We start from the raw sequence: 44,440 nt of genomic DNA, 5'->3' as shown, positions 1-44,440 counted from the left end.
ATTAGATTTGATTGTCGGGAAAACCCCGAAAGGCGAAATCAATTGGATTTACCCATCGGGAAAACCCCGAAAGGTAGAATTGAAATAAAAATATCGATCAAGAGAGGTGATACGATACTATTTATGATTTCGCAGGAGATTTCTCACGGTCGTTGGCGCGGATTTCGACGCGCCTGATTTTGCCGCTGATGGTTTTGGGCAGTTCATCAACGAATTCGACGATGCGCGGATATTTATAGGGAGCCGTCACCTGTTTCACATGCTGCTGGATTTCCTTCACCAGCTCCTCTCCTGCCCTGTCTTTATATTCTTTCGAGAGCACGATGGTGGCCTTGACTACTTGGCCGCGTATCTCGTCCGGTACACCCGTAATGGCACATTCCACGACGGAAGGGTGTGTCATCAGGGCACTTTCGACTTCGAACGGCCCGATACGGTAGCCCGAACTCTTGATCACATCGTCCGAACGCCCTACGAACCAGTAGTAACCGTCTTCATCGCGCCAAGCCACATCGCCGGTATAGTAAATGCCGTCGTGCCACGTTTCGCGCGTACGCTCGGGGTCGCGATAATATTCCAGAAAAAGCCCGACGGGTTTTGTATCGCCTGTCCGGACAACGATTTGTCCCTGTTCGCCGTCTTCGGCCTTCGTTCCGTCGGGGCGTAGCAAATCGACGTCGTACTGCGGATTAGGCAGCCCCATGGAACCGGGCTTGGGTGCCGTCCACGGAAACGTGCAGATGGTCAATGTCGTTTCCGTCTGACCGAATCCTTCCATCAGTTTGATGCCCGTAAGCTTGTGAAATGTATCGAACACGGCCGGGTTCAGCGCTTCGCCGGCGATGGTACAGTATTGCAGCGACGAAAGGTCGTATTTCGTCAGGTCTTCGCGAATCAGAAAACGAAAAATCGTGGGCGGGGCACAGAGCGACGTGATTTTATGCGTCTGGATCATCTGCAACATATCGGCAGGCGTAAACTTTTCATGATCATAGACGAACACGGTGGCGCCGGCAATCCACTGGCCGTAAAGTTTTCCCCATACGGCTTTCCCCCAGCCCGTATCGGCAATCGTAAGATGCAAACTGTCTTCGTGCAGATTATGCCAGTAGCAGGCCGTAGCGATATGCCCGAGCGGATAGAGAAAATCGTGAGCAACCATTTTCGGCTCGCCCGACGTGCCTGAGGTAAAGTACATCAGCGACATATCGCCGTTCGTATTGACTTGCGCAGGACGTACGAACGGTTTCGCCTGTTCAATGCCTCGACCGAAGTCTTCGAACCCTTCCGGGATTTCCGGCCCCACGGAAACGAGCGTCCGCACAGTCGGCGCATCGGGCATAGCCTCGCGGACGTGTGTCAGAATTTCTTCTTCGCCGACACAGACAATCATTTTTATGTCGGCCGCGTTAGCCCGATAAACAAGGTCTTTCTTCGTCAACAGATGGGTGGCGGGAATCACCACGGCGCCCAGTTTGTGGAGCGCGATGATCGAGAACCAGAACTCATAACGACGTTTAAGGATCAGCATCACCTTATCGCCACGCCCGATACCGAGCGATTGGAAATAAGACGCCGTTTGGTCGCTGTACCGCTTCATGTCGGCAAACGTGAAGTCGATATGTTCGCCCCGGTCGTTCGTCCAGCACAAAGCCCTCTTCCGCGGAGCTTCGTCTGCCCATGCGTCGACTACATCGTAGCCGTAATTAAAATGTTCCGGTATCTTGATGTGGAAATTCTCTCTAAAATCTTCCTGCGACGAAAACGTCGTCTGCGTTACAAAGCGTTCTAACATTTATAATATAGTTGCCAAGCTGTTTGAGTTTTCAAAAAAAGTACATTACACGATCACCGCCAGAAACTGGACGGTTTCGCCGTCGAGCGCCTTCATGCCGTGCGGCAATTCGGAGTTGAAGTAGATACTGTCTCCCGTTTCAAGGATCAAGTCTTTTCCATTGATATGAAACAGCATACGCCCGCTGATCACGTAGTTGAACTCCTGTCCGGGATGCGTATTGAGGTAGAGCGGCTCACTGTCCGGCTTGGGATGTACGGTGACCATAAACGGGTAAGCCCTGCGCTTCGAGAAACCTGCGGCGAGCGACTGGTATTTATAGGCCTTCGTACGTTCGACCGATACGCCTTTGCCGTTGCGCGTGACGAAATACGTGCTCATCTTCGGCTCACCGCCAAACATGAGGGTCGTCAACTCCACGCCATAAGCACGTGCGATACTGTGTAACACACTAACGGAGATATCGACCGTCCCGCTTTCGAGGCGCAAATATTCTTCGGGCGACATGTTACATACTTTCGCCACCTCTTCCGCGCCGATCTCCAATGCCTCCCGAAGCCCTTTCAGACGTTCGGCAATTTGTTTGATTTCCTCGTTCATCACGCCATGTATTCTATCTGTTTGTTAAAAGGGTCACCCTTCAGTCCGCGACTGCCGGGAGACCCTGTATGTTTTATCGAGCTTGCAAAGATGAGGTTCTACGCCTCGTCAAAGAGCAACCGGCAAGCGATTATTTCTGCCGCGTGCGCTGCGTCGCTTTTGCGGCAGGCGCCTTAGCCGCAGTCGTAGTCGTTTTCTTCGGCGCGGCCTGCTTTTTTGCAGCCGTCGAAGCAGCAGCCGTCGATTTGGCTCGCGTAGTCTTCTTGGGGGCCGCTTGTTTCGTTTCTTCCTTCGGCGCTTCGACCTTTTCCTCTTCTTCGGCTGCCGCCTCCGGCTTGTCTTCCTGCGGTTCATACTCCGTAATACCGGCCCCCAACAAGATATTGTACCAAGTCAGCAGACGCTTGATATCCGTCGGATAGACACGCTCGCGGTCGAAATCGGGAAGTACTTCGGCCAGATAAGCACGAAGGTCGTCCGGCGAAGCCTTCGTCAACTCAAGCGACACTTTTTGGCCGCCTTCTTTTTGCTTCACGCTGTTCAACACTTCATAGAGCGGTACTTCTTTCTCGTTCGTATAAATCGCAATATCGCCCAGCGAAATGACTTTGTCTCTCGCATAAGCCGGAATTCGCTTTTTATCCGTCAGAGACTCAATAATCAACATATTCTTCCCTTGAGAAACCATCTGATACAAACCGGGTTTACCCGATACCGACAGGATTTTTTTCAGCATAACTCTTTCTTTTTACGTTTTTATTATGACGGACAAAGATAATGCAACTCTTCCGAATCCGACAAAAATAAACATATTTTTAGCGTGTGTACGACGTTGCCCCCCCTTCTTCTTTTTCACCCGAGCTCAGCCATAAGCGCCTCGATTTGCGGAATCAGAGGTGTCCGCTCATCGTTGAGTATGATTTTATCGGCGAGCGCCTTCTTACGTTCGTCCGGCCATTGGCGATTCATGCGCTGCCGCACATCGGCCTCCGACATGCCGTCGCGAGCCATAACACGACCGATGCGCACTTCTTCCGGTGCATAAACCATCAGGGTCTCATCGACTTTCCTGTTAAAACCCGACTCGAACAGAATGGCGGATTCGAGCGCACAGACGGCCGTCTGCAAGCCGGCCTTCCAGCAGTTGAAATCTTTCGACACTTCAGGATGAATAATGGCATTGACACGTTCGAGCAGGGCCGCGTCGCGAAAGATTCGTCCGGCCATCAACGCCCGGTTCAAGCCGTCGGGTGTATAGATGTCGGCGCCCAGCAACGCCGTGAGGCGCTCCCGGATAACGGGCGACGAGACCGTCAAACGTTTGCTCTCCCTGTCCGCATCGTAAACAGGTACGCCGTATGTTTCGAGCAAACGAGAGACGACAGACTTACCGCTCCCAATCCCTCCCGTAATTCCAATCACCGTCATTTCTGCTCCAGAATAAATTCGATCTTCTGCGGGGTCAATTCCAAATTCAACAGTCGGTCGGGTTGTTTGGTCAGACGAACAGGCAGTTCGCCCGCCTCGCGATGGGCTTCAAACTCATTGAAAGGGAGTCGTATTTCAAAGTCTTCCTCAGAGATTTCTTTAAACCGTGAAAGCGGAAGCTTGCAAGACAGTTCGACGGTTGAAGGGAACATACGCAGCAGGTAGTTTGCCGGCACACTGTCGCACTGTATGGATAAGGTCAGTCGTTTCTCGGTATACTCTTCGACGGGAATGCTTACCTTCACTTCTTCGGGTTCGTAGCGTACTCCTTCGATCGGTTGGAGGCCGACGGTAAATTCTTTCGTTTTATGGAGGTTTTCAGCCTTTAGAGCAACGGTCTTCACTACAAGAAGGCTGTCCAGTATGGCACGAGCTGCATACACTCGCACCTTCGGAGGGGTAACGATCACCGTATCCGAGAGCTGGAAGCCGGGCTCAAGCGTTATCGACAAGTCTGCGACCACCGGTTTGAGCTTATTCAGCAAATCGTTGTATTCGACCTGTATGGACGAGGGCTCAAAACTCAGCAACGAAGTTGACGAAATGAGTTGTTTCGCTATATTCGTCTCGATGACCCGGCGTGTGACCGTCACCCTGCGCCCTCCGGCCTTCTGAAGAGCCTTGACATCGACTTCGATCGGTGCGAACGTGCGCAAAAACGAGTAGTTGATCAGCACCGTCCCGCGATCTCTCACCCTCACCATAATCTCCTGCGGGTTATCGCCCGTCAAAATTTTATCGGCCGGTACATTTTTATATTTCACCGGGATCGCAATCTCTATTTCGTATTCGTCCTGCAAGGTCTGCAAGTACCAGAATCCCAGCGAAAGCAACAAAAAGATCATAAAAGTAAAGACCTCCTGCCATTGTCGTCGCCGGAAAAAGGTCTTTATCTTTCGGGTCTCAGACTTGAATGAGGGTGATTTTCCAAGCCGCGACATACGAGGTCTTTATTTAGTTTGCTGCTGTACGTCTTCCGACGAGGCGAAAACCGAATTCTTCTCGACCCGGATCCGCACGCCATCCGACACTTCGATCAACATGGACGTCTCGCCCACTTCCTTAATTCTGCCGTGAATGCCTCCGGAGGTGATTACCTTATCTCCCACCTTCATCGCTTCACGCGCTTTCTGAATATCTTTCTGGCGTTTCTGCTGCGGACGAATCATCATAAAATAGAAGATCGCCACCAGAGCCACCAATAACAAAATATTCATATAACCCGCATTTCCCCCTGCAGGCGATGCGCCGGCCGGCGCCTGTAACAATACGCTAAGCAAATTCATACACCTTTATATTTAAAATAATTGTTTCCGGACAAAGATAGGACAAGTCACGCACAAAAGCAAAGAGAACATCAAAAATCAGGCTTTAAACAACTGCTTCTCCTCTGTCAGTTCCTGCACGATCGAATCGAGGATCCCGTTGATAAACGTTCCGCTCTTCGGTGTGCTGTACGCTTTGGCCGCATCGATGTATTCGTTGAGGGTCACATTGACGGGAATATTCGGAAAATGGAGCAACTCGGCCATGGCCATCTGCATAATATACAAATCCATGTTTGCCACGCGCTCAGATTCCCAATTTCTCAGATGCCGGTCGATGCGCTCACGATACTCTTCGCCATGCAGCAACGTCTTACGGAAGAGTTGAATGGCGAAAGCCTCATCCTCCTCGTCTTTAAACATCGGCAACAGCTCCTGCTTGCTCCCTTCCGACTCTTCGAAGCGTTTGATCGTCTTTATCACGAAAGTCTGAATAATCTCGATGTCATCGTTCCAGTAGATACTGATATCTTCGAGTGCGTTTTCCAATTCTTCATTCCGGCAGATCAGTTTCCGGAATACGGCACGCCAGAATTCACGATCGGCTTCATACGAATCATCCTCACTGTCCTTGTATTCGGCATACAGCTCGGAATTCAGGATCAGTTCCAGCACATTTTTCACAAAGTCGGTCTCGTTTACCCAAGAAACGCCGTGCTCCTTGACGTATGCCAGCAACTTTTCGTTGACTTCGATCTGCCGAGCCAGACGATTATTGACCAGCCGCATATTCGGATTTAATTCTTCTTCGGTGGGAAGATATTTATTTTTCCGCGTATCGAGCCGTCGTTCGTGCAGACGGGTTACCTCCACAATCAGCAACAGGAAATAATAGTATAAATCGTACGATCTGCGCAGACTCAAAAGGAGTTCGTTCTCAGCTACTCTCAAATCATTGTTCCCATTCTGATAGTAAGCAAACACGATTTGCAACACTTTGATGCGGATTAAAACCCTGTTTATCATTGTATGAAAGATCTTCTAAACATTCTTTTTTTCAGACCGCAAAGATAGGCATTCTTTTATCAGAAACAAAAGAAATGCAAACGGCTTATTGTTTATTGTTTCGTTGTTTGTCTCGTTGGACGCGTTAGTTGTAATCGATACCCGGACAACCTGTCTCACGATCAAGGGTTATCCGGGCAATTTGTCGGATTAGCTCAATCCTTCGATTTCGCCGTTTACGATATGTATATGTTTCGCCTGCGGCTCGGCCGGCAATCCCGGCATACGCATCATCTCACCGGCTATGACGACAATAAATTCGGCCCCACGGTTGATGACCAGATCATTGACCTTAAACCGGAAACCTTTGGCTACACCATACGCTTTCGGGTCGGCCGAGAATGAATATTGAGTCTTTGCCATACACACCGGCATTTTTTCGAGCGGCGTATCTTTAATCTTCTTGAGTTTCTTTATGGCCTTTTCGCCGAATACGACATCGGCAGCTCCGTAAGTATTCACGGCTATTTTCTCAATCTTTTTCTCTATCGAGTCCTCATCGTCATACGTAAACTTCAGCGGCTGCGACGGCTCATTTTCTACCGCATCCACGAGCTTACGCGACAAGTCTTCGGCACCGCTACCCCCTTCGACAAACGCTTTATTGACCGCAAAACGTACGCCATGCTTTTCGCAATACGCTCTGACGGCTTCTATCTCGGCCTCAGTGTCCGTCGGAAAACGGTTGAAAGCAACCACGACCGTCTGCCCGAAAGCGGCCAGATTATCGAGATGCTTCTGTAAGTTCTCGAAGCCTTTGGTCAGTCCGTTCAAATCTTCTTCTTTGATTTTCTCGATCGGAGTTCCTCCGTGCATCTTAAGCCCCTGAGCCGTCACGACAAGTACGGTCGCTTTCGGTTGCAAACCGCTTTTACGGCATTTGATATTGAAGAACTTTTCGGCTCCGAGGTCGGCGCCAAAGCCGGCTTCCGTAATCACATACTCGCCGTACGTCATCGCCATCTTCGTAGCCAGTATCGAGTTACAGCCATGCGCAATATTGGCAAACGGCCCTCCGTGCACAAACGCAGGCGTATTCTCGGTCGTCTGCACAAGGTTCGGATTCAGCGCGTCTTTGAGCAAGACGGTAATCGCTCCCGCCACTCCCAGGTCTTTCACCGTAAAAGGCTCTCCTTCGACAGTGTATGCGAGCAAAATATCTTCGATACGTCTTTGCAGGTCTTCCAGGTTTTCGGCCAAACATAAGATCGCCATCAACTCCGAAGCAGCCGTGATATCGAAACCCGATTCCTGCGTCACGCCGTTCGTCAGCCCCACAAGGCCGGTCACGATATTACGCAGGTTGCGATCGTTCACGTCGAGCACCCTTTTCCAGACTACCTCTTTGATGACTTTGTTTTTCCCCTTATTCTGATAAATATAATTATCGAGCAACGCGGAAATCGTGTTATGCGCCGAAGTGATGGCGTGGAAATCGCCCGTAAAGTGCAAGTTGATGTTTTCCATCGGCAACACCTGCGAATATCCTCCGCCGGCAGCGCCGCCCTTCATTCCGAATACCGGTCCGAGCGACGGCTCACGTAACGCCACAATCGCTTTTTTACCGATACGGTTCAAGCCCAAAGCCAGTCCGATCGAAACAGTGGTCTTACCCACACCCGTTTTAGTAGGCGTGATGGCCGTAACCAGAATCAGGTTACTCTTGTCGATTTTCTCCTTATCGAGCAGATTGGCCGGTACCTTAGCCATATAGCTTCCATAATGATGAATCGAACCTCGATTGATGCCAAAACTTTCGGCCACATCTTTTATCTTTTTCAGCGGAGTCTCTCTCGCTATTTGAATATCTGTTTTCATTTGTTTTACGGTTATTTAATATATGAATATAGACGACAAAGATAATCAATAACACGTGTTTCTGACTATTTCTGTTTGATGTCTTGTTTAAATCGTCACTTCGCCGATGAGTGAGTATTGCATATGATCACGTACTTCTTTCGGAGTCAACCCTTGACCGAAGAGAAACATCAGCTTCGTAACGGCGCTCTCCGTCGTGCTGTCGTAACCGCTCAGCACCCCGCATTCGAGCAAGGTACGCCCCGCCTCATACCGATGCATCTCCACACGACCGCCCGCACACTGGGTCACGTTCACGATCGTGATACCCCGTTCGACGGCCTCGCGCAACTGTCTGAGAAACCACTCATCCGTCGGTGCGTTCCCGCTGCCGAACGTTTCGAGCACGACGCCTTTCAGGTTCGGGATATGAAGGATCGATTGTACCACATCTTCCGATATGCCCGGAAACACTTTCAGCACGACCACATGCTCATCCATCTCGTAATGCGGTTTCAACGGCTTGATGAGCTGCGGACGATAAATCAGGTTCGTCTCGTAGCGGATGGTCACACCGGCACGAGCAAGGGCGGGATAGTTCGAAGAATGAAAAGCATTGAAATCGTCCGCATTGATTTTCGTCGTGCGATTGCCCCGCATCAGCAGGTTCTCAAAAAAGATACAGACTTCCGGCACAACCGGCTTACCGTTCTCCTTCGTCGCGGCAATCTCGACGGCCGTTATCAGGTTTTCCTTTCCGTCCGTACGCAGCATATTGATAGGCAACTGCGAGCCGGTCAAAATAACGGGTTTATTCAGGTTTTCAAGCATAAAGCTCAGCGCCGATGCCGTAAAAGCCATCGTATCCGTGCCGTGCAGAATAACAAAACCGTCGTATTTGTCATAATTATCGACAATCGTCCGTACCATCTTCACCCACGATTCCGGCCCGATATCCGACGAATCGAGCGGCGGATCAAACAGCACGAACGAAACGGCATGTCCCAGTTTTTTCAACTCCGGAATATTCTCACGGATATGACGGAAGTTAAACGCCTCGAGCGAGCCGGTCTCAGGGTTTTCCATCATCCCGATCGTTCCTCCCGTATAAATCAGCAAAACGGATGCTTTATCAAGCGGTCTCATCTTTGAAAAAATTTAGATTGCAAAAGTAAAAAAAATCCCGATGAAATGCCTTGCTGTCTCGAAATATCATGTATATTTGCCATTGATAGCGTCTTTAATCGTGGAGAAAGATTCGGTGATTTAGGGCCTTAGAACCTCTTTCACGGGTAAAAAACGCTCCGATGTTGAACAACTTAACTTTATTATTACATGACTAAGCATTTAGAATGTGTTACTACACAAAAGAACCGGTGGTACTGGTATTTACTCGTGATATTTATTTGTTTTATGGCAGCAAATACGGTTGGAGCCATCCCGCTGTTCCTCGTTTTAATAGCCAGCTGGATACAAAACCCTCAACAACTCACCGATATGAACAGCTTCTCGCAAGGAGGTATGATGTCCGGTATCGATTCGAACCTGTTTCTGGCTTCTATGGTGTTCTCGTTTGTCGTATTTCTGGCTACTGCGATATGGATCATCAAAACGTTTCACGGACGCTCATGGACAGAAGTCATTAACGGCACGAAACGTGTCCGCTGGTCGCGTTTCTTTGTCGGCTTGGCCGTATGGGGAACATTGATGGTCGTATCGTTCGTTATCAGCTATATGACAGATCCCGATAATTTCGAGTTCCGCTTCGAACCCGTACGGTTTATCATTCTAACGATCATCAGCCTGACGATGATTCCCATCCAATCGTCGTGCGAAGAGTTTGTATTCCGCGGATATCTGGCGCAAGGTGTCGCTTCATGGACAGGCAGCCGCCTTTGGGCGCTTCTGATTCCCTCCGTGCTGTTCGCACTCATGCATTCGGCCAATCCTGAAGTAGCCAAATACGGTTTCGGAGTGATGATGGCGAATTATTTCCTTATCGGACTGACATTCGGACTGATTTCCCTGCTCGACGACGGTATCGAACTGGCCATGGGTGCTCATTCGATCAATAATATTTTGGGCTCTATACTGATGACGTACGAAGGATCAGCTCTCCGAACCGACGCGTTGTTTAAAGCCAAGATCATCAATCCCAGCGAAGATTTGTTCATCGGCGTTATTTCCAGCGTCGTGTTTATAGCCATCCTCGCGTTCATCTACAAATGGAAATTCGGCATCCTGACACGCCGCGTTCCTCCTCCCTCACCCGTTCTTTCCTGAATCCGAAGCGGACTACCGTCAAGCGGCCGCTGGCTTTTTGGCGGTAGTCCGTTTTTTGCGGTATCGCTTTCGGTAAACGACGTAGCCGGAAACCGCGATAAAAAGCATCAGCAATCCGGCAAGGAATATATACCAATCGGTCAAGCCACGCATAAAAGAATAGTATAAACGCCCCACATGCAGCTCGAGGCAGACGTTCCAGAACGACATGCGTCCCTCAGCCAAGGCGCCCGGCATCGGAACAAAGGCGACTTCTTCTTTCATACACGCGCCTTTCGCGTATTCGAACCAGACATCTCCCCGCGAGAAGTCGGAAGAGAAACCACTCACGGCGTTTTTAAACGACGGACGTCCGGACGAACGACGAGGCGCGACGGCTTCGCCCGTAAGATAATCGTACACGGCCTGTTTGCCGGTATTCCAACGATATAATCCGCTGAACGAACCGATCAACCACTCGTCCGATCCGTTCTTCTGCCAAACCGTTACCCCCATCACGCTCACCGGCGGCGTATTCGTAAGCTTCTGCGGAACGGAACGAAGCGACGAGAGCGCGTAAAAGCCGTCGCTCGACGAGAGCAGCCAGCCCTGCTGTTGATCATCGTAGCGGAGACGGCGCAATTTGTCGTGCCAAGGGTTGTCGCTTTCAAGCGTCGATCCGGGCACAGGCTTCACCTGCGCGCGTGCGATCGGTATCAGCAACGGCGGCCGCAGGAACATCCCCGTCACGGTGATGATAAGCAGCAGGATAAAAAAGAGATAGCCGAGCTTGGCATGCCACTTGAGCGAGAAAGTCCAGGTCTGCTTCAGCTTCGGAGTGTTGACGCCCTTTTTCTTGCGTCGTTTGATGGGAATCTTGAACAATGTAATGATCAGCCCCGTGATACAAAGCATGATGACAAGAACCCCGACCGTATCGACGACCGTCTTTCCCGTCGTCCCGAAAAGCTCGCCGCTATGCAGTAACCAGAACGTTCTGAAAAGCGACACGTTCGACGTATAGTTTTCCGGTTCCTGCAACTGTATCCCCTCAAACGTGGTATAAGGCGCCGACGCCGTATAAACATGCGAGCGCGACACGACGAACAACGTATCGTCTTTCACCTGCACATCGGTAAAAGCATCATGAGCCGTCGTCACCGGTTGCTCTTCCCAACGATTCGTATTTTCCTTCAAACGATAAAGGCAGAAAGGCGACACGGCGAAAAGTTCGCCGGCGGCAGTCTGTGCCACGGCACGCAGGTTGCGGTTATCGGCGCCTCGACGCATGCCCTCGGTCAACGGCTGCGGAGAACGACCGAGCGTATCGGTCATCCACACGCCGCTACCGCCGTACATCAACACCCTTCCACCACTCAGCGGCAACGTTCCGCTGATGGCGCCATTGTTCCAGTTGTCATAGCCGTACTGTTTCGGCAACCACGAACGAGCGACGTCCCACGTGGCAATGGCGCGTCGATGGTTGAGGAACACGCCCGAAATGGCGAACATCAGGACGAAGAACGTAAAAAACAGTCCGATCCATTTATGATACTTGGCAAAGAAACGCATAGAAGCAGCGGACAGGTTTATTCAAATTTCGGGGAACCGTCGGGCTGATACACATAACGGAAGGATACGTAACCCGATTTTCCTTCCTTGTTGTGAAATCCTTCGACCTGCATCTTCACATACTTCCCGCTGGCCGTCTTTATGACGAAAACATGCTCGCTGATCGTGTACGTAGGAGGCGGTCCGGAAAAAAGGATGGCGCCTTTCAGCACTTCATTCAGCGTAGAAGGGCCCATTTCGGGTCTTCCGCCTTGCATCATCGTGCCTAATCCGTACATAATGCTGTCTTTTTGGTCAACGATATAGCCATCGGTCGGAGCAACCGTCACGCTTTTGAAAGCCACTTTTCCCATATCGCGCGCACCGCCTTTTCCTTTGCCTGACGTGCCGCTGTTGGTGCGTATGTTGCTATAACGGTTGAAAGCCACGTCCCAGTCGAGCCGGTCGGCGCGATTTTCTTCGTTAATGCCCTGCACTTCTTTCCCCGATTCGAAGGAATAATAGACCCAGTCGTTGCCGTAGCCGGTTTTGCGGCTCAACGTATGTTGTTTAACGACCGAAGAGAGCGGGGCTTCTTTTTGATCTTTGTCGCAACTTGCGAACAAAAAGCCCAGCAGCGCAACGGCTGCCATCTGAATCGATAATACAATGTATCTGTTCATTTTTGTTATTGGATTATATAAATTAATGATGAGTGAAAAAATTTATCTGACAACTTGTTTTTTTACCGCATGACGCCCGCGCATTATAACGACCAGTAGACCGCGGCAAAGGCGTTTCGTCCGGGACCGGTGTAGGTGTTGAAGTGAATAATTCCGGCGCGATAGTCGAACAGATTATCGACGCCCAGCGTAAGACGCGCCCACTCCGAGAAACGCCACGTGGCCGATACATTCCAGAGGCTGTAGGCCGGCACTTGCGCCGTGTAATACGCTTCCACTTCGGTATGGTTCGGCCGAATCTTTTCCAGCACGCTGTATTTTTTTGCGCCGAGCAGACTGCCCGACACGTTAAAGACGAAATGTTGCCTGCCCGCACGAAAAGCATATTCAGCACGCGTCGTTCCGCTCAAGACGCTTTGCGTATGAAGGCGCACGCCGCCCGTTCGTCTGGGATGGAGATAATTGACCGTGGCGTAGAGAAAAAGACCTTTCAAGGGATTGAGCCGTACATTGGCATTAGCGCCCGCTAACGTGGCCGAGCTGATATTACGGTAATGCAGTTCGGTTTGGTTATTGGTCCAGACGCCTTCGATTTTGTCGGAAAACAGATTGACGTATCCCGTAGCCACGGCATAGAGGTATTCCGAGACATATTCGGCCGAAAGCGAGAAATAATGATTGCGTTCGGGACGCAAGGCCGCGTTCCCGTAAATCATAAACATGCCCAGATGATCCCAGTTCATATAAAGCTCCTTCAGATTGGGCGACCGGTATCCGGCGGCATAGTTGAAACGAAACGTAAACGGAAAACGTTTCACAATGGCCGCCACCTTGGGCGAAACATGAAATCCGTAAGCGTTATGATAGTCGGCACGTACGCCCGCAACGACCGAGAACTGTCGCGTTACGCTCCAGTCATCCTGCACATAGAGTGAACCTGACCGTTGATTGCGTTCCTGATAACGCTCGGCCTCAAACTTGTCGGCATAAAGGCTTTCATACAGATATTCGACGCCTGTGTTAAGGGCATGTTGGCTTCCGGCGCGAAACGTATATTGCGCGCGCGGCTGCAAAAGACGATGACGATAGATATGTTCCTTCTGTCCCGGAAGCAATTCTAATGCACGGTAACGATTATAATGGTCGGCATAGAGAGAAACTTGAACGTCGGAGAAATCGCCGAGACGATAGACGGCATTCAGCGAGCCGGAAGCGTCGGTATTATGTTCGTATTTGTTATCAAGCGATAAGTCGTACTTATCCATGGCATAAAAATTGCCTTTGGCCGAGAAGCTGAGCTTTTGGGTAGGCTCGTACGCAAGAGTCTGTGTAAAATGATGCCCGCCGTAGCCCGACACCAGCGTAGGCATCGTGCGCCGAGGTTGACGGAACGTATAGTCGTATTCCGGAAAGTATTTCACCACACTATCTGTATCGAACAACCGGTAAGCATCGGCGCTCTTGTACGAGAAAACCGACTTTCCCGTCCACTTACGCCACTTACCGCCCACGCTAACATCGGCGTTGAGATTCGGACGGTCGGCGTTGCGCTTATACACACGCAGACGGTCATCCTTTTCTACGTCGGTGAAGTTCCGTTCGTAGGGTTGTGCCCATTTAACCGAGGCGGACACGGAAAATGGCTGCTTCTGCTTGCGGGTGATAATATTGATTACTCCTCCCATTGCTTGCGATCCGTAAAGAGCCGAAGCGGCGCCCTGCACAATCTCGATACGTTCTACATTATTCAAATCGAGACGCTGATAATCGATGTTATCGCCTGTTTCACCGGCCATGCGTTCGCCATCTACGAGAAAAAGGATATGCTTTCCGCCAAGTCCCTGCAAATTAATGCTCGTGCCGAAGCCTACTTCGTTGAAGACAAGGCCCGGAATCTCTTGGGTAAGCAAACTCTTTATATCGGACAACCCGCGATCTTCGATCTGTTGTGCGGTTACAACCTGCGTGATAACAGGCGATTGCGAAAGACGCTTAGGCGTACGCGTGGCCGTAATGACAACCTCATCGAGTTTGAATTTATTGATGGCCAACGAATCATCATCGTTCACCAACAAGGTCTGCCCCTCTTCGGAATGCCATGCGACACTCTGCGACGCGTATCCTGCTACACAGGCTGTCAGATAAAAGTGAAATATATATTTTAAAGACGATATACGTAACCTAAACATAACCCTCCGGTTTCATTTTATTTTGACGATGCAAAAATAAAATGAGCGGAAAAAAACCACAATCCCCAAAACAGGGGATACTGCCCACGAAAAGAGTCACCAAAAATAGGGAGGAATCCCCTTAGGCCGTCGGTGTGTTGAGTCGTTTAATAGTCAAACGGCTAAAACACCTGAGCCCCTTGCGTAAACGTTGTGCCCTGTGCGGTTAAGAGATAAGTTTGAGGGATAATTTAAGGATTGGATGGTTGATTGGTTTAATTGCTTGCCCCCAACATTTCAAATCATTTCGAAGAAGACTCAGAATTGAGTTTCTTCTCGTAGACCCGCACATAATCGATATGAAACCGGTGGGGAAATAACGCCTCATCGATGCCATGCTTTCCTCCCCAATTTCCTCCGATGGCTAAATTCAGGATAAGATAGAACTTTTTGTCGAAAGGCCATTCGGCATACCCCGTTCCTTCGTTGATAAAAGTAAAAAACAGTTTATCATCCACATACAGCCGATATTCTTTCTCTTCCCACTCAAGAGCATACACATGAAAATCGGTCGAATGGGTCGGGAGAAAGAGCATCCCGCTTTTTTGTGTCCCTTTGATATGATTATAGCTTTGCGTATGGGCCGTACCCACGATATGATTCGGGTCATACCCTACGTTCTCCATGATATCGATTTCGCCACTGGCAGGCCACTCTCCATATTCCGAATCGGTCGGAAGCATCCAGATAGCCGGCCATGTACCTTTCCCTTCCGGCAACTTCGCCCGTACTTCGAAACGTCCGTAGAGCCAGTCTCCTTTCGCTTTCATAATTAACCGGGCAGACGTATAGTGCTTGTTCTCGATCGTTTCCTTCCAGGCCGTAATCGTAAGAATACCATTCTTCACAGACGCGTTGTCAAGATTATCTGCCGTATAGAACTGCGCTTCGTTGTTTCCCCAATTCCAAGCATTTCCTTGCGTATCGTAACTCCATTTCGTCGTATCAGGCAGTCCTTCGTAGTCGAACTCATCATTCCAGACCAGCAACCACTCCCCGGTCGTTGTCGTAATCGTCTGATAGTCGCACATCCTTTCCTTCTTCTCTTTGTTTCCGGCACAAGCTGACAAAAGGAGAGACGTTATCGCCAACAAGTATAGTTTATAATTCATCATCAAACGTCAAAAATTAAAAAACGTGTCGGAAGGCTTTCAAAAGCCTCGAAAAGCATCTTCCGACACGACTGCACACCTAATCTATCTTCATTTTAAATACCATGGCACCTGATTAATTCCGTCATACCCTCCATACTGTTCATCGATCGCTTTATGATAATGCTCGGGATTAACCGTTTGTTCGTTGGTCGGATACATCCATCGTTTAGGGTAAGTCGTTTTATCGTCGGGGTTCATACAAGTGGACGGATCAAGCGGATAGGCGGGATAACCGGTGCGTAAGAACTGCGCATAGTTTCCTCCGTTCCCCTGAAAGAAGTCGATCAGCCATCGTTGCGTCCAGATTTGTTGGAGACGCTCCTGCTTCGAACCGGATACGGCATAAGCCGCAGCTCCCGTAAAATAGTTATCGATGTACTCTTTGTCGATAGCCATCCCATGGACATGCTCTTTCGTATGCGGAAGATGCATATAATACTCCAACATGGCACGTACCCCTTTCTCGTAATAATCTTTCGCATCGCCTTTGACCCATCCTTCTTCAATCGCTTCGGCAATGATAAAACACTGTTCCGAATACGTAAAGATCAGCATGGGCTCTCCGTCCAGATAGAGCGGATAACGTTTGTTGATAAGCGAATACATGCCCGTGCTGTTATTGACCGCCAATTTTTCGGCCGACAACTCCGTAGGCGCGCCTTCGTACGCGTCGAACTCCGACTCCTTCTTTCCTTCTTTTATCAATTTCCCGGCCGGCTCGGCAAAATAGAAGAGACGCCTGTCTTTAAATTGTTTCAAAGCGTCGACACACAGTTTCGAAATAGCCGTATACGACCGATGCGTCTCGCCATTCCAGAACGGATAGCCGGCATTCGGGTTATCACTGTAAACAAGTTTGAAATTATCGTCATTACCCTGCATCAGATGACCGGCTTCGACGATTGAGGCGAAGCGTGTTTTCTGCTCGTCGGTAATCTTTCGGCTCAACGTCTGCAATACTTTCAACTGCATTGCGTTAGAAAGTTTACGCCATTTCTCGGCATCACCGTTAAACATCATATCGCCTTCAAACTTCTCTCCCTTAGCAAAGAATTCTTCGGCTTTCCGGAAATCTTCCAGTACCTGCTTGAAAACTTCTTCCTGTTTATCATACTTCGGCTTGGTAATTCCTTCATGCGCTTTCCCCGCTTCGGAATAAGGGACATCCCCCATGTTTAATGTGGCAGAAAACCCAAACGAAGCCTTGAGAAACAGCTCTAATCCATTGTATGACGGCTCCTGTTTCATACCTTTCGAATATTCCGACATTAAACGCAAATCGGTCAGTCCCGCGTACGCCCCGAAACTGCCGTAAGGCCAGTAAGAATAGAAATATTGCGCCGGATTCGGGTTAGTGCGCAACAGCGCGATATGCTTATTCATCAGATTCGTCCCCTGCTGAAAGTCGTCAGGGACAGGGTTCCAGAAACGGTACGTATTTTTCAGAATCTGCGTCGCAAGCATCTCCGGCGAAACCTTGTTCGGCTGGTCGGGATTTTGATTCATGTCTTCAAAATTATCGCACGAGGCAATCATGCACGAAGCGATAACGACAGTCCATATAGAAATCCAGTTTTTCATTGTCATATCCATGTTTAAAAGGTTAGTTTTATATTTGCTCCCAGATATCGGACAGACGGATCGACGAAATCTTCGTTCCCACCGTCCGGATCCGAATATTTAAAATCTTTAGCCCATAAGAATACGTTCTGTCCGATGAAACTGATCGACGCATTTTTCACAGGGCCCCACTTCTCAAGGAATAATCGTGGCACATGATACGTTAGAGAGACCTCTCGCAGCTTAATAAACGTCTTTGAATAGATATCGGCTGGGCTTGCAGAGCCTCCCCACGCGCTACTGGCGTGCAAATCCTGCATTGCCTGCTTATAAGTCGTATAAATATCGTTCGGGGCATACGTCCGCGTATCGCTTGTAATGTTTCCGTCCGTATCGAACGTGACTTTACCGGATATGACTTTCACCCCTCGTCCCAAATAATTCAATGATCCCGGATTTTCTACGTCTTTTGCTCTTTCGGGAGTGACGGATTCGGGATGTACGCCCATCTGCCACATATAACTTTCGGTTCGTGTGCCCATTAATCCTCCGACGACTCCATCGAACGAGAGAAACAGCGAAAAATCTTTATACCTCAATGTAGTATGAAATCCCCATAGCCAATCCGGATCGGAGTATCCCATGACGGATTGATATTTACTTTTCTGAAGACGTCCGTTGTAATAAATATACTCGTTCGTTCCCGGAACTTTCATAAAGTCATTGGCTACGTAAGCATCTACACGTTCCCCTTTCTTAATCCATGGTTTTTTAGTAGAGTAGATCGAATCGAGTTGAGTATAGACACGCTTATAAGTAGACCAGTTGAATGCCATATCCCACTGCCATTCCGGTGTTTTTACGGGAGTAGCCGTTACGGAAACTTCCCATCCCCGACGCGAGATTCGTTCTTCCAAATTAACGAAGATATTCGTCATCCCCGAAGCCGGAGATATACTTGCGTTTTTCAAAAAGTCATACATATTTTTGTCGTAATAGGAAACATCGACCGACAATCTGTTTTTAAGAAAGACGCCTTGCATCCCAACTTCATACGTTTTCGACGCGTTGGGACGGACCGAAGCCGGATAAATGGTATGAGGCGCCGAAGCGCCATTCATGGTATTCCAAGTACCCGTGGTTACGGAAAATCCCTGATTGATGGCGTAAATAGCGGCCGGGGTTTTCGATTGAGTCCATGAACTTCTGATTTTTAATAAATCCAACCATGTTCGGGACGATTCGGGCAATAATTCGGAGACCACGAAACTTCCCGATACCGAGGGATAGAAATAAGACATATCCGACTTCGGTACGTGAGGACCGGCCAATGTAGAACTCCAGTCATTTCGTCCGGTCACTTCGGCATAGATCATTTTATTCCACGCCAGTGCAAGCCGGCCAAAAAGCGAGTTGACTTGCTGTTCCTGCATACTCTCTCCTATTTTGGGTGGCTTTACCGACGCTTTGAGCGAGAAGAAGCCCGGAGCGAAAATCCCCCCGTCTGTTTGAGCGTTGATATTATCGTCTCTTCTGTAGAATATTGTCCCACCGGCCAGATAATCGACTTCAAGTCGGTCGAAAAGCGTTCGATTTCCCGTAAGCAGGAAATCATTGTTCATACTGAATCCTTGTGTTCGTCCGGTCAGATAAGCACCGGTTTTCGTTCCGTTCCATGTATACGGATTTCCCGGAATACCCGTATCGCCTGTCGATACGAACGAGCCTCGCGATACTCGAAGTTTCCCGCGGTCGATATAAAAATCCAACCCCGACCTTATGGTAGCCTTGAGCCATTCCGCGACTTGATAGCTCGCGGACAAATCGGCGTTGAATATATCTCTGGAAACTTCGTTTGTTTTTTCATAACTGTCGAAATATGGATTATTGACCTGATCTCTGTACGTATAATTCTGTATTTCTCCTTCTTTTAGCCAGTAATTGTTTTTATAATCCAGAATATTAAAATCGGCCGAGGAGTTTATTAACAGAGAATACATCGGGTCGTATCCTTTGTATGAATTGAAGCCCATATTGGGCGATTCTCTTTTCGCATACGACATATTCGACGATAATTGAAACTTCCCGAGCTGAATATCTCCGCCTAATGTATAGGAATACTTGTTCAGTCGCGAATTAGGATACAGGCCTTTATTCTGAGTCCAATTAACAGAGCTTCGCAAGGCGATTTCTTTTCCTTTAAAAGATACGTTCACGTTATTATTCGTGATGTATCCTTTTTCAAGAAAGTTCTTGAAGTTATCTTTTCCGACGGGAAGATATTCATAATCACGATATTCTTTCAGAAACGGGTCCCATTGATTCTGAATCGATCCGTCCATAAACGTACCCCACGATTCGGTCGAATTTTTATCGTACGCGTTATCCTTTCCGCGTCCGTATACGCTTTGTTTTTCGGGAACAGCCAGATAGCCGGCCAAGAACAGAGTATTAGTCGTGAAATCGACCGTTACACCGATCTTCCCCGAACTGCCATTCTTTGTCGTAATCAAAATAGTTCCATTCGAACCTCTGAAACCATAAAGAGCCGAAGCCGTAGCTCCTTTAAGCACGTTGATGGATTCGATATCTTCGGACGAAATATCACGCAACGTCTTATTGGCATACGCCACTCCGTCAATAACCAGCAGAGGTTCTTCTCCACGAATCGTGACGGATTGAGCAACATTGAAATCTGTCGGATTTCGTACCAGAAGTCCCGCTATTTTTCCGGTAAGCGAGGTACTGACATCTACCCCCGATACTTTTTGCAGGCTTTCACCGTCGATTTTTTGCACGGCATACCCTAAAGCTTTCTCTTCACGTTTGATTCCTAAGGCTGTTACGACAACTTCGCTCAATAGCTTCGTATCTTCTTCCAGAACAACCTCGAACGAGGTCTTTCCTGCCGTACGAAGCGTCACATCACGATAGCCAAGATAAGATATTTTCAATGTGGCTCCCTGATTGACTTCCAAAGTAAACGCCCCGTCTGCGTTACTGATCGTTCCGTTGCCGGATGTGCCCTCTTCTATAATATTGGCTCCGACAACAGGTTCGCCTTGCGTGTCAGTAATACGTCCACGTATAAGTATTTTGTTTGTTTGATTTCTAACTTCTTTTTCAACGAGAGCGATAATCCGATTATTCTTCTCGTAAGTAACATTCGTACCGGCAAGTAATTCACGCATTACGTCGTCGATGCTCGCATCCGTAACGTGTAAGGAACATGCATGATTCAATACGGCCAATGATTCGCTGTAAAAAAAACGATAATCACTGACTTTTTCTATTTCGCCAAGCGCTTCTCGCAAAGGCACATTCTGTATATTTACCGTAATCTGCGAATAGACCGGCGAAATTAAAAACAACGGTATAAGAAAAACAAAAAGCCTTTTCAAACTCCATGTTTTGTCTTTCTTTTGTAATAGATTCTCATTCATAGACCAAAAGTTAAATTAATATGATACAAACTGCCTCAAACGTATAAACTTTGCAAAAACATGTATATAGAATACAGTTTGCTCAAAATTTTACGCTATCGAATTGTCGTGTTTAATATTATTTAACTACTTGCTTTGATGATAAAGTATAATAACGGAATCTCTTACTTCATACCGCATGGGCGAAGTGAGCGACAAGATATCGAGAGCGTTCTTGATTCCGTTACTCCCGAGTGTTCCTGTAAAACGCATCGGACGGAGCTCTTCCGAAGCTACCCGGATGTTTACATTATAAATCCTCGACAATGTCGTGGCTATGTCGTAATACGTCTGATTATGAAAATAAAGGCTTCCTTTTTTCCATTCGATAAAATGAGAAGCCCGCACCCGGTCCGTAATAAATCGCCGTGTTTTTTTATCGAAAAGGATACGCTGATTCACTTGTAGCGTTTTTTCCTGTCCCGAAGCCAGTACTTTTATTTTTCCTTCGAGCAGAACAGCCGAAGCTTCTTGGTCCGCCTCATACGAACGCACATTGAATGATGTTCCTAAAGCCTGAATAGCGATTGTCGAAGTTTTTACCGTAAAAGGGCAGCCAGCATCGGGTTTGACCTCAAAATACCCTTCGCCTTCCAAATAAACGATCCGTTCACTGCGGTTAAACCCGTCATCGTAGCGAAGAGTAGATGCGGAATTAATCCAAACTTTACTCCCATCGGGGAGTATGGCTTCCGCTTTCTCACCTTTTTGCGTTGTAAAAACGGTGGGAGCCGTATGTCGACCGTCTTCCGACATAAAATAATAGACTGTGATTCCCGAAATTAAAGGCAATAAAAGAATAGCTGCCCATTGTAATATTTTTTTACGGTAGGACCGGAAGAAAGAACCCTTTGTTTTTTGCTCGATGTCCTGTACTATCGCACGAAATACTTTTTGTTGCAAATGAGGCTGAATAGCATGTTCGGTTTCGGCAAGCCGGTCTTCAAAATAACGTTGTATATCTTTATTAATATACATAATAGCCTGTAATTCCTCGATTTCCTCTTCCGATATTTCGTTACGAAGAAATTTTTCAAAAATATCTATATAATGCCGATCGATCATTTTTCGTTTTTTCCTTTTATATAGTACAGTTTAAGAACCATATTCCGCTAAGAGGTCTGCCCTATCTTATACAAAAGACAACATCGAGAAAAAGAAAAACAGTTTATCATAATCTTTTTCGCATTGTTCCCGTACGAATTTAGTGGCTAACGTAAGTTGAGTCTCTACCGTACTGATCGAGATCTGCATCATCTCGGCAATTTGTTTCGTTGATAAATCTTTTAACCGGCTCAGAATAAAAATCTTTTTTCGTGCCGGAGGCAGTTTCTCCGCTACTTGATGCAAATACTCCTCGAACCATTTTCGGTCTATTTCTTTTTCCGTATCGCTGTCGCAAAAAGATTTTTCACGCGCTAAATTTTCTTGATAAAGAAATTCGATCGTTTGCCGTTGATATCGATTAAAAAGCATATTCTTCGCGATAGAAGACAGATAGAAAAGAATCGATTTTTGCGGATTTACCTGCGGATGTATTTCCCATAGCTTAACAAAAGTGGCTTGAAGAATCTCTTCCGCCATATATGGATTACCATGCGAAAGCCTGATAATAAAATGATACAGTTTTCCTGCGTACTGTTTATAAATAGCTTCGAAAGCCTTCTTCGAACCATTTTTCAGAGCCTCCAGTCTGTCTATATCATCAGCCATTGAACAGATATGATGAAATAACCCGAATATGACAGTCGTTTTTCAGCAAATGCTTGTTATCATATTCGGGTAAATGTTTTACATGAAATCATATAATATCCCACTTTCGTGATGATAATTCGATAAAGTCTTCTATCTTTTTCCCCCTATACTGCTATTCCTTTAATCATTTTATACTGCTCCGAGGAATAACCGTATTGTGCTTTTACGTAGGCTTTAATGCGCCGTACACGGTCGTGTAAATCGTTATAAAGCCCCAGACGTTTTGCCTTTACGGTTTTAAGATCACTGATATACTTCGCAACTAAGTTATTCAGATTCGTAGCCTCTTGCGATAATGTTTTTAATGAATCGACCGAAAGTTTCGTATTCGACGGATTATAACCGGTCAGTTCACTCAAGATCGTAATGATGTTATTGAAATTTTGAATCAATGACCCAAACGATTGTTCCGAACGGCTGATGCTTTTCGTCTCCGGCCCTGCGGTCGGATCTTTCGGCGACTTTGCAACACCTGTTACACGCATTTTTTTAATTAATGCCTTAATTGAATTACTTTCAATCGAATCTTTTCCATACTGTGCCTCAACTGCTCCGCTAATCGACGGAAGAAGTTTCATAATAGACGAATCCATATCCCGATACATCTGTATTCGTTTAGTTGTCGATCCTTTGTAGAGTTGCTGCATATGAACGACTTCGGCATTTGCTGCAATGATCTGATTTAATAAATCATTCATTCCACCGATCGTCTCCTCAGACCTGGGCGGATTATATCCGTCAAATTGTCCAATGTAATGTACTACATCTTGTGCCTTGCGCAATTTTGCGCCAAAACCTGTTTCTGAATAGTTTACCATCGTCACTTAAATTTAAATGTTTAACAAATAATGAATTTTCTTTTCAGCTCCAAATATAATACATTATTATTAGAAAAAATCACCAAAGACTTATATTTAATTATATTTAACCATTTCTAATTCACCTTTACCTGTACAAAAAGAATACGCGTTTTATTTTTCACTCTTTTAAACAATTTTTCACCTACACCTTTCACCTATTCATCAGATATTAATTTTAGGATTTACCCTTATAAGATTTATTGCTCTTTACAGAAGCACAATTCTAAAATATACTTAACAATTTTCACAACAATGTAAATAAATTATTCAACAATATACTTTATGAAGAAAACAATCTCCCTAATTTGTAAAAAACAATGAATGATAAGACGAGACTTGTTAATAAGAAGACGAACAATATACTTTATGAAGCGAACAATCTGTTTGATTGAACAAACAATATACTTTATCTTATCCATAATCTGTTTAATCATGCTCATACATGGATTGATTAAAGAAAAACAAGCCTTAATCAAATCTCCCCTCTCCCTTATCGCCTTCAAAATCTGTCCCAAGAAATAAAAACAGTAACACATCGTTTGAAAAAAGAAAGATAAGAAATACGCATAACAATTGACCATTAAATTATGTCAGGCTTACAGCCCTTTTCCGGAGTATTGCCTTTTCCCCAATGCTCCACTTCGCTACGCATTGGGCTGAATGAATACGCCCTTTCAGGGCTGTTTTTTGTAGGGACGCAATGAATTGCGTCTCTACGGCGCATACATTGAACGTATGCGACGAATCTCCTCAAAAATGTATTTGCGTCCATTCGCGTCATTCGCGCTATTTGCGTTCGGAACATTGTAATCTGTAATCCGCAATTCATAATTCATTGACCATGTCTCCAGTAGCAAGCCTGCGAAGAAAAAGAATAAAAAAATTGTACCTTTGCGCAAGTAAAGAACATCCGGATGACTCCTTTTCTACAACAGATCGCGACTTTATTTTACGAAACGTACGGCACAGACGTACAACAGATGGCCTTCGTGTTTCCCAACCGTCGTGCCGGACTGTTCTTTCGCAAATACCTCTCGCAAGCAGCCGGCCGACCGATATTCTCGCCCGCAGTATGCACCATCAGCGAACTGTTCGCGCAATTGAGCGACAAGCAGCCGGCCGACCGGCTACAAATGCTCTTCCTCCTTTATCATATCTATATTCGCCACAGCGGAGCGAAGGAAACATTCGACGATTTCGTATTCTGGGGCGAGATGTTACTCAACGATTTCGACGACGTAGACAAATACATGGCCGACGCGCGCCAATTGTTTACAAACGTGACCGACTTGCACGAAGTAGAGAAAGACTTGAGCTACCTGCAACCGCAGCAGATCGAAGCCATCCGCGCGTTCTGGTCGTCGTTCCGTCACGGCGAAGAAGGAACGAGCCGCCGCTACTTCCTCGGCGTCTGGCAGATGCTCTATGCCGTCTACCGCGAGCTGCGCGATACGCTGGCCGCGCAAGGCAAAGGATATGAAGGGATGATCAGCCGCGAGGTCGTCGAACATATCGAGCGCGAAGGCGCTTGCCGGCTACCTTACTCGAAGGTCGTCTTCGTCGGATTAAGCGCCCTCTCGAAAACCGAATACACCTTGCTCCGATTGTTGCAGCAACAAGAGATCGCCGACTTCTACTGGGATACGGGCACGGGTGACAAAGTGATGGACTCCGACAACCGGGCGTCGTACTTCGTGCGCGAATACGTAAAGCAGTTCCCCTCCTCGCTGAAGCTCCCTCAGGAACCGTCGCACACGCCCGACATTACGCTGATCGGCATCCCTTCGCGCATCGGGCAGGCCAAACAGGTGCACGCCCTGCTCGAAGAAGTGCTCGACGGACGCGACGCGATGAGCGCCGACGAAGCCTTGCGCACAGCCGTGGTACTCCCCGACGAGCAACTGCTCATACCCGTCCTTCACTCCGTGCCCGAAGCTATCCGCCATATCAACGTTACGCTCGGCTATCCGCTTTCGGGCACGCCCGTAGCCTCTTTGATGGAAAACGTGCTCGCATTGCGTAAAAACACGCGCGTCATCGACGGAAAGTCGTGTTTCTACTATCGCGAGGTGCTGCCCGTGCTTAATCACCGGTATATTCAAGCTACGTCGCCCGCCGAAATCGTCACCATCGTCAGACAGATTACCGACAATAACCGCATCTACATCCCCGCGGCCGATCTCCAACAGACACCCCTGCTTACCCTCATCTTCGACCCCGCGCCAACGACCGCCGACGTCTCGTCCTACCTCATCACCGTGCTTCAAGAGCTGAACCGCATACTCTCCGCACGACGCGACGAGCGAGACTTCGACAACGAAGACCAACCCACCGGCATGGACGAGCTGGAACAGGAATTCGTCTACCATTATTTCACGACCGTCAACCGGATGAGAGACCTTATCGGAGCCTCCGGCATCGAAATGTCGGTCGATACATACGCGAGGCTACTCGAACGGCTCACCGAAACGATCACCATTCCTTTCCGCGGCGAACCATTGTCAGGACTTCAAGTCATGGGCGTGCTCGAAACGCGCGTGCTCGACTTCGAAAGGCTCATCGTGCTCTCCGTCAACGAAGGCTTTTTCCCCGCCCGCAAAGCCGCCGCCTCCTTCATTCCCTATAATCTGCGGCGCGGCTTCGGACTGCCCACTTACGAACATCAGGACAGCATCTGGGCTTATCATTTCTATCGGATGATCGCCCGCGCCAAGCATGTCACGCTCCTCTACGACACGCGCACCGACGGATTGAATACGGGCGAAGTCAGCCGCTACGTGCATCAGCTGCGTTACCATTACGAAATGCCGCTGCGTGAAAAAGTAGTCGTTTACAACATCGCCTCCTCGAAGCCCCCGGCCTTGCAAGTGCCCAAAACCGACGAAATCCTCCGCCTCCTCGACAACTTTCTGAGCAACGGCGCTCGGGCGCTCTCGGCCAGCACCATCAACACGTATTTAGACTGTCCGCTGAAGTTCTATTTCTCCTCGGTCGAACAACTCAAAGAGGAAGAAGAAGTAGCCGAAAGCGTCGATAACCGCGTGTTCGGAAACATCCTGCATCAGGTCATGGAAGAATCGTACCGCCCCTACTGCGGAGCGCAAGTAACGGCCGATCTCTTGCGACTCGCAGCCGACGACAAGATGCTGACCGAAAAAATCCAGCGTGCATTCGCCGAACTCTTTTTCCACACCTCCGAGCCACGACCTCTGAGCGGACAGAGCTACCTGACCGGTGAAATGATCCGCAAATACGCACGCAAAATCCTCGAACGCGACCGCCGCCTCACGCCCTTCCGCTACGTAGCCTCCGAGATGGAGATTCACCACCCCTTCACCCTCACCGACGGACGAACCGTAAACCTCAAAGGCTTTATCGACCGCCTCGACGAAGTGCGCGACGCCATCCGCGTCGTGGACTACAAGACCGGCACGAAGAAAGACATGCACTTCAAAACCGTCGAAAGCCTCTTCGACCCGACCGACGAGAAGCGCCAACCCGCCATCATGCAGGTCTTTACCTACGCGTGGATGTACGGCGACCGAAGCAACGGCATGCCCGTACAACCCTCCATCTACTACGTGCGCCACCTCTTTTCCGACGACTTCGACCCGTCCGTCTACTATGGCAAGGAGAAAAAACAAGTCACCGACTTCGCCGTCCTCCGCGACGAATTCGAAGATAACCTCCGCCACTGCCTCGACGAAGTCTTCGATCCCTCCGTCCCCTTCGGACAAACGACTCACGTCAAAATGTGTTCGTATTGCCCCTTCGCCGACATCTGCGGAAGATAAACTCCTTACATTCAATACATCATTTTTATTTTGTGTTAATTTCTCCCTTAAATGGCTTATGCCTTGATTTTATTTATATCTTTGCCCCAAGATATTTTTTTATTAAAACACAAATAAATGAAAAGAGCTATGAGAAAGCACAATTTTTATGCTGGGCCCTCGATTTTGAGCGAGTACACGATTAAGAACACGGCCGACGCCGTATTGAATTTTGCAGGCACGGGATTATCCCTGCTCGAAGTGTCCCACCGGGGCAAAGAATTTATCGCCGTCAACGACGAAGCGCGGACATTGATTAAAGAACTGCTCGATGTTCCCGCCACACACGAAGTCGTCTTCCTCGGCGGTGGCGCGAGCCTTCAATTCTGCATGGTACCCTACAACCTGCTGAAGAAAAAAGCCTCCTACCTCGACACCGGTACATGGGCATCGAAAGCCATCAAAGAAGCGAAATTCTTCGGCGAAGTAGACCTGGTAGCCTCGTCGAAAGACAAAAATTACACGTACATCCCCAAGAACTACACTCTTGCGCCGGATACGGAGTATTTCCACATCACGACGAATAACACCATTTACGGAACGGAAATCCATGACATCCCTCAGGTGAACGTTCCCCTCGTGGCCGACATGTCGTCCGACATCTTCTCCTTCCCGGTCGATGTCTCCAAATACGACATCATCTATGCCGGAGCGCAGAAGAACCTCGCTCCTTCGGGCGTGACCATCGTCATCGTCCGCAAAGACGCGCTCGGCACAGTAGAACGTCCCATCCCGACGATGTTGAACTACCAGACCCATATCGACAAAGATTCGATGTTCAACACCCCGCCCGTATTGCCGATCTTCGCCGCGCTGCAAACGCTGAAATGGTATAAGGAACAGGGTGGTGTCAAAGTATTGCAGAAGAAAAATCAGGAAAAAGCGGCCGTGCTGTACGACGAAATCGACCGCAACAAACTCTTCCGCGGTACGGCAGCGACCGAAGACCGCTCATTGATGAATGTCTGCTTCGTGATGAACGACGAATACAAAGAACTCGAAAGCTCCTTCGCCGAGTTTGCCGCTGCCGCCGGAATGGTCGGCATCAAGGGACATCGTTCGGTAGGCGGCTTCCGCGCATCGCTCTACAACGCCATGCCCCTCGATAGCGTCAAAGCCTTAGTAGAAACCATGAAAGAATTTGAGAAAAAGAATTGAGGAATGTTGAATTGTTGAGATGTTGAATTGTTGAGGTGTTCACAAAATGGAACATCTGTATGCGTTTGAGAAGTTAGATGTATGGCAGGTTTCGCGTGTTTTTGTCAAAGAAGTCTATCAACTTCTGCAAAAATTCCCTGATTTCGAGCTATACAATATAACAAGTCAAATACGGCGTGCAGCTGTTTCTGTTCCGCTGAATATTGCCGAGGGAACAGCCCGGCAATCATTCAAAGAACAATCGCGTTTTACAGAAATCGCCTACGGCTCATTACTCGAAGTATATTGTTCATTGCTCCTTGCAAAAGATCTGAATTACATCAGGGAGGACGACTTTCGGAATGTTCGGATAAGATAAAGGAGTTGTCGAATAAATTAAATGCGCTGAAAAACAGTCAGGCGAGACGAAGTAAAACTCAACAAAAAAACAACTCAACCATTCAACAAATAAACGAATAAACAAAATACCAATGAAAGTCTTAATTGCAACAGAAAAACCGTTTGCCGCTGTGGCGGTGAAGGGAATCCGTGAAGCTGTAGAGCAAGCCGGAATGGAATGCGTGCTATTGGAAAAATATACCGATAAAGCACAACTGCTCGACGCCGTGAAAGATGTGGACGCTCTCATTGTCCGTAGCGACAAGGTCGACAGCGAAGTGTTGGATGCGGCCAAGCAACTGAAAATTGTGGTGCGTGCCGGCGCGGGCTACGACAATGTCGACGTCGACGCGGCAACCGCCCATAACGTATGCGTGATGAACACGCCCGGACAAAACTCGAACGCCGTGGCCGAGCTGGCATTAGGCATGATGGTCTACGGTGTGCGCAGCATGTTCAACGGTTCTTCCGGATCCGAACTGCTGGGCAAGAAACTCGGAATCCATGCTTACGGAAACATCGGACGCCTCGTCGCACGCATCGCCAAAGGATTCGGGATGGAAGTCTACGCCTACCATCATTCGCGTCCGGCCAGCGTCATCGAGAGCGACGGCGTGAAAGCCGTTTCATCGGCCGAAGAATTGTACAAAACATGCCAGTTCATCTCTTTGCATGTTCCGTCCAGACCCGAAACGAAAAACCTGATCGGTTACGATTTGCTTTCCAGCATGCCCAAGGGAGCCATGCTCATCAACACGGCACGCAAAGAAGTGGTGAACGAGGCCGAGCTCGTCAAGGTAATGGAAGAACGCCCCGACTTCAAGTACCTCACGGACATTATGCCGGGTAACCATGCCGAACTGACCGAGAAGTTTGCCGGACGCTACTTCAGCACTCCCAAGAAAATGGGCGCGCAAACGGCCGAAGCCAACATCAACGCAGGAATTGCCGCAGCCAACCAGATTGTGGACTTCCTGAAAAACGGCAATCGAACATTTCAGGTAAACAAGTAATGAACCGGAAAGACCTCCCGATGACAATCAATCCCATCGCTATCATCGTATTTGAGATTACCCTTTCGGGAGGTCTTCTAATATGAATTCAACATGAAAATCAAACCTTTTAAAGGCATACGTCCGCCGAAGGACGTAGTGGAACAGGTACAGTCTCGCCCCTACGACGTATTGAACTCCGAAGAAGCGCGTGCCGAAGCGCAGGGCAACGAAAAGTCGCTCTATCGCATCATCAAACCCGAAATAGACTTCCCCGTCGGCACCGACGAGCATGACCCGAAAGTCTATGAGAAAGCGGCGGAGAACTTCAAGATGTTTCAAGACAAAGGGTGGCTGGTACAGGACGATAAAGAACAGTACTACATCTACGCCCAAACGATGGACGGAAAGACCCAGTACGGGTTAGTCGTTTGCGCCTATGTCGAAGACTATATGACCGGCAAGATCAAGAAGCACGAGCTCACGCGCCGCGACAAGGAAGAAGACCGCATGAAACACGTGCGGGTGAACAACGCCAATATCGAACCCGTATTCTTCGCTTATCCCGAAAACGGAGAGATCGACGCGCTTGTGGCCAAGTACACGGCCGGACAACCGGAGTACGACTTTACGGCTGCGTTAGACGGTTTCCGTCACACGTTCTGGGTAATTAACGACGAGACCGACATCCGGCGCATCACCGAACTGTTTGCGGCCATGCCGGCCCTGTATATCGCCGACGGACATCACCGTTCGGCCGCGGCTGCCCTCGTCGGCGCCGAGAAAGCGCAGCAAAACCCGAACCATCGCGGCGATGAGGAGTACAACTACTTCATGGCCGTTTGTTTTCCGGCCAACCAATTGACGATTATCGATTACAACCGCGTCGTGAAAGACCTGAACGGACTGTCGGACGAAGCGTTTCTGGACAAACTCTCCCAACACTTTACCGTCGAAAAGAAAGGTGCGGAGATTTTCAAACCGACACGTCTGCACGAGTTCTCGCTCTACCTCAGCGGCAACTGGTATTCGCTCGTGGCCAAACCGGGAACGTATGACGACAACGATCCGATCGGCGTGCTCGACGTTACCATCTCGTCGAACCTGATTCTCGACGAAATTCTTGGTATCAAAGACTTGCGAAGCGATAAACGGATCGACTTCGTCGGCGGTATCCGCGGCTTGGGCGAGTTGAAAAAACGGGTCGACAGCGGCGAAATGAAAGTGGCGCTGGCCCTTTATCCGGTGTCGATGAAGCAACTGATCGACATCGCCGATACCGGCAATATCATGCCGCCCAAAACAACGTGGTTCGAACCCAAACTGCGTTCGGGACTGGTCATTCATAAACTGTCTTAAAAAAAATCGACGGAGCGCGGAGGAGCAAAAGATTCTTCGCGCTTCGTTTCGTTATGGCTATGATAAAAAACATCGTATTCGATATGGGAGGCGTACTGGTAGACCTCTCTCGCGAGCGTTCCGTCCGTCAGTTCGAGGCTTTGGGAGTCAGCGATGCGTCCGACCTCATCAATCCCTACAGCCACAACGGTCTGTTCGGTTCCCTTGAAAACGGCGACATTACCACGCTCGAATTCTGCAAACTATTATCCGAACATTGCGGAAAAACACTTCACCCCGAGGCCATTCGTGAGGCGTGGAAGAGCATGGTCAATCCGGCACCCGTCTATAAACTCGATTATATTCTGGAATTGCGTAAACAATACAAATGCTACGTGCTGAGCAATAATAACGATATGATCGTGGAATGGGCAAAAACGAGCGACTTCTCCGATGCCCGCCGCCCGATTTCCGACTATTTCGATCAGATGTATTTCTCGTACGAACTGAAATGCATGAAACCCCACCCCGAAATTTTCCGGAAAATGATTGCCGACAGCGACATCCTCCCCTCCAAATCTTTATATATCGACGATGGCATGCAGCATCTCGAAACGGCAAAATCGTTAGGATTCGTAACCTTGCTTGTTGAAAACGGCCAAGACTGGCGCAACGCAGTCGATAAATGCCTCCAAGCACACACACCCTGAGTAAGTGTGATTTTGGACGTTGAACACGTACAGGAAAAACATCCCCGAAGTCTGCATAAGGCGATCGCTTGCCGCCTCGAAAATCCCTTACATGTATTCAAGCCTACGTTTGAGAATATTAAACCACAACAAAACAACCAAAAACCTCGATTTTTATCAAACGACGTATAAAAAACAGTTTTTTTATGTAAGTTTGCAACTTGGTATCGTTTACGGAGTTCATGAACGGAATAGAAGATAAAATAAAGTCGTTAAGGGAAGAGCTGGAGCAGCACAATTACAAGTATTACGTGCTTTCCATGCCGACGATTTCCGACAGACAGTACGATGAAATGATGAAGGAGTTGCAGCTTCTCGAAGAGCAACATCCTGAATTTTTCGATCCCCATTCACCGACCCAACGTGTGGGAAGCGACTTGTCGAAAGAGTTTGAACAGGTTACCCATCGCTATCCGATGCTCTCGTTGGGAAATACGTACTCGAAAGAAGAAGTCCGGGATTTTTATGAACGGACAGCCCGAACACTCAACGAACCTTTCGAAATCGTCGCCGAACTGAAATACGACGGCACTTCCATCTCGCTGATTTACGAAGACGGACGATTGACGCAAGCCGTTACCCGAGGCGACGGAATATGTGGCGACGACGTGACGGCCAATGTAAAAACGATCCGGTCGATCCCGCTGAAACTGCGCGGAGAAGGTTATCCCAAACGTTTCGAGATGCGCGGAGAAATTCTTCTTCCGTGGACGGAATTCGAGCGGCTGAACAAAGAACGCGAGGCGCAGGAAGAACCGTTGTTTGCCAATCCGCGCAATGCAGCGTCCGGCACGTTGAAACAGCAAAACCCTCAGATCGTAGCAGCCCGCCGGCTCGATGCGTATCTCTATTATATGCTGGGCGAAGAATTACCCGCCGACGAGCATTATGAAAATCTGCAAAAGGCGCGTACGTGGGGCTTCAAAGTTCCCGAAGTGATTCGGATCTGCCGTAACCTGCAGGACATAAACGATTATATTGCTCTTTGGGATGTGGAACGGAAGAATTTGCCGGTCGCAACGGACGGAATCGTATTAAAAGTCAATTCGTTGAGGCAACAGCGCTTTCTCGGCTATACAGCCAAGAGTCCGCGTTGGGCTATCTCGTATAAATTTCAGGCCGAGCGTGCCGAAACACGTCTGACGTCTGTCTCCTACCAGGTCGGACGGACGGGAGTCGTCACTCCGGTTGCCAACTTGGAGCCTGTTCAGCTGGCCGGAACGGTCGTCAAGCGGGCATCGTTGCATAATGCCGATATCATCGCCGGACTCGATTTGCACATCGGCGACCGCGTATATGTGGAGAAGGGCGGAGAAATTATTCCGAAGATCGTCGGGGTAAATACCGAAGCACGTCCGATGCTGATGGGCGATAAGGTCACTTTCATCCCCCACTGTCCGGAATGCAGGACGGCCTTGATACGTCCCGAAGGAGAAGCGGCGCATTATTGCCCGAACGAGCGGACGTGTCCGCCTCAGGTAAAAGGCAAGATCGAGCATTTCGTAACGCGCAAAGCGATGAACATCAATATAGGGCCTGAGACGGTTGAAGATTTGTATCATGCCGGTTATGTACGCAACGTAGCCGATCTGTACACCCTTCGCACGGTCGATTTGTTACGCCTCGAACGTTGGGCGGAGAAGAGCGCACAAAATCTGATGGACAGCCTCGAAGCTTCGAAACAGATACCTTTCGAACGGGTGCTGTACGGATTGGGGATTCGTTACGTGGGAGAAACGGTCGCCAAGCGATTGGCATATGCGTATGGCAGCATGGAGCATTTGGAGCAGGCTTCGCTCGAATCGCTCATGCAAACGGATGAAATCGGCGAACGGATCGCGCAGAGCGTGATCGATTTCTTTGCCGACGAACGCAATCGCAATCTGATCGACCGACTGAAGGAATACGGTTTGCAGATGGCTTTGCGGGAAGATGTGCTGGCCGCGCGCTCGGAGAAATTGAAAGGACAGGTATTTGTCATCAGCGGTACGTTTACCCGTCATTCGCGCGATGAATATAAAGCGCTGATCGAGCAAAACGGCGGAAAAAATACGGGTTCTATTTCCGGAAAGACGGATTACCTCCTTGCCGGAGCCAATATGGGACCGGCCAAGTTGGCCAAAGCCGAAAAAATGGGAATTAAAATTATCAATGAAGAGGAATTCTTAAACATATTAGCGGAATGATTCTGACAAGACACTTTTTATACAAGAAAATCAAATCACTGGCGCAGAAAGCTCTGACGCGGGCGCATTGCTACCGTTCGCTTGACGATGTACGGTATGTCCTTTTAATGTGTGAAGCAAGAGACTGGAAAGCGGTAGAACCTTGTGTCGAAACGCTCAAGGCCATGAAGAAAACCGTGCATGTCTGTGTGTATACGCGAAAAAACGAGGAGACGCCGATATGGGATTACGCTTATTTGCTCGTCGAAGAAGGTAAAGACATCAATATATGGAGTTTCCCCGATAAGAATTTATGCAAACAGTTGAACGGTCTGTCGGTGGATATGCTGGTCGACCTGACAAGCGACGAGGCGCCGATCATGCGCTATCTGATGCTGCAGCATCCCTCCTCCTTCAAGGTAGGGGCCAAACGACCTTCCGAGATGAATATGTACGATATGTCGATCGTCATGAAAGACGGGGTGTATGACATTCCTTTTCTCTTCGGGCAGATTCTGGTTTATCTACAGGCCATTCGTTCGAAATAAACGGAAAGCACCGGTTTTCACTTATGGCTACAATCGATTTAAGAGGGATGGGCGTTGCCCTGATCACACCTTTCAGACAGGACGGAAGCATTGACTACGAGGCTTTGCTCCGATTAGTCGAATTTCAGGTACAGAGCGGTACGGATTATTTGGTCGTACTGGGAACGACGGCGGAAACGCCCACACTGAGGGAGGAAGAGAAAGCGCAAATCGTACGGAAAGTCGTGACACAAGTGCGGCGCCGCATCCCGATTGTGTTAGGTGTCGGCGGAAACTGCACCCAAGTGTTAGTCGACACGTTAAAGCACGGTGACTTTCAAGGTATCGACGCCATCTTATCCGTAGTTCCCTACTACAATAAACCTTCGCAAGAAGGACTTTTTCGGCACTACGAAGCCGTGGCCGAAGCGACCCCGCTGCCGGTGGTGCTCTATAACGTGCCCGGACGCACGGGAGCAAACATGACGGCGGAAACGACCCTCCGACTCGCTTCCGCATTTGAGAATATCGTAGCCATCAAAGAGGCGTCGGGGAACATCAAACAAATGGATGATATCATCAAACATAAGCCCGCAGATTTCCAGGTCATCTCAGGCGATGACGGCATCACATTCCCGCTCATTGCCTTAGGAGCCGTTGGAGTGATATCGGTAATCGGGAACGCGTTCCCCAAAGAATTCGGCCGTATGGTACGGCTCGCGCTCGAAGGCGACTATACGAATGCACGGGTTATCCATTCGCGTTTTATGGAACTGTTCGAATTACTCTTCGTCGACGGCAATCCGGCCGGTGTAAAGAGCATGCTGAACATGATGGGCTTTATTGAGAACAAATTGCGTCTCCCCCTCGTTCCGACGCGCATCACGACGTATGAGAAGATACGTGACGTGCTGCATCGGCTGCATATCCAATGCTGAAACAGCACGTCAGCCGCGGAATAATCAAGTGCGTCTTTCTTTCGGAGAAGAAACGCACACATGATGCACACGTGTCGTAGAAAAACTCACTTGGGCAAATGAAACGCTCGCGTCATCTCGGCCATTTGCTCGTCGCTCATTCCGTCCGGCTCATAGCCCATACATTTGCTATTGATGTAAATCTGCGCCGACTTGCTAAGCGTATCGACCATATCGAATGCCTCCATAATATCGGTGCTTACCGACACGATGCCATGCTTTTCCCACATCACCACGTCATAGTCATCCAGCTCTTTGAGCGTCGCCTCCGCCAAGTTGATGGACGACGGCATCTCGTAAGGAATAATGCCCAGTCCGCGCGGACAGAAAGCCTTCGTCTCCGGAATCATCGACCATAAAAGACGGGTGAGCACATCTTTCTGAAGAAACTTTTTGCTGTGCGACATCGCAATCAGTTCGATCGGATGCGTGTGCAGCACCGCCTTGTAACCGTTTCCCGAAGCGATAAACTTATTGTGCATGGAGAGGTGTGACGGCAACTCCGACGTCGGTTTTACCGGATGGTCGGCAATAATCACATACCCCGAACAGTCGTCCGTAATCCGGATGACGGAACCGTTCTCCATCGGCCATCGGGCCAGATCGCGCATTCGTTTATTCGTTCCTTTGCAGTAAAAATAACAGCCTTTGAGGTGAGGCAGCGTCAGTCCGATAGGAATCGTTTCGCCCAGAGCCGGCAGCTGACGGATTTCGTCGTCAACCCATTCGGTGATGTTGACGGTAATATTACCTCCGTTCCGTTCGGCCCAGCCTTTTTGCCAAAGGTATCCGGCCACTTCGGCCACTTGATGTACTTCCCGCGTCAAGGCAGGACGATGATCTAAAATTGATTTCATGTTTATGATGCTTTTAAGTCGTTTTTATTTCAATTATTTAAGGACAAACCCGATGGAAAAGTCCCCGGTCTCATCCGTTTCATTCGTCTTCATTCCGGAAGATACGTTTTTACGGCAAACGCTCGCGCGATAAGGCGGCGCATCTCCCAGCGGTCGCTTACGAGTCCGGCCGCTTTGGCCTGCGTCATGCAGTTACCGATAGCCGTTGCTTCGGACGGACCGGCTACGACGGGAATGCCCAACGCACGAGCCGTCAACCGATTCATCAGGTCGTTCTGCGATCCTCCCCCGATGATGTGTAACTTTTCGATCGGGAACGGAGCCATTTCCGCAAGTTTTTCCGTTACTTCGGCATATCGATGCGCAAGACTTTCGAAGATGCAACGGATATATTCGGCATCGTTCGAAGGAGGTATCATCCCTTTTTCGCGACAAAGCGCAGCGATGGTTTGCGACATGCTCGACGGGTTGGCCAGACGCGAATCGTCGGGCGAGATGACGGCATGCGCTTTTCCGACACGCTCCGCCATATCGACCATTTGCGGATACGTATAGACGCGCCCTTCCTTCTCCCATTCCTTGCGGCACTGTTCGAGCAGCCACATGCCGGTGATGTTCTTCAGAAAGCAAGTCGTTCCCTCGGCGCCGCCCTCGTTCGTAAAGTTATGCTCGAACGATTCTTTCGTCACGATCGGTTCCGATGTCTCGATCCCCATCAGGCTCCAGGTACCGCTGCTCAGATAGGCAAAACGCGGATTCTCCGCCGGGACGGCAAGGATGGCCGATGCCGTATCGTGTCCAGCAACGGTTACGACCGGCACTTTTCCTACCCCTGTCTCCTCGGCGAGCGCGTCGGTGAGGGTGCCGATCGGGGTGCCGGGGTCGACGAGCGGATGAAGCAATGAAGGCGAAAGGCCCATGGCCGTCAGCAGGGACGGTTCGAAACGCCTTGTCGCAGGATTCAGCAGTTGCGATGTCGATGCCTCGGTATATTCGCAGACTTGCTTACCGGTCAGCATATAAATCAACAGATCGGGCATGAACAAGATTTTGTCGGCCTGCGCAAGCGGAGAGAACGCTTCGGCTTTGGCACAAAACAGTTGGAAGAGGCTGTTGAAATTCATCACCTGAATCCCTGTCATGCCATACACTTTATCACGCGGAACGAGCTGAAAGAATTCATCCGGCGCTCCGTCGGTATAAGGATCGCGGTAGGCGCGCGGCATCCCGAGTATCGTACCGTCACGACCGATATAGCCGAAATCGACGCCCCACGTATCGATACCGATCGACGTGAGCCGGATTCCCTGACGGGCGCACTCGCGCAGTCCGTCCTTCAACGACTCGTACAGACTGAAAACGTTCCAGTAATATCTGCCATGAAGCTCCATGATGGCGTTTGGGAAGCGTGTCAGTTCCCTGATTTCAAACTTGTCGTCTTCTAACATGCCGAGCATCGACCGTCCGCTGGTAGCGCCCAAATCGAATGCCAGAAAATAATGCTTCTTCATGATTTCCGAATTTTTCGCACAAAAATAGGCATATTTCTCCGATGATAAACAGCTCCGTTCATCCGGTATGTATATTATTTGCGATTTATGACGGGCAACTGAAACTGTACGCCCAACGTAAACCCTTTAAAAAGCTGCTCCCGTCCGAACGGTATGCTGTATCCTGCCGTCACGTTGGCGATAGATAAGATGCTCAGTCCTACTTTCGGCTGAACGGAGCAGGGAGTGACCGAGAGGCCGGCCATCACCATTACCGCATGAAAATCGGCGCCGATTTCGGGAACGATACGATGCCTTCCGTCATACTTCAGATAATGTACCCCCCCGTAAAACGTAGCGCTGGCCCAGAAATAATCGCCTACGAGGTAACCTCCCCCCAGAAACGCCGTATTTTTATCCCGGTTATGATTGTATCCCGCGCGAAGGGTGAAGGCGTCGACAGGCTTCGAAGGGACTTGCGCATACCCGCTCCATGCACAGAGTACGAAGACGAGTAAAAGTCCTGCTTTCTTTATCTTTTGTCTGATCATGCTGAACATTTGTTTCGAAAGCAAAAATACGGTTTTTATATGAATCGGCCTTATCCTGCGATTTTAACACTTCGCCGAGCAGCGTTTTCAACCTTTTTTGCATCATATCTAAAAAACGTTTGATGATATATCTACTAACTTTGTACAACAAATCATGGAAGCGATAAACGATTATACTCCGCCCGACAAACCGATGCGCCTTGCAAACCGCACCAGAGGCGCAGCGTATAAGAGATATCCGAAATGCGGAAAACAAGTATAAACTTAAAAAAAGAAGATATTATGAAGACAAAAAAAGAAGTCTTATTTGTACGTTTATTATTACTATGGATAACCGCTGGAATAACGGGCTGTAACAAGGATGATGATCAGCTATGGGAAATATCGCCCGATGGAAAGCAAGCCGTTATAGAGCAGAAGATAAACGGTATTGCTTTTAAGTTTTGTCTGCTTAATGAACAGGGAAAACCGGCAACAGTCTTTAAGGAAGGAGAAAATTTCACCTTTTATTTCCGAATAAAAAATGAGACGGGAAAAAATTTTTACTACAATGCCTATCCATGTGTTTATGCGAAGGATTTCTTTTCCATTTGGTACTCTTCCGGAAAAACAGTAGGAAAATCTTATGAAGCTATGGCGCAGGAAGATATCGGCATAGCAGCTTATCCATTTAATAATAACGACAGTTATATCTTTAAAGTATCATGGGTTCATCCTGAAGAATCGATCGTTCAAGGTGGAGATTTCCGTTATAGAAGCCTAAAGAGAAAGCCTCTTAAAGCAGGAAGTTATTACACAAGTTTCTCTCATAAATTTAAATTGTTCCCTGTTTCGGGAGGTAAACATATGGAAACAGAAGACATTCATTTCAAAATTAATTTTAAAATCCGATAACATGAAAATAAAAACATTTTTATCCTACGCATTTTTTCTGCTCTTGATGTTAGGAGCAACAGGGTGTGAGAAAAAAAGTTCCGAGGAAGAAAGCCACATCTCTTGTCCATGCGAATGCGTGGAAGAGAAGGTACATATCATGGAACTGAAAGATGAAACGTTATATGTCCAATATAACAGTTTCTTAAAGAAATATGTATTAGTCTCCAAGAGTAAAGAAGAAGCACAAGGAAAATTCCAAATTCCTATCGTTCCATGCGAAAATGATATTCCTGACAGATATAAACAGGAAGACCTGCCTGTTATTGTCAGTGGACAGAAGTTCGATTGTAGTGAGTATTATAAGCCTAACGCCAGATACTATCACCGCTTTTACATCCAATTATCCAGTATAAAACGGTATCAGTTACAAAATACAACGCCATGAAGAAACGACCTAAACAGCGACCTGCCGACAAGCCAATGCGCCTCGCAAACCGCACCGAAGGCGCAGCGTAAAAGAAATATCCGGAACGCGAAAAGCAATTATAAACCTTTAAAAAAAGAAGATATGAAGACAAAAATCATTTTATGGATAGGTGCCCTGCTTTTGCTAACGGCAGGAGCGGGGTGTGAGAAAGAAAGTTCCGAGGAAGAAAGCCACATCTCTTGCTCATGCGAATGTGTGGAAGAGAAGATTCCGATTGTAACCCTTAAGAATGAAAATGCCCATTTTCGATATATAAAAAGGCGAAATGATTTTGCTTTGGAAATAGAGAATAAAGAGCTTGTACATGGACTTTATCTTATCCCCCGCGGATGTGATATTCCTGAAAAATACAAAAAAGATGGCCTCTCCGTTATAATCAGTGGAGAAGTCTTTGATTGTAGTGAATATATCAAGCCGTGGATTAAACGGGATCCTGTTTACTTTATTAAATTGTCAACGATAAAAAAGAAGATATGAAGATAAAAATTACTTTATGGATAAGTGCCTTGCTCATAATGATGGCAGGGATGGGATGCGAGGAAAAAGATGAAAAGAATATGGTAGATATTTTCTTTTCTAATTTACAAAAAGCGCCTCACGATATTATGGCGAAAAAAGATTTTCCGGATTGGCTTTCAGAAAAAGTAAATCAAATGGAGAAAGAAAATGAAAAAGATATTGCTATCGTCAAAATCAGATTATATCAAGGTGAATAGAATGAGAAGGCCGTTTATTTTGTAAAGAACTTTTAAGTTCATGTTTATTTTGCGAAGTGTATTATGACGGAGGAAAGCGAGTTGCTTGGAGTAAGGAAGAGATTGCTACAGATCATTTTTGCCGTACAAGTAAAGACTGGAAATTAATTTACGAGTATGGGAATGGAGTTTTTGAATAACGAAAGCCCTGCGAGATGTTTAATGGGGTTGGTTTACATAACACCCAACACTCTATTTCCCGTGTGTCAAAAAAACATAAAAAAACAGGCGAAATATTTGCATATAATCAAAAACTGTATCTATCTTTGCAGTAACACATAAAAAAACACAACACTATGGAAAAAACGACCGATACTCCACCCGACAAGCCGATGCGCCTCGCAAACCGCACCGGAGGCGCAGCGTAAAAGAAATATCCGGAACGCGGAAACAAGTATAAACCTCTAAAAATAAAAAAACATGAAACAGCAAATCATTTTATGGATAGGCGCCTTGCTTTTGCTGATGGTAGGAATGGGGTGCGAGAAAGAGAAAGAAGAGTACGGTTCTACCGAATTGTACGGGACATGGAAACTGGCTGGTTTCGGCAACACGGCAGACAAGACTTTGCGGGAAGCCGAACCCAAAGAGTGTGAAAAATGCTATACAATAACATTTTTAAGTGACGGAACGATAACAGGACATACTTCTACAAATGAAATAGGTGGAGAGTACCAGATAAAAGGTGAAAGCCTTCATTTTCTAAAAATAGGAGGAACTAAAATCAATGAACTTTTCGATGGTCGAAACTATGTAGAGGCTTTATATAAAGTTCATCGCTTCGAAATAGCCTCAAAGCAATTGAAGCTATGTTATGATGATACCAATTATTTACTGTTTAAAAAGAAATGATTATGAAACGAAAGACTATTTTATTTACCGTAATCGCTCTGTTCTTGCTAACAGCAGGAGCGGGGTGCGAGAAGAACAAGGACTACGAGGTTCCTACGCAACTGACCGGTACTCGGTGGGAACTGGCCGGAATAGTGGATGCAAAAACCGGGAAAATCACTCCCCTTGCACCGAAAGGCAGCTACTGGTTTAAATTTATTTCCGAGACAAAAGCCCAAGGGCGTTCCGTCTTTAATGATATGAGGGTTTATCTTACAACTCCTCCTCATATTGATATAGTAACGAAGGTTGGGGATGATCATAACGGCGATGCCGCGCTGTTCTATCACATCATAAAGAAGCTCGAATCGTACACATGGGAGAAAAATGAACTGAAATTTTTCTACGACAATAAACAATATTACTTACTTTATAAATACTCGAAGTCATGAAAAGAATAATACTCTCTATTTTAGGATACTTGTTTTTTATACAATTTTTAAGCGCACAAATAACGACCAATGAAGTTCCTTTTAGTTTCGGAGTCACTCCCTCTCAGTTATTAAGAGATATTTCTACACAAGAGTTATCTGCTCCGAATATGACGATAATACAGGCGCAAGACAAAGTCAAAGACGCTTTACCGGGTGGCCCTTTGCGATTTGCTTATCCCGTAAAAGTGCATTACACATTAGCTAATTCCGGGGTGTGGCAAACGTTAGAAGATGGCAGCAAATTGTGGAGGCTAAAGGTTAGATTGCCAGGAGCCCTTTCCACGAACGCTCTATACGATAAGTTCCGGTTGCCTAAAGGAGCAAAGTTCTATGTATACAGTGAAGATACAAGGCAATCTATCGGGGCCATAACCTCCGAGTACCTTAATAACGAATCAAACGGTGCATTTGCATTTTCAACCGGCTTGATATATGGAGAAACGGTTACTTTCGAATATTATCAACCGGAAACCGTTCGTGAAGAAGCCATTATATCCATCTCTCGCATCGATTATGGATACAGGTATATTAACAGTCCCTATACTGTCCGAACAAGATCTTTTGATGACTCCGGCGACTGTCAGGTAAATGTAAACTGTCCGGAGGGAGCGAATTGGAGAATGGAAAAGGATGCTATTGCCAGAATTATGGTTGTCTCGGATTACGGATCAGGATGGTGTTCCTGTTCATTGGTCAATAACACCAATAACGACAACACTCCCTATGTATTGACGGCCGATCATTGTTTGCAAAATGGTTATGGTCAAAATCTGTTTGATGCGATTAGCAATCCGAATGCCTCTCGATGGGTTTTCTATTGGGGGTATGAACATCCGGGTTGTTCCGATGGCAACGAACCGGCTCATCGGTCAACGGTTAGGGCTACCGTGGTTGCGAACAATGGATCATCTGATTTTGCTTTACTTCGATTAACGCAAGACCCGCGTAATTTAACCGGATTTACCCCTTATTATTTAGGTTGGGATCGTTCCGGTAATTCGGGAACAAGCGGTGTCGGTATTCACCATCCGAGTGGAGATGTAAAAAAGATATCGACATATAGAAATGTACCTATATCTACTGCTTATGAGAGTAATTCTCCAAACAATTCCGCTACCCATTGGCGGATAACATGGAGTCCTACAGAGCCACATCATGGAGTTACAGAAAAAGGTTCTTCCGGTTCCCCATTATTGAATAACGATCATAGAGTAATCGGCCAGCTACATGGAGGACTGTCGAGTTGTAGTTCTTTAAATTCACCCGATTGGTACGGCAAATTCAGTGTTTCCTGGACAGGAAACGGCGCTACCGATTCGAGAAGGCGGTTGAGAGATTGGTTGGATCCACAAGGGACAAATCCGCAAACGTTAAATGGCATAGGAAGACCTACTCTCATTGGGCCCATGACCATTTGCAACCAGCCTAACTATACCTACACAATAAAGAACCTTCCGCAGGGAGCAACCGTACAGTGGAGTGCTAGTAACAATAGCATGACGTTGCAGTCCGGTCAGGGAACAGCAACGGCTCTATTTAGGCAAACCGGATTTGCCAACGCAGAGATACGAGCAGCCATTCGTTTTAACGGAATCACAATTGCCAACTTGACACAGTATAACTATTTGCCAACCCTCTATCTCCGGCCCTGCATCGGTCTGCAATCAGGCGACCTACACGGTAGAAAATCTGCCGCCGGGCGCAACGGTGCAATGGAGCGTATCGAATTCGAATGTCGCTACGATAAGCAATAACGGAGTATTGCGAGTTACCAATCAAACCTTTGCGTTAACTCATGTGGAAGCGAACATTTTCACGAGAGGAAACGAATTAACCATCAGGAAAGAACGCGTAATGACCGGTCAACCCAAATTTCAGATACAACCTCTCGGCTATTCAGGAAGCAATTTTGCCAGCTTCTTTCTGACACCTCAAGGAGAAAATGGAGACTTACAGAATGTCCCTTTAAATTATCGTTGGAGTTATACGAAAATAGACGGAAGCGGTTATACTTTAATTGGGTATTATCCGAATACCACCTTCTTAAACATCCAACCGGTTGTTACATTCCCCGGCCCCGGCACCTACATGATTACCGTAGAAATCACAGGATATCCTTGTTATATACCTTTCGCAAGGTATGAATACAGCTGTGGTTCGAATTTCTTCACCCTCTCGCCCAACCCGGCAACGGATGCAGTGACCTTGCAGCTGATGGAGACGGACGAAGTCAGCGGATTAAGCGTGCTCTCGACCGACAGAAGCACCTACGAAATCCAGCTCTGGAGCGGTATGACGATGCTGCGGTCGTTCCGGACGAATGAGCCGACGTTCCAAATCCCGATGGCCGGACTGCCGGCAGGACTGTACTTCGTGCGCGTCGTCAAAGACGGACAGACGTATACGCAGAAATTGATTAAGAAGTGAGAGAAAAGTG

37 protein-coding genes and 2 pseudogenes are annotated in these 44,440 nt (G+C 47.9%); 18 read left to right on the top strand and 21 right to left on the bottom strand.

Going from position 1 to position 44,440, the window contains the following annotated elements:
- Positions 1-121: 121 nt before the first annotated feature.
- The 9 genes and pseudogenes from Q4A89_RS04760 to Q4A89_RS04720 form a co-directional block, all read right to left on the bottom strand.
- Complete coding sequence (locus Q4A89_RS04760) at positions 122-1,795, bottom strand: AMP-binding protein (RefSeq protein WP_303184103.1); 1,674 nt, start codon at positions 1,793-1,795, stop codon at positions 122-124.
- Between the two features lie 45 nt (positions 1,796-1,840).
- Entirely contained in the window at positions 1,841-2,395 is a 555-nt protein-coding gene (locus Q4A89_RS04755; protein ID WP_303184102.1) for a helix-turn-helix domain-containing protein, read from the bottom strand.
- Positions 2,396-2,702: 307 nt separating this feature from the next.
- Positions 2,703-3,131, bottom strand: a pseudogene (locus Q4A89_RS04750) (DUF5606 domain-containing protein); the annotation flags it as partial.
- A 116-nt stretch (positions 3,132-3,247) separates the two neighbouring features.
- Positions 3,248-3,823, bottom strand: coding sequence for a dephospho-CoA kinase (gene coaE / locus Q4A89_RS04745; RefSeq protein ID WP_303184101.1), 576 nt, complete (start codon positions 3,821-3,823; stop codon positions 3,248-3,250).
- Positions 3,820-4,824: a YbbR-like domain-containing protein gene (locus Q4A89_RS04740; protein ID WP_303184100.1), complete on the bottom strand. Its 1,005-nt coding sequence runs from the start codon at positions 4,822-4,824 to the stop codon at positions 3,820-3,822. Before Q4A89_RS04740 ends, coaE begins: the two co-directional genes overlap by 4 nt.
- A 9-nt stretch (positions 4,825-4,833) precedes the next feature.
- A complete protein-coding gene (gene yajC, locus Q4A89_RS04735; RefSeq protein WP_303184099.1) occupies positions 4,834-5,169 on the bottom strand; it encodes a preprotein translocase subunit YajC in 336 nt (111 codons plus the stop codon).
- Positions 5,170-5,247: 78 nt separating this feature from the next.
- Positions 5,248-6,174 carry a transcription antitermination factor NusB gene (gene nusB, locus Q4A89_RS04730; protein WP_303184098.1) on the bottom strand — a complete coding sequence of 309 codons (927 nt, stop codon included), beginning with the start codon at positions 6,172-6,174 and terminating at the stop codon, positions 5,248-5,250.
- A gap of 189 nt (positions 6,175-6,363) precedes the next feature.
- Positions 6,364-8,031 (bottom strand): formate--tetrahydrofolate ligase, encoded by a 1,668-nt coding sequence (locus Q4A89_RS04725; RefSeq protein WP_303184097.1) that lies wholly within the window; start codon positions 8,029-8,031, stop codon positions 6,364-6,366.
- An 87-nt stretch (positions 8,032-8,118) separates the two neighbouring features.
- A complete protein-coding gene (locus tag Q4A89_RS04720; RefSeq protein ID WP_303184096.1) occupies positions 8,119-9,156 on the bottom strand; it encodes an asparaginase in 1,038 nt (345 codons plus the stop codon).
- A gap of 267 nt (positions 9,157-9,423) precedes the next feature.
- Here Q4A89_RS04720 and Q4A89_RS04715 point away from each other — a divergent pair, with 267 nt between their 5' ends.
- A complete protein-coding gene (locus tag Q4A89_RS04715) occupies positions 9,424-10,293 on the top strand; it encodes a CPBP family intramembrane glutamic endopeptidase (protein ID WP_303184095.1) in 870 nt (289 codons plus the stop codon).
- Between the two features lie 18 nt (positions 10,294-10,311).
- On the opposite strand, the gene Q4A89_RS04710 is transcribed toward Q4A89_RS04715, so the two are convergent.
- The 9 genes from Q4A89_RS04710 to Q4A89_RS04670 all read right to left on the bottom strand — a co-directional run bounded on the left by Q4A89_RS04710 (position 10,312) and on the right by Q4A89_RS04670 (position 23,503).
- Positions 10,312-11,844 (bottom strand): PepSY domain-containing protein, encoded by a 1,533-nt coding sequence (locus Q4A89_RS04710; RefSeq protein WP_303184094.1) that lies wholly within the window; start codon positions 11,842-11,844, stop codon positions 10,312-10,314.
- A 17-nt stretch (positions 11,845-11,861) separates the two neighbouring features.
- Entirely contained in the window at positions 11,862-12,506 is a 645-nt protein-coding gene (locus Q4A89_RS04705; protein ID WP_303184093.1) for an HmuY family protein, read from the bottom strand.
- Positions 12,507-12,589: 83 nt separating this feature from the next.
- Positions 12,590-14,695 carry a TonB-dependent siderophore receptor gene (locus tag Q4A89_RS04700; RefSeq protein ID WP_303184092.1) on the bottom strand — a complete coding sequence of 702 codons (2,106 nt, stop codon included), beginning with the start codon at positions 14,693-14,695 and terminating at the stop codon, positions 12,590-12,592.
- A gap of 281 nt (positions 14,696-14,976) precedes the next feature.
- A complete protein-coding gene (locus tag Q4A89_RS04695) occupies positions 14,977-15,765 on the bottom strand; it encodes a family 16 glycosylhydrolase (protein WP_368389497.1) in 789 nt (262 codons plus the stop codon).
- 171 nt (positions 15,766-15,936) lie between these two features.
- Positions 15,937-17,469, bottom strand: coding sequence for a SusD/RagB family nutrient-binding outer membrane lipoprotein (locus tag Q4A89_RS04690; RefSeq protein WP_303184090.1), 1,533 nt, complete (start codon positions 17,467-17,469; stop codon positions 15,937-15,939).
- Between the two features lie 14 nt (positions 17,470-17,483).
- Positions 17,484-20,819: a SusC/RagA family TonB-linked outer membrane protein gene (locus tag Q4A89_RS04685; RefSeq protein ID WP_303184089.1), complete on the bottom strand. Its 3,336-nt coding sequence runs from the start codon at positions 20,817-20,819 to the stop codon at positions 17,484-17,486.
- 198 nt (positions 20,820-21,017) lie between these two features.
- Positions 21,018-21,995: a FecR family protein gene (locus Q4A89_RS04680; protein WP_303184088.1), complete on the bottom strand. Its 978-nt coding sequence runs from the start codon at positions 21,993-21,995 to the stop codon at positions 21,018-21,020.
- 66 nt (positions 21,996-22,061) lie between these two features.
- Positions 22,062-22,643, bottom strand: coding sequence for an RNA polymerase sigma-70 factor (locus Q4A89_RS04675; RefSeq protein ID WP_303184087.1), 582 nt, complete (start codon positions 22,641-22,643; stop codon positions 22,062-22,064).
- Between the two features lie 146 nt (positions 22,644-22,789).
- Complete coding sequence (locus tag Q4A89_RS04670) at positions 22,790-23,503, bottom strand: hypothetical protein (protein WP_303184086.1); 714 nt, start codon at positions 23,501-23,503, stop codon at positions 22,790-22,792.
- 956 nt (positions 23,504-24,459) lie between these two features.
- Here Q4A89_RS04670 and Q4A89_RS04665 point away from each other — a divergent pair.
- The 9 genes from Q4A89_RS04665 (at position 24,460) to dapA (ending at position 35,623) form a co-directional block, all read left to right on the top strand.
- Positions 24,460-27,339 carry a PD-(D/E)XK nuclease family protein gene (locus tag Q4A89_RS04665; RefSeq protein WP_303184085.1) on the top strand — a complete coding sequence of 960 codons (2,880 nt, stop codon included), beginning with the start codon at positions 24,460-24,462 and terminating at the stop codon, positions 27,337-27,339.
- 129 nt (positions 27,340-27,468) lie between these two features.
- On the top strand, positions 27,469-28,536 hold the full coding sequence (gene serC / locus Q4A89_RS04660; RefSeq protein ID WP_303184084.1) for a 3-phosphoserine/phosphohydroxythreonine transaminase: 1,068 nt from the start codon (positions 27,469-27,471) through the stop codon (positions 28,534-28,536).
- 46 nt (positions 28,537-28,582) lie between these two features.
- Positions 28,583-28,894, top strand: a complete 312-nt coding sequence (locus Q4A89_RS11700) for a four helix bundle protein (protein WP_368389496.1) — start codon at positions 28,583-28,585, stop codon at positions 28,892-28,894.
- Between the two features lie 112 nt (positions 28,895-29,006).
- Positions 29,007-29,927: an NAD(P)-dependent oxidoreductase gene (locus Q4A89_RS04655; protein ID WP_303184083.1), complete on the top strand. Its 921-nt coding sequence runs from the start codon at positions 29,007-29,009 to the stop codon at positions 29,925-29,927.
- Positions 29,928-30,020: 93 nt separating this feature from the next.
- Positions 30,021-31,265 (top strand): DUF1015 domain-containing protein, encoded by a 1,245-nt coding sequence (locus Q4A89_RS04650; protein WP_303184082.1) that lies wholly within the window; start codon positions 30,021-30,023, stop codon positions 31,263-31,265.
- 59 nt (positions 31,266-31,324) lie between these two features.
- Positions 31,325-31,954 carry an HAD family phosphatase gene (locus tag Q4A89_RS04645; protein WP_303184081.1) on the top strand — a complete coding sequence of 210 codons (630 nt, stop codon included), beginning with the start codon at positions 31,325-31,327 and terminating at the stop codon, positions 31,952-31,954.
- A gap of 221 nt (positions 31,955-32,175) precedes the next feature.
- A complete protein-coding gene (ligA, locus tag Q4A89_RS04640; RefSeq protein WP_303184080.1) occupies positions 32,176-34,179 on the top strand; it encodes an NAD-dependent DNA ligase LigA in 2,004 nt (667 codons plus the stop codon).
- On the top strand, positions 34,176-34,706 hold the full coding sequence (locus Q4A89_RS04635; protein ID WP_303184079.1) for a hypothetical protein: 531 nt from the start codon (positions 34,176-34,178) through the stop codon (positions 34,704-34,706). Before ligA ends, Q4A89_RS04635 begins: the two co-directional genes overlap by 4 nt.
- A gap of 23 nt (positions 34,707-34,729) precedes the next feature.
- Positions 34,730-35,623 (top strand): 4-hydroxy-tetrahydrodipicolinate synthase, encoded by an 894-nt coding sequence (gene dapA, locus Q4A89_RS04630; RefSeq protein ID WP_303184078.1) that lies wholly within the window; start codon positions 34,730-34,732, stop codon positions 35,621-35,623.
- An 86-nt stretch (positions 35,624-35,709) separates the two neighbouring features.
- Here dapA and rhaD read toward each other — a convergent pair whose 3' ends face one another.
- From rhaD to Q4A89_RS04615, 3 genes are all read right to left on the bottom strand, one after another.
- Positions 35,710-36,519, bottom strand: coding sequence for a rhamnulose-1-phosphate aldolase (gene rhaD, locus Q4A89_RS04625; RefSeq protein WP_303184077.1), 810 nt, complete (start codon positions 36,517-36,519; stop codon positions 35,710-35,712).
- Positions 36,520-36,608: 89 nt separating this feature from the next.
- On the bottom strand, positions 36,609-38,030 hold the full coding sequence (locus tag Q4A89_RS04620) for a rhamnulokinase family protein (protein ID WP_303184076.1): 1,422 nt from the start codon (positions 38,028-38,030) through the stop codon (positions 36,609-36,611).
- Between the two features lie 74 nt (positions 38,031-38,104).
- On the bottom strand, positions 38,105-38,560 hold the full coding sequence (locus Q4A89_RS04615; protein WP_303184075.1) for a hypothetical protein: 456 nt from the start codon (positions 38,558-38,560) through the stop codon (positions 38,105-38,107).
- A 282-nt stretch (positions 38,561-38,842) separates the two neighbouring features.
- Between Q4A89_RS04615 and Q4A89_RS04610 the strand changes: the two genes are divergently transcribed.
- The 8 genes and pseudogenes from Q4A89_RS04610 to Q4A89_RS04575 all read left to right on the top strand — a co-directional run.
- Complete coding sequence (locus tag Q4A89_RS04610; RefSeq protein WP_303184074.1) at positions 38,843-39,454, top strand: hypothetical protein; 612 nt, start codon at positions 38,843-38,845, stop codon at positions 39,452-39,454.
- 1 nt (position 39,455) lies between these two features.
- Positions 39,456-39,881 carry a hypothetical protein gene (locus Q4A89_RS04605; protein ID WP_303184073.1) on the top strand — a complete coding sequence of 142 codons (426 nt, stop codon included), beginning with the start codon at positions 39,456-39,458 and terminating at the stop codon, positions 39,879-39,881.
- 123 nt (positions 39,882-40,004) lie between these two features.
- Positions 40,005-40,400: a hypothetical protein gene (locus Q4A89_RS04600; protein WP_303184072.1), complete on the top strand. Its 396-nt coding sequence runs from the start codon at positions 40,005-40,007 to the stop codon at positions 40,398-40,400.
- Positions 40,397-40,639, top strand: coding sequence for a hypothetical protein (locus tag Q4A89_RS04595; protein ID WP_303184071.1), 243 nt, complete (start codon positions 40,397-40,399; stop codon positions 40,637-40,639). The genes Q4A89_RS04600 and Q4A89_RS04595 overlap by 4 nt, the downstream gene beginning before the upstream one ends.
- Positions 40,640-41,098: 459 nt before the next feature.
- Positions 41,099-41,530 (top strand): META domain-containing protein, encoded by a 432-nt coding sequence (locus tag Q4A89_RS04590; RefSeq protein WP_303184070.1) that lies wholly within the window; start codon positions 41,099-41,101, stop codon positions 41,528-41,530.
- Between the two features lie 2 nt (positions 41,531-41,532).
- The gene (locus Q4A89_RS04585) at positions 41,533-41,961 is read left to right on the top strand and encodes a hypothetical protein (protein WP_303184069.1); all 429 of its coding nucleotides are present in this window, start codon (positions 41,533-41,535) and stop codon (positions 41,959-41,961) included.
- Positions 41,958-43,757 (top strand): serine protease, encoded by a 1,800-nt coding sequence (locus tag Q4A89_RS04580; RefSeq protein WP_303184068.1) that lies wholly within the window; start codon positions 41,958-41,960, stop codon positions 43,755-43,757. The genes Q4A89_RS04585 and Q4A89_RS04580 overlap by 4 nt, the downstream gene beginning before the upstream one ends.
- 412 nt (positions 43,758-44,169) lie before the next feature.
- Positions 44,170-44,430 (top strand): annotated as a pseudogene (locus Q4A89_RS04575) (T9SS type A sorting domain-containing protein); the annotation flags it as partial.
- Between the last annotated feature and the right edge of the window lie 10 nt (positions 44,431-44,440).

Source organism: Tannerella sp., from assembly GCF_030528505.1.
Taxonomy (GTDB): domain Bacteria; phylum Bacteroidota; class Bacteroidia; order Bacteroidales; family Tannerellaceae; genus Tannerella.
This window is presented reverse-complemented; position numbering and strand designations above follow the sequence as displayed.

Coding starts and splice junctions, on each gene's coding strand:
- Q4A89_RS04760 (WP_303184103.1), bottom strand. CDS start 1,795: ATGTTAGAACGCTTTGTAACGCAGACGACGTTTTCGTCGCAGGAAGAT.
- Q4A89_RS04755 (WP_303184102.1), bottom strand. CDS start 2,395: ATGAACGAGGAAATCAAACAAATTGCCGAACGTCTGAAAGGGCTTCGG.
- coaE (WP_303184101.1), bottom strand. CDS start 3,823: ATGACGGTGATTGGAATTACGGGAGGGATTGGGAGCGGTAAGTCTGTC.
- Q4A89_RS04740 (WP_303184100.1), bottom strand. CDS start 4,824: ATGTCGCGGCTTGGAAAATCACCCTCATTCAAGTCTGAGACCCGAAAG.
- yajC (WP_303184099.1), bottom strand. CDS start 5,169: ATGAATTTGCTTAGCGTATTGTTACAGGCGCCGGCCGGCGCATCGCCT.
- nusB (WP_303184098.1), bottom strand. CDS start 6,174: ATGATAAACAGGGTTTTAATCCGCATCAAAGTGTTGCAAATCGTGTTT.
- Q4A89_RS04725 (WP_303184097.1), bottom strand. CDS start 8,031: ATGAAAACAGATATTCAAATAGCGAGAGAGACTCCGCTGAAAAAGATA.
- Q4A89_RS04720 (WP_303184096.1), bottom strand. CDS start 9,156: ATGAGACCGCTTGATAAAGCATCCGTTTTGCTGATTTATACGGGAGGA.
- Q4A89_RS04715 (WP_303184095.1), top strand. CDS start 9,424: ATGGCAGCAAATACGGTTGGAGCCATCCCGCTGTTCCTCGTTTTAATA.
- Q4A89_RS04710 (WP_303184094.1), bottom strand. CDS start 11,844: ATGCGTTTCTTTGCCAAGTATCATAAATGGATCGGACTGTTTTTTACG.
- Q4A89_RS04705 (WP_303184093.1), bottom strand. CDS start 12,506: ATGAACAGATACATTGTATTATCGATTCAGATGGCAGCCGTTGCGCTG.
- Q4A89_RS04700 (WP_303184092.1), bottom strand. CDS start 14,695: ATGTTTAGGTTACGTATATCGTCTTTAAAATATATATTTCACTTTTAT.
- Q4A89_RS04695 (WP_368389497.1), bottom strand. CDS start 15,765: ATGTGCGACTATCAGACGATTACGACAACGACCGGGGAGTGGTTGCTG.
- Q4A89_RS04690 (WP_303184090.1), bottom strand. CDS start 17,469: ATGAAAAACTGGATTTCTATATGGACTGTCGTTATCGCTTCGTGCATG.
- Q4A89_RS04680 (WP_303184088.1), bottom strand. CDS start 21,995: ATGATCGATCGGCATTATATAGATATTTTTGAAAAATTTCTTCGTAAC.
- Q4A89_RS04675 (WP_303184087.1), bottom strand. CDS start 22,643: ATGGCTGATGATATAGACAGACTGGAGGCTCTGAAAAATGGTTCGAAG.
- Q4A89_RS04670 (WP_303184086.1), bottom strand. CDS start 23,503: ATGGTAAACTATTCAGAAACAGGTTTTGGCGCAAAATTGCGCAAGGCA.
- Q4A89_RS04665 (WP_303184085.1), top strand. CDS start 24,460: ATGACTCCTTTTCTACAACAGATCGCGACTTTATTTTACGAAACGTAC.
- serC (WP_303184084.1), top strand. CDS start 27,469: ATGAGAAAGCACAATTTTTATGCTGGGCCCTCGATTTTGAGCGAGTAC.
- Q4A89_RS11700 (WP_368389496.1), top strand. CDS start 28,583: ATGGAACATCTGTATGCGTTTGAGAAGTTAGATGTATGGCAGGTTTCG.
- Q4A89_RS04655 (WP_303184083.1), top strand. CDS start 29,007: ATGAAAGTCTTAATTGCAACAGAAAAACCGTTTGCCGCTGTGGCGGTG.
- Q4A89_RS04650 (WP_303184082.1), top strand. CDS start 30,021: ATGAAAATCAAACCTTTTAAAGGCATACGTCCGCCGAAGGACGTAGTG.
- Q4A89_RS04645 (WP_303184081.1), top strand. CDS start 31,325: ATGATAAAAAACATCGTATTCGATATGGGAGGCGTACTGGTAGACCTC.
- ligA (WP_303184080.1), top strand. CDS start 32,176: ATGAACGGAATAGAAGATAAAATAAAGTCGTTAAGGGAAGAGCTGGAG.
- Q4A89_RS04635 (WP_303184079.1), top strand. CDS start 34,176: ATGATTCTGACAAGACACTTTTTATACAAGAAAATCAAATCACTGGCG.
- dapA (WP_303184078.1), top strand. CDS start 34,730: ATGGCTACAATCGATTTAAGAGGGATGGGCGTTGCCCTGATCACACCT.
- rhaD (WP_303184077.1), bottom strand. CDS start 36,519: ATGAAATCAATTTTAGATCATCGTCCTGCCTTGACGCGGGAAGTACAT.
- Q4A89_RS04620 (WP_303184076.1), bottom strand. CDS start 38,030: ATGAAGAAGCATTATTTTCTGGCATTCGATTTGGGCGCTACCAGCGGA.
- Q4A89_RS04615 (WP_303184075.1), bottom strand. CDS start 38,560: ATGATCAGACAAAAGATAAAGAAAGCAGGACTTTTACTCGTCTTCGTA.
- Q4A89_RS04610 (WP_303184074.1), top strand. CDS start 38,843: ATGAAGACAAAAAAAGAAGTCTTATTTGTACGTTTATTATTACTATGG.
- Q4A89_RS04605 (WP_303184073.1), top strand. CDS start 39,456: ATGAAAATAAAAACATTTTTATCCTACGCATTTTTTCTGCTCTTGATG.
- Q4A89_RS04600 (WP_303184072.1), top strand. CDS start 40,005: ATGAAGACAAAAATCATTTTATGGATAGGTGCCCTGCTTTTGCTAACG.
- Q4A89_RS04595 (WP_303184071.1), top strand. CDS start 40,397: ATGAAGATAAAAATTACTTTATGGATAAGTGCCTTGCTCATAATGATG.
- Q4A89_RS04590 (WP_303184070.1), top strand. CDS start 41,099: ATGAAACAGCAAATCATTTTATGGATAGGCGCCTTGCTTTTGCTGATG.
- Q4A89_RS04585 (WP_303184069.1), top strand. CDS start 41,533: ATGAAACGAAAGACTATTTTATTTACCGTAATCGCTCTGTTCTTGCTA.
- Q4A89_RS04580 (WP_303184068.1), top strand. CDS start 41,958: ATGAAAAGAATAATACTCTCTATTTTAGGATACTTGTTTTTTATACAA.